The 54,287-nt window shown below is 68.9% G+C and carries 59 protein-coding genes (2 of these 59 running past the window's edge); 24 read left to right on the plus strand and 35 right to left on the minus strand.

All coding sequences use genetic code 11. The annotated features are described in order from the left end of the window. Positions 1-840 carry the 3' portion of an ArsA-related P-loop ATPase gene (locus DAT35_RS32835; RefSeq protein WP_108072503.1) on the plus strand. Its footprint begins 276 nt before the window's first position, so the window shows 840 of its 1,116 coding nt (coding positions 277-1,116); its start codon lies off the left edge, out of view; its stop codon occupies positions 838-840. Between the two features lie 177 nt (positions 841-1,017). Continuing rightward, positions 1,018-2,163, plus strand: a complete 1,146-nt coding sequence (locus DAT35_RS32840) for a CBS domain-containing protein (RefSeq protein WP_108072507.1) — start codon at positions 1,018-1,020, stop codon at positions 2,161-2,163. 12 nt (positions 2,164-2,175) lie between these two features. Here the strand turns inward: DAT35_RS32840 and DAT35_RS32845 are convergent, their stop codons facing one another. Further along, positions 2,176-2,976 (minus strand): hypothetical protein, encoded by an 801-nt coding sequence (locus DAT35_RS32845; RefSeq protein ID WP_108072511.1) that lies wholly within the window; start codon positions 2,974-2,976, stop codon positions 2,176-2,178. A 290-nt stretch (positions 2,977-3,266) separates the two neighbouring features. Here DAT35_RS32845 and DAT35_RS32850 point away from each other — a divergent pair, with 290 nt between their 5' ends. Then, positions 3,267-4,514 (plus strand): polysaccharide deacetylase family protein, encoded by a 1,248-nt coding sequence (locus tag DAT35_RS32850; RefSeq protein ID WP_158501993.1) that lies wholly within the window; start codon positions 3,267-3,269, stop codon positions 4,512-4,514. A gap of 37 nt (positions 4,515-4,551) precedes the next feature. Here the strand turns inward: DAT35_RS32850 and DAT35_RS32855 are convergent, their stop codons facing one another. The 6 genes from DAT35_RS32855 to DAT35_RS32880 form a co-directional block, all read right to left on the minus strand. Continuing rightward, positions 4,552-5,091 carry a DUF1697 domain-containing protein gene (locus DAT35_RS32855; RefSeq protein WP_108072517.1) on the minus strand — a complete coding sequence of 180 codons (540 nt, stop codon included), beginning with the start codon at positions 5,089-5,091 and terminating at the stop codon, positions 4,552-4,554. 71 nt (positions 5,092-5,162) lie between these two features. Further along, entirely contained in the window at positions 5,163-5,957 is a 795-nt protein-coding gene (locus tag DAT35_RS32860) for a ubiquinol-cytochrome c reductase iron-sulfur subunit (RefSeq protein WP_108072520.1), read from the minus strand. Beyond that, complete coding sequence (locus tag DAT35_RS32865; protein ID WP_108072523.1) at positions 5,954-6,541, minus strand: YceI family protein; 588 nt, start codon at positions 6,539-6,541, stop codon at positions 5,954-5,956. Before DAT35_RS32865 ends, DAT35_RS32860 begins: the two co-directional genes overlap by 4 nt. A gap of 41 nt (positions 6,542-6,582) precedes the next feature. Continuing rightward, the gene (locus DAT35_RS32870; protein ID WP_108072526.1) at positions 6,583-7,308 is read right to left on the minus strand and encodes a hypothetical protein; all 726 of its coding nucleotides are present in this window, start codon (positions 7,306-7,308) and stop codon (positions 6,583-6,585) included. A 152-nt stretch (positions 7,309-7,460) separates the two neighbouring features. Beyond that, positions 7,461-7,886 (minus strand): nuclear transport factor 2 family protein, encoded by a 426-nt coding sequence (locus DAT35_RS32875; protein WP_108072529.1) that lies wholly within the window; start codon positions 7,884-7,886, stop codon positions 7,461-7,463. 226 nt (positions 7,887-8,112) lie between these two features. Beyond that, positions 8,113-9,822, minus strand: coding sequence for a LysM peptidoglycan-binding domain-containing protein (locus DAT35_RS32880; RefSeq protein WP_108072531.1), 1,710 nt, complete (start codon positions 9,820-9,822; stop codon positions 8,113-8,115). Between the two features lie 276 nt (positions 9,823-10,098). On the opposite strand from DAT35_RS32880, the gene DAT35_RS32885 reads away from it, so the two are divergent. Continuing rightward, on the plus strand, positions 10,099-10,497 hold the full coding sequence (locus tag DAT35_RS32885; protein WP_108072533.1) for a hypothetical protein: 399 nt from the start codon (positions 10,099-10,101) through the stop codon (positions 10,495-10,497). Between the two features lie 63 nt (positions 10,498-10,560). Here the strand turns inward: DAT35_RS32885 and DAT35_RS61160 are convergent, their stop codons facing one another. Then, positions 10,561-11,445 carry a hypothetical protein gene (locus tag DAT35_RS61160; protein ID WP_233261864.1) on the minus strand — a complete coding sequence of 295 codons (885 nt, stop codon included), beginning with the start codon at positions 11,443-11,445 and terminating at the stop codon, positions 10,561-10,563. A 241-nt stretch (positions 11,446-11,686) separates the two neighbouring features. Between DAT35_RS61160 and DAT35_RS32895 the strand changes: the two genes are divergently transcribed. After that, positions 11,687-12,754 (plus strand): hypothetical protein, encoded by a 1,068-nt coding sequence (locus DAT35_RS32895; protein ID WP_108072535.1) that lies wholly within the window; start codon positions 11,687-11,689, stop codon positions 12,752-12,754. Positions 12,755-12,819: 65 nt separating this feature from the next. Here DAT35_RS32895 and DAT35_RS32900 read toward each other — a convergent pair whose 3' ends face one another. Further along, complete coding sequence (locus DAT35_RS32900; RefSeq protein WP_108072537.1) at positions 12,820-13,641, minus strand: LytTR family DNA-binding domain-containing protein; 822 nt, start codon at positions 13,639-13,641, stop codon at positions 12,820-12,822. Next, positions 13,634-14,731 carry a sensor histidine kinase gene (locus DAT35_RS32905; RefSeq protein ID WP_146209992.1) on the minus strand — a complete coding sequence of 366 codons (1,098 nt, stop codon included), beginning with the start codon at positions 14,729-14,731 and terminating at the stop codon, positions 13,634-13,636. Before DAT35_RS32905 ends, DAT35_RS32900 begins: the two co-directional genes overlap by 8 nt. A gap of 88 nt (positions 14,732-14,819) precedes the next feature. Here DAT35_RS32905 and DAT35_RS59290 point away from each other — a divergent pair, with 88 nt between their 5' ends. Further along, positions 14,820-15,554: a CsgG/HfaB family protein gene (locus DAT35_RS59290; RefSeq protein WP_158501994.1), complete on the plus strand. Its 735-nt coding sequence runs from the start codon at positions 14,820-14,822 to the stop codon at positions 15,552-15,554. Beyond that, the gene (locus tag DAT35_RS59295) at positions 15,551-17,074 is read left to right on the plus strand and encodes a CsgG/HfaB family protein (protein WP_158501995.1); all 1,524 of its coding nucleotides are present in this window, start codon (positions 15,551-15,553) and stop codon (positions 17,072-17,074) included. Before DAT35_RS59290 ends, DAT35_RS59295 begins: the two co-directional genes overlap by 4 nt. Here the strand turns inward: DAT35_RS59295 and DAT35_RS32915 are convergent. The 3 genes from DAT35_RS32915 to DAT35_RS32920 are packed head-to-tail and all read right to left on the minus strand — an operon-like array spanning position 17,034 to position 20,662. After that, positions 17,034-17,648 carry a hypothetical protein gene (locus DAT35_RS32915; RefSeq protein WP_108072541.1) on the minus strand — a complete coding sequence of 205 codons (615 nt, stop codon included), beginning with the start codon at positions 17,646-17,648 and terminating at the stop codon, positions 17,034-17,036. The genes DAT35_RS59295 and DAT35_RS32915 overlap by 41 nt on opposite strands. Further along, positions 17,645-17,797: a hypothetical protein gene (locus tag DAT35_RS59300; protein ID WP_158501996.1), complete on the minus strand. Its 153-nt coding sequence runs from the start codon at positions 17,795-17,797 to the stop codon at positions 17,645-17,647. Before DAT35_RS59300 ends, DAT35_RS32915 begins: the two co-directional genes overlap by 4 nt. Before the next feature lie 9 nt (positions 17,798-17,806). Beyond that, complete coding sequence (locus DAT35_RS32920) at positions 17,807-20,662, minus strand: PAS domain-containing protein (protein WP_233261865.1); 2,856 nt, start codon at positions 20,660-20,662, stop codon at positions 17,807-17,809. A gap of 285 nt (positions 20,663-20,947) precedes the next feature. On the opposite strand from DAT35_RS32920, the gene DAT35_RS32925 reads away from it, so the two are divergent. After that, on the plus strand, positions 20,948-21,598 hold the full coding sequence (locus DAT35_RS32925; protein ID WP_108072545.1) for an SCO family protein: 651 nt from the start codon (positions 20,948-20,950) through the stop codon (positions 21,596-21,598). A gap of 104 nt (positions 21,599-21,702) precedes the next feature. On the opposite strand, the gene DAT35_RS32930 is transcribed toward DAT35_RS32925, so the two are convergent. The 3 genes from DAT35_RS32930 to DAT35_RS32940 all read right to left on the minus strand — a co-directional run bounded on the left by DAT35_RS32930 (position 21,703) and on the right by DAT35_RS32940 (position 23,293). Next, positions 21,703-22,131, minus strand: a complete 429-nt coding sequence (locus tag DAT35_RS32930) for a hypothetical protein (RefSeq protein ID WP_108072547.1) — start codon at positions 22,129-22,131, stop codon at positions 21,703-21,705. 115 nt (positions 22,132-22,246) lie between these two features. Next, the gene (locus DAT35_RS32935) at positions 22,247-22,681 is read right to left on the minus strand and encodes a hypothetical protein (protein ID WP_108072549.1); all 435 of its coding nucleotides are present in this window, start codon (positions 22,679-22,681) and stop codon (positions 22,247-22,249) included. An 81-nt stretch (positions 22,682-22,762) separates the two neighbouring features. Further along, on the minus strand, positions 22,763-23,293 hold the full coding sequence (locus tag DAT35_RS32940; protein ID WP_199243077.1) for an O-acetyl-ADP-ribose deacetylase: 531 nt from the start codon (positions 23,291-23,293) through the stop codon (positions 22,763-22,765). Between the two features lie 167 nt (positions 23,294-23,460). Between DAT35_RS32940 and DAT35_RS32945 the strand changes: the two genes are divergently transcribed. Next, a complete protein-coding gene (locus DAT35_RS32945; protein ID WP_108072551.1) occupies positions 23,461-23,988 on the plus strand; it encodes a hypothetical protein in 528 nt (175 codons plus the stop codon). A 53-nt stretch (positions 23,989-24,041) separates the two neighbouring features. On the opposite strand, the gene DAT35_RS32950 is transcribed toward DAT35_RS32945, so the two are convergent. After that, positions 24,042-24,620, minus strand: a complete 579-nt coding sequence (locus DAT35_RS32950; protein WP_108072553.1) for a Fis family transcriptional regulator — start codon at positions 24,618-24,620, stop codon at positions 24,042-24,044. Positions 24,621-24,941: 321 nt separating this feature from the next. Further along, the gene (locus DAT35_RS32955) at positions 24,942-26,087 is read right to left on the minus strand and encodes a DUF4157 domain-containing protein (protein ID WP_158501997.1); all 1,146 of its coding nucleotides are present in this window, start codon (positions 26,085-26,087) and stop codon (positions 24,942-24,944) included. Between the two features lie 559 nt (positions 26,088-26,646). On the opposite strand from DAT35_RS32955, the gene DAT35_RS32960 reads away from it, so the two are divergent. Next, positions 26,647-27,816 carry a hypothetical protein gene (locus DAT35_RS32960; RefSeq protein ID WP_233261866.1) on the plus strand — a complete coding sequence of 390 codons (1,170 nt, stop codon included), beginning with the start codon at positions 26,647-26,649 and terminating at the stop codon, positions 27,814-27,816. 37 nt (positions 27,817-27,853) lie between these two features. After that, the gene (locus DAT35_RS32965) at positions 27,854-28,285 is read left to right on the plus strand and encodes a hypothetical protein (protein WP_108072557.1); all 432 of its coding nucleotides are present in this window, start codon (positions 27,854-27,856) and stop codon (positions 28,283-28,285) included. Positions 28,286-28,297: 12 nt separating this feature from the next. Here the strand turns inward: DAT35_RS32965 and DAT35_RS32970 are convergent, their stop codons facing one another. From DAT35_RS32970 to DAT35_RS33020, 11 genes are all read right to left on the minus strand, one after another. Further along, entirely contained in the window at positions 28,298-29,659 is a 1,362-nt protein-coding gene (locus DAT35_RS32970; RefSeq protein WP_108072559.1) for a universal stress protein, read from the minus strand. A gap of 116 nt (positions 29,660-29,775) precedes the next feature. Further along, a complete protein-coding gene (locus tag DAT35_RS32975; RefSeq protein WP_233261867.1) occupies positions 29,776-30,201 on the minus strand; it encodes a type II secretion system protein GspG in 426 nt (141 codons plus the stop codon). Positions 30,202-30,222: 21 nt separating this feature from the next. Next, a complete protein-coding gene (locus tag DAT35_RS32980) occupies positions 30,223-31,731 on the minus strand; it encodes an adenylate/guanylate cyclase domain-containing protein (RefSeq protein ID WP_108072563.1) in 1,509 nt (502 codons plus the stop codon). Positions 31,732-31,902: 171 nt separating this feature from the next. After that, positions 31,903-34,770 carry a GAF domain-containing protein gene (locus tag DAT35_RS32985; protein WP_108072565.1) on the minus strand — a complete coding sequence of 956 codons (2,868 nt, stop codon included), beginning with the start codon at positions 34,768-34,770 and terminating at the stop codon, positions 31,903-31,905. Between the two features lie 144 nt (positions 34,771-34,914). Beyond that, the gene (locus DAT35_RS32990; protein WP_108072567.1) at positions 34,915-36,033 is read right to left on the minus strand and encodes a hypothetical protein; all 1,119 of its coding nucleotides are present in this window, start codon (positions 36,031-36,033) and stop codon (positions 34,915-34,917) included. Positions 36,034-36,054: 21 nt separating this feature from the next. Further along, entirely contained in the window at positions 36,055-36,594 is a 540-nt protein-coding gene (locus tag DAT35_RS32995) for a Uma2 family endonuclease (RefSeq protein WP_158501998.1), read from the minus strand. Between the two features lie 57 nt (positions 36,595-36,651). Next, positions 36,652-37,407 (minus strand): hypothetical protein, encoded by a 756-nt coding sequence (locus tag DAT35_RS33000; protein ID WP_108072571.1) that lies wholly within the window; start codon positions 37,405-37,407, stop codon positions 36,652-36,654. A 61-nt stretch (positions 37,408-37,468) separates the two neighbouring features. Beyond that, positions 37,469-37,651: a hypothetical protein gene (locus tag DAT35_RS33005; RefSeq protein WP_108072573.1), complete on the minus strand. Its 183-nt coding sequence runs from the start codon at positions 37,649-37,651 to the stop codon at positions 37,469-37,471. Positions 37,652-37,716: 65 nt separating this feature from the next. Further along, positions 37,717-38,571, minus strand: a complete 855-nt coding sequence (locus DAT35_RS33010; protein ID WP_108072575.1) for a tryptophan 2,3-dioxygenase — start codon at positions 38,569-38,571, stop codon at positions 37,717-37,719. Positions 38,572-38,673: 102 nt separating this feature from the next. Next, positions 38,674-39,201, minus strand: coding sequence for a cell wall protein (locus DAT35_RS33015; protein ID WP_108072577.1), 528 nt, complete (start codon positions 39,199-39,201; stop codon positions 38,674-38,676). A 192-nt stretch (positions 39,202-39,393) separates the two neighbouring features. Continuing rightward, entirely contained in the window at positions 39,394-39,876 is a 483-nt protein-coding gene (locus DAT35_RS33020; RefSeq protein ID WP_158501999.1) for a hemerythrin domain-containing protein, read from the minus strand. Between the two features lie 497 nt (positions 39,877-40,373). Between DAT35_RS33020 and DAT35_RS33025 the strand changes: the two genes are divergently transcribed. Next, entirely contained in the window at positions 40,374-41,252 is an 879-nt protein-coding gene (locus DAT35_RS33025; protein WP_233261868.1) for an alpha/beta fold hydrolase, read from the plus strand. 12 nt (positions 41,253-41,264) lie between these two features. Here the strand turns inward: DAT35_RS33025 and DAT35_RS33030 are convergent, their stop codons facing one another. From DAT35_RS33030 to gor, 4 genes are all read right to left on the minus strand, one after another. After that, positions 41,265-41,717, minus strand: coding sequence for a hypothetical protein (locus DAT35_RS33030; protein WP_108072586.1), 453 nt, complete (start codon positions 41,715-41,717; stop codon positions 41,265-41,267). Next, positions 41,717-42,028: a PadR family transcriptional regulator gene (locus DAT35_RS33035; protein ID WP_108072589.1), complete on the minus strand. Its 312-nt coding sequence runs from the start codon at positions 42,026-42,028 to the stop codon at positions 41,717-41,719. The genes DAT35_RS33030 and DAT35_RS33035 overlap by 1 nt, the downstream gene beginning before the upstream one ends. Before the next feature lie 70 nt (positions 42,029-42,098). Continuing rightward, positions 42,099-42,293, minus strand: a complete 195-nt coding sequence (locus DAT35_RS33040) for a hypothetical protein (RefSeq protein ID WP_108072592.1) — start codon at positions 42,291-42,293, stop codon at positions 42,099-42,101. Between the two features lie 446 nt (positions 42,294-42,739). Then, positions 42,740-44,146, minus strand: coding sequence for a glutathione-disulfide reductase (gene gor / locus DAT35_RS33045; protein WP_108072595.1), 1,407 nt, complete (start codon positions 44,144-44,146; stop codon positions 42,740-42,742). Between the two features lie 269 nt (positions 44,147-44,415). Between gor and DAT35_RS33050 the strand changes: the two genes are divergently transcribed. Further along, positions 44,416-44,751, plus strand: a complete 336-nt coding sequence (locus DAT35_RS33050; RefSeq protein WP_108072598.1) for an SPW repeat protein — start codon at positions 44,416-44,418, stop codon at positions 44,749-44,751. A 99-nt stretch (positions 44,752-44,850) separates the two neighbouring features. Then, positions 44,851-45,324, plus strand: a complete 474-nt coding sequence (locus tag DAT35_RS33055) for a hypothetical protein (RefSeq protein WP_108072600.1) — start codon at positions 44,851-44,853, stop codon at positions 45,322-45,324. A 329-nt stretch (positions 45,325-45,653) separates the two neighbouring features. Here DAT35_RS33055 and DAT35_RS33060 read toward each other — a convergent pair whose 3' ends face one another. Beyond that, positions 45,654-46,241 carry a Uma2 family endonuclease gene (locus DAT35_RS33060; RefSeq protein ID WP_108072603.1) on the minus strand — a complete coding sequence of 196 codons (588 nt, stop codon included), beginning with the start codon at positions 46,239-46,241 and terminating at the stop codon, positions 45,654-45,656. Between the two features lie 82 nt (positions 46,242-46,323). After that, positions 46,324-47,307, minus strand: a complete 984-nt coding sequence (locus DAT35_RS33065) for an SDR family oxidoreductase (RefSeq protein WP_108072606.1) — start codon at positions 47,305-47,307, stop codon at positions 46,324-46,326. Positions 47,308-47,553: 246 nt separating this feature from the next. Between DAT35_RS33065 and DAT35_RS33070 the strand changes: the two genes are divergently transcribed. The 10 genes from DAT35_RS33070 to DAT35_RS33115 form a co-directional block, all read left to right on the plus strand. Then, positions 47,554-48,987 (plus strand): NAD(P)/FAD-dependent oxidoreductase, encoded by a 1,434-nt coding sequence (locus tag DAT35_RS33070; RefSeq protein WP_108072609.1) that lies wholly within the window; start codon positions 47,554-47,556, stop codon positions 48,985-48,987. A 189-nt stretch (positions 48,988-49,176) separates the two neighbouring features. Then, entirely contained in the window at positions 49,177-50,394 is a 1,218-nt protein-coding gene (locus tag DAT35_RS33075; RefSeq protein ID WP_108072611.1) for a hypothetical protein, read from the plus strand. Between the two features lie 19 nt (positions 50,395-50,413). Then, positions 50,414-51,415 (plus strand): HEAT repeat domain-containing protein, encoded by a 1,002-nt coding sequence (locus DAT35_RS33080; RefSeq protein WP_108072613.1) that lies wholly within the window; start codon positions 50,414-50,416, stop codon positions 51,413-51,415. 47 nt (positions 51,416-51,462) lie between these two features. Next, the gene (locus DAT35_RS33085) at positions 51,463-51,993 is read left to right on the plus strand and encodes a hypothetical protein (protein ID WP_108072615.1); all 531 of its coding nucleotides are present in this window, start codon (positions 51,463-51,465) and stop codon (positions 51,991-51,993) included. Positions 51,994-52,228: 235 nt separating this feature from the next. After that, entirely contained in the window at positions 52,229-52,423 is a 195-nt protein-coding gene (locus DAT35_RS33090; protein WP_108072617.1) for a hypothetical protein, read from the plus strand. A 241-nt stretch (positions 52,424-52,664) separates the two neighbouring features. Continuing rightward, positions 52,665-53,186, plus strand: a complete 522-nt coding sequence (locus DAT35_RS33095; RefSeq protein WP_108072619.1) for a Na+/H+ antiporter subunit E — start codon at positions 52,665-52,667, stop codon at positions 53,184-53,186. Beyond that, the gene (locus tag DAT35_RS33100) at positions 53,183-53,434 is read left to right on the plus strand and encodes a monovalent cation/H+ antiporter complex subunit F (protein WP_108072621.1); all 252 of its coding nucleotides are present in this window, start codon (positions 53,183-53,185) and stop codon (positions 53,432-53,434) included. Before DAT35_RS33095 ends, DAT35_RS33100 begins: the two co-directional genes overlap by 4 nt. Next, entirely contained in the window at positions 53,431-53,811 is a 381-nt protein-coding gene (locus DAT35_RS33105; RefSeq protein WP_158502000.1) for a monovalent cation/H(+) antiporter subunit G, read from the plus strand. Before DAT35_RS33100 ends, DAT35_RS33105 begins: the two co-directional genes overlap by 4 nt. Continuing rightward, positions 53,808-54,107 carry a hydrogenase subunit MbhD domain-containing protein gene (locus DAT35_RS33110; protein ID WP_199243070.1) on the plus strand — a complete coding sequence of 100 codons (300 nt, stop codon included), beginning with the start codon at positions 53,808-53,810 and terminating at the stop codon, positions 54,105-54,107. The genes DAT35_RS33105 and DAT35_RS33110 overlap by 4 nt, the downstream gene beginning before the upstream one ends. Then, positions 54,107-54,287 carry the start of an MnhB domain-containing protein gene (locus DAT35_RS33115; RefSeq protein ID WP_108072625.1) on the plus strand. 596 nt of this gene lie beyond the right edge of the window, so 181 of the gene's 777 nt are visible here — the first part of the coding sequence; its start codon is at positions 54,107-54,109; its stop codon lies off the right edge, out of view. The genes DAT35_RS33110 and DAT35_RS33115 overlap by 1 nt, the downstream gene beginning before the upstream one ends.

A 54,287-nucleotide genomic window follows, 5' to 3' on the forward strand; every position in this document is an offset into this window, starting at 1 on the left:
GTCGTCTTCGAGCGTTTCGTGAAGCGGCTGTCGCCCACGCCCGAGGCGGCGCGCACCATCCTGGAGAACCGGCTCTACCGCTTCCTGTCGGACCTGGTGGCGGGCATGCAGGAGTACGCCGCGGCCGAGGCGCTGGACCACTTCCTGGACGAGGGCCGCTACGAGTTCATCGTGCTGGACACGCCGCCGAGCCGCCACGCGCTGGACTTCCTGGAGGCGCCGGGACGGCTGGCGCGCTTCCTGGACGACAAGATTGTCTCGCTCTTCCTGCCGGAGGAGAAGGGCCGCGGGGGCCGGCTGTGGCGCAAGACGTCGCAGCTGCTGGGCAACGTGCTGGGGACCGTCTTCGGCGAGGGCTTCACGCAGGAGATGCGGACATTCCTGGGGGCCTTCAGCGGGCTGTTCGCGGGCATCCGGCTGCGCGCGGACCGGCTGCGCTCGAGGCTGAGCTCGCCGGACGCGGCCTTCCTGCTGGTGACGTCGCCGGAAGCGGCCTCGCTGGACGAGACGTCTTTCTTCCGGGACATGCTGCGCGAGCGGGGGCTGCCCTTCGCTGGCTACGTGCTCAACCGGAGCTGGGCGCGCGAGGACGGGCTGACATCCCCCGAGGCGCTGTTGCGGCACGTGGAGGACGACCACGAGGCGCGCGGCGGTGTGGAGGCGCTCATCACCCTGGCCGACCAGGAGCGAGCCCGCGCCGAGGCCCACCGGGGACTGCTCAAGCGGCTCGCGGAGAAGCTGCCCGCGGGCGCCGTGGCCGTGGCCGCTCCCGAGGCCGGGGGCGAGCTGGAGGACTTCGGCGGCCTGGTGCGCCTGGGCGAGGCGCTCGCCACCTCGTGAGGTGAGCGCACCGTCGGCCACCGGGCAACACGGGTGTCCGGAGACGGGCACTCGGTGAGGGGGGAGCTGCCCTCGGGCGGACAGCCGGGCGCCCCCTGCCCCAGAAGCCCCTTGGAGCCAGCCGGGTGCGTGCCGAGCCTTCAACGGCACGTCCAGCGACCGCAGGAGGTCTCACCCATGGCCCAGAGACACACCGAAGATGGCCGACCCAACGGCACTCCCAGCTTTGTGGGAGAAGAGCGCGAGCGCGAACGCCGCGCGGCGGAGGCCCCACCCGGCTCTCGCGAGCGCTCCGAGTCCGATGTCACCGGCTGGAGTCCCGAGCGGGACGAGACCTCCGAGGTGCGCGAGGGCCGCTTCCACCGCGCCGCCCTGCTGCGCCTGGCCCAGCCGCGCACCGAGCAGGGGGCGCCGCCTCCCCAGGACGACACGATGCACGACGTGGGCCCCCAGCGGCGTCACCTCCTGGGACGCAGGCGCTCCATGCAGCGGACCGAAGGCGGCACCTATGGCCCCTACGGCCGGGATGATCGCTCGCTCGAGAGCTCCTCGGGCGTGGGAGCGGGGCCGCTGATGGGAGAGCAGGACCGGGAGCACTCGCTGGAGTCGCAGCACCCGGAGCGGGAGTACCGCCCGTGGGACCGCGCCGGCACCGGCTCCGAGCGGGCCTCCGCGGCGGAGCGGGGCAGCCGGGCCGAGAAGCGTGTCCCTCGCGAGACGCGCGGCGGCTACGAGCAACGGCACTACGCGGAGCGGGAGTGGGAGGATCGCCGAGGGCCAGAGGGCACGGGCGAGGTGTACTCGGGACTGGTGGGCATGGGCCAACCGGTGCCCCCGCGCGAGGAGCCACGACGGCAGGGCCGCTGGCAGCGCGAGCCCCTGACGGCGCGGGAGCTCATGACGCGCCACGTGAAGAGCGTGCACCTGAACAGCAGCCTGCGCGATGTGGCGCGCGTCATGAAGGAAGAGGACTGCGGCATCGTCCCGGTGGTGGACGAGCGCGGGCGGCTGCGGGGCGTGCTCACGGATCGCGACCTGGTCATCCGCACCCTGGCCGAGGGGCGGCCACCGGACAACATGCACGCCCGGGACGTGATGACGGATGACGTGGAGGCGACGACGCCGGACGAGGACATCCTCAGCATCATCGAGCTGATGGGCCTCCGCCAGGTGCGCCGCGTGCCCGTGGTGGAGCGCGACGACAGGCTGGCGGGCATCATCTCGATGGCGGACATCGCCACCCGCGCCGACTACGACGAGGAGTTGCAGAAGGCGCTGGACCGCATCTCGGCGAGGCGCTCGTTCTGGAGCCGCCTCTACTAATCCCCGAGTGACTCAGAGCCCTTCCCACCACCAGGCATCGACGGGATCGTCCTTGAGCACTTCGGGCGGAGGGCGGTAGTCGTAGGCGAGCTCGACGGCGAGCGCGTTCGTGCGGCGGGCAATCTCGCGGACGCGCGCGGCCTGGGGCACGGCCTGGAGCTCCTCCGGGGTGAAGGCGCGAGCCGCGACGAAGTCTTCCTCGGCGATGATGTCCTTGCCCGTGAACGGGTTCCTGGCCACGAGGTCACCCTTGCGAAGCTGACGCGTGAAGAGTTCCCTGAACAGGGCGCGCGGCCCCAGATTGAACCACATGGCGATGAGCTCGCGGTCGCCCTCGGCCTCCGCGCCCAGCATCACCTCGTGCACGACGTCGATGAGCAGGAGCGGCACGGGTGGCTCGGCGTCGGGGCCCTTCAGCTTCCCGGCCTCCACCATGCGGCGCCACAGCGAGCTGCCCGCGTCACAGTAGAGGTGGGGCGGTTCGATATATCCGGCCATGGGGCTGAGCTCGTCTTCGCCCTCCCCCGTGTCGTCCTTGGGGTTGTCATGGAGGAAGGTGAACTCCTTCACGCCCTTGAAGAACTTCTTGCGGGCCGCATGGTCGGGGTGCTCGGTGACGGCGAACCGGTACGAGAAGTGCCGGGCCAGCAGCAGGTCCATCACCCGGAAGTGGGTGAAGCTGCAGTCGTACCCCTCCTGGAACTGGAAGAGCCGCGCGAACTGACTGCGCGGGGCCAGGTCATCGGCCGCCGCCCGCTTGTCGAGCACGCGCACCGCCCCCTCGACCATGTCCTCGATTTCATGCATCGACATGGCGCGGACCTTAGCTCACTCCCGCACCGGCATTTCGACCCGAAGTGCCCCCAAGCCGCGAACATGAGAGGCCTCGGTCGACCGGGTCAGCGCCCTCGGTGAGAACCTGGCGGAGATCGCCGACCGCTCACACGTCCGCCCCTTGCACTGGCGGGCGTCTGGCTCATGCGGAGATGGCGCTCCTCCGGGTGCTCGCCATGCCTAGTTTTCTACTGCGGGTCCCGTACCGGTGCGCCCGCACGCTCCCGGTCCGCCCGTTCTCGCTGGACAGCAACAGGAGGAGCGTCACCATGGCAACCCCATCCCAGACCCTTACCCTTTCTCCGGGCCAGGTCATTGTATCGCTGAACTTCGATGACGGACTGGCCACCCAGTTGTCGGCGGCGGCGATGCTCGTCGCGCGGGGCATGCGCGGCACCTTCTTCATCAACAGCGCACCGCTGGGCACTTCCGGACACCTCACGCTCGCTCAAGTGCGCGGCCTCCAGGATGCCGGCCACGAAATTGGCGGCCATACGCTGACGCACCCGCACCTGACCAGCCTCTCCGCGTCCGAGCAGCGGAGGGAGATCTGCGACGACCGGGCGGCCCTGCTGAACGCGGGCCTACGCGTCACCTCGTTCGCCTACCCGTTCGGGGACAAGGACTCCACGACCCGGCAGATCGTCATCGACTGCAACTACAACTCGGCCCGGGAGAGCGGCGGCCTGCGCACCCCCACCAGTTGCAGCGGATGCCCATTCGCCGAGCCCGTGCCTCCCTCGGACCCCTACGCGGTGCGCACACACGGCTCCGTCCAGTCCACGACCACGCTCGCGGACCTCCAGGGATACGTGACCCGGGCGGAACAGGCTGGCGGCTGGGTGCCGATCGTCTTCCACCACATCTGCGGCCCATGCGACCCGCCTCAGACGTACTCCATCGCGCCGGCCACGCTGACGGCGTTCCTCGACTGGCTGGTCCCCCGCGCCTCCCGCGGGACGACCGTCGCCACCATGGACGCGGTCATCGGCGGAGCCTTGAAGCCACCCGCCGGAGGTCCCTCTCCTGGCGGGCAGATCTTGAAGAACCCGTCACTCGAGTCGGACAGCAATGGAGACGGGACACCGGACTGCTGGCAGCGCGGCGGCTTCGGCACCAACACCTTCACGTGGACGCGGACGTCGGACGCCCACAGCGGAAGCTGGGCCCAGCAGGTGCGCATCACCAACATCACCAGTGGCGACCGCAAGCTCATCACCCTGCAGGACTCCGGCACGTGCGCGCCCGCCACGACGGCGGGGCACCGCTACCACATCTCCGCCTGGTACAAGGCCACCACGCCGGTGCGCTTCAAGGCGTACGTCCGGAACAGCTCGGGCGCGTGGGACTTCTGGGCCCAGGGGCCCCTGCTCCCGGCGGTGAGCAGCTACACCCAGGCCGAGTGGACGACGCCTCCCGCTCCGACGGACGCCCGGGCGCTCAGCGTGGGGCTGTCCATCGACACGGTCGGCACGCTCACCATGGATGATTTCGCACTCGCCGACGCCGGGGTGTGATGCCTCGGAGGGCCAGCACCGCGATGAGGCGAGCCCCTCAGCTGTCCGCGAGCTCCAGGAGCTTCAGGACGGTGCTCCAGTTGCGCCCGGTCGGGGTGACGCCCAGGCGTGTCCCCCCGAGCACGGTGGCCAGCTTCGAGTCCCGGATGGTGTTGGGGAACCGGGCATAGATTTCGCGTCCGACCACGCGGAACTCATCCGGCAGGTACGCCGCCGGGTCGATCTCCTGGAGCCGCTTCGCATCCGGCGCATCGGACAGGAACATCACGAGGAACTGGGAGGGGGCGTCCTCGGCACCAGGGAGGGGGTTGGCCTGGATGGCCGCGGCTAGCTCGTCCCGGGTCCGGAGGATGATGGCGACCTCGAAACCGAACTCCTTGGCGATGGCGGTCTCGAGCTGCCGGATGACCTTCGCCGGGCTCTTCTCCTTGCTGGAGAAGACGGCGTTGCCGCTCTGGAGGAGCGTGGCGACATCGGTGTAGCCGAGTCCCTCCATCAGCTCACGGAGCTGAGCCATCGGGACCTTCTTCTTGCCACCGACGTTGATACCGCGCAGCAGGGCGATGTACCGGGTCATGGGCGCGCCTTCTAGCACGCTCGCACGGCCCGGAAGGACCCCTCTCCCCCGAGGGGAGAGGGGAAAGAGGCTCACACGAAGGACACGGTGACGCCCGACTCATCGCTCGTCACCGAGAACTTCTTGAGCGGACCCGTCGCGAGCGCGGGGCCCTGCGTCACCGTGCCATCCTTGGTGAAGCGCGAGTCATGGCACGGGCACAACAAGTCCTGCGCCGCCGAATCGTAGCCCACCGCACACCCCGCGTGGGTGCAGATGGAGTCCACGGCCGAGTACGCCCCGCCGGCGAGCGCGAAGACGAAGATGAGCTTGCCGTAGCCACCGGGAGTGCCCTGCACCACGCCGCCCTCGGTCTTCAGCTGGGGGAACTGAGAGAAGGGCAGGACGAGCTTCCCGTCGGTGACGGAGGGGAAGCCCGCCTCACCGGCGGCGAAGTCGATGGTGAGGATGCCCGCATTGAAGCTCGCGGTATAGGACTTCAGCGGCGCGAGGGCGGGCGGATGCGTCACCTTCCCGTCCAGCGCGAAGCGCGAGAGGTGGCACGGGCAGATGGCCTCGCCATCCTGGAAGCCCAGCGGGCACCCCGCGTGCGTGCAGGTGCTCGCCACCACCGAGTACGTGTCGCCACTCGGGTGCATCACAAGCACCGGCTGCTCGCCCGTCACGCGCAGGGTGATGGCACCGCCGTCACGAGACAGGTCCGGGTAGCGGGCCACCTCCAGTTCCACCTTGCCGCCCTCCTTCTCCGCATTGGCCACCGGCGCGGGGGAGATGTCCGGCGCGCAGCCCGCGAGCCCCGTGCCCGCCGCGGCGCCCGCCCCCACTCCCACCATGCCCCTGAGAAACCCCCGACGGCTCGTGCTCACTTCCCCTCCTCCTTCAGCTTGAACTTCGTCTCCATGTCGAGCGCGTCATCCACCTGCACCATCAGCAGCGAGGGACGCTCCACCTTGAAGGACTCGAGGCTCACCTGGAACTTGCTCTCGGCGGTCACTTCCTTGGCCGACGTGAAGACCACCTTCATGGGCACCTCCACCGGCTGCTTCACGCCGTGGAAGGTCAGCTGTCCCTTGACCACCACCGACTGCTCCGAGGGGAACGAGGCCGGCACCTTCACGCCGCTGGCCACGCCCTTGAACTCGATGGTGGGGAACTTCGCGGCCTCGGTGGCCTCCTTCATGTGGGCGTCGCGGTTGGCGTTGCCCGAGTCGAAGTCGGCCACGTTGGCGCGCACGGCCACCTGCAGCGTGCCGTCGGGGAGGATGCGCGCCTTGCCCTCGGCGGGGTGCGCGGTGCCATCCACCACGTGCAGCTTGTGCTTGAGGTGGTAGGTGATGGAGCTGTCGCCGTTGTTCACCGAGTACAGGCGAGGAGCATTGGCCGCCTCCTGGGCGAGCGAGGGAGCGGACAGCAGCAGCGGGGCCAGCACGGCCAGCAAAGAGCGTTTCATGGGAGCCTCCGGGGGTCTCAACGCGTATCGCGCAACTGTATTCAGAAGACGATCATCAAGGCGCCTGCACTCACGGCCCCCAATGTCGCGTAGCCGATGACCTGATGGGCCGTGGCCAGGTCCACCTGTGACAATTTGCCTTCCTGGCTCGCCGTCACCAGGCCGAGCACGATCTGCGTGAGCATGCCCGCGGTGGCCAGCGACATGAACACCTTATGAAGGGTGATGGTGTCCAGGCGCAGCTCCTTCTTGAAGGGCGTGGGCGCCAAGAGGCCGAGCATCGCCGTGCCCGCGAAGAGCGTGGTGGAGGCAATCGCCAACCCCGTGTGCCAGCCCTTGTAGCGGCCGGTGTCTCCGCCACCGCGGTAGACGTCATTGAAGTTGAGCTGCCCCACGATGACGGTGGCGGCCAGCGTGGCCGCCATGGTGAGGCCCGTCACCTGGTGGATGGTGAGCATGGTGCGGCGGCGAGCGATGGCCGCCTCCATCTCCGGGTCGATCAACCGCGGCGACTCGGCGGACGTCGAGGGCTCGAGCAGGTCGAAGTCCATCGACGGCTCCTCGGTCTGCTTCACAGGCGCGTCGGAGGGAGGAGCCTCGGCGGGCTTCGCTTGGGCGGGTGGCGTCTCGGAGGACTTCGACTCGGAGGACGTGGAGGACTTCTGGGACGTCTGCGTCGACCCGGCGGCCTTCTTCCCAGCGGCGAAGGCGCGCGGGGCGGGTACGGCGAGGAGCAGAACCAGCAGAACAGCGGCAGTGCGGGACATCGCTTCCCCTTCTTCAACAAGGAACGTGTCCAGTATGCGCCAATCGAAGCACGCGGGCATGCCGATAATAATTCTGAGAATAATTCTCAGTATTCGACACACACTCGTGTCAATCCACTCCAGGTGAAGAAGCCCTCAGGGTGAGTGCACTCTCAGGCCGGAGCCGTGGCCGGAGCCTCCGAGCGTGGCGCATTGCCCAGAGACAACTCCTGGCCCAGCACGCGCGGATCGAAATACGCCTGGAAGCGCGAGATGAGCTCACCGTCCCACTCGACGATGGAGACGCCCTCGTAGTCCACCGCCGCGCCGTTGTGCGCGGTGCCACTGGACTCCCACTCGAGCGCCACCCGGTCTCCGGCTTCGATCATGTTGCGGAAGGTGGACTTCACCTGGCGCAGCATGCCCTTGTACTCGCGCCAGAAATGACGCGCTCCCTCCTTGCCATGGAAGGTGCGGCGCGAGGACACGTTGCTCACCTGCGCCTCATCGCCGAAGAGCGCCACGAGGGGCTCCAGGTCACCGCTCTCCTCCAGCCTGGCCAGTGCGTCCACGAAACGCTGCGCTCGCTCCATCGCCATGGGGGCCTCACTCCGTCCGCTCGAGGGTCCTTACGAGTCGGAGGGTGCGCATGGGCCACGCCGGGTGCCGTCCGCGCCGGTTGGCCGCTCGGCGGGTGGACGGAGGTGGCGGGGGCTGCTCGCGGAGGACCCCTGAAATAAAAAAGGGACCGCGTCCGGGAGGCGGACGTGGTCCCCGGGCCCCCCCACCTGGGGAAGAGAGGGGGCACCGTACCGAGAAGGTGGATCAGCCGAGCACGCTCAGCGCGCGCTTGTAGTAGGCCTCGCGGCTGGCCAGACCGTTGTAGCCGCCGTTGATGCGGCGGGTGATTTCACGGAAGTTGCCCGAGTCCGCGTAGCTGTTGAGGTTGCGCGAGTTCCAGAACCAGGCGGCGGTGCGGAAGCCCACGTCGGGATCGGCGGCGCGCTTGGGGTTGTTCTCCAGGTCGATGCCGAGCGCCTTGCCCGCGGCGCGGTAGTTGGCGCGGCCGGTGAGCTGGATGGGACCGCGGCCCTTGTAGCGCACGCCGTCGCCGGGGTGCGTGTTGCCCAGGTCCTTGCGGCCCTCGTAGGCGGCACCGGAGGCGAGCTCCTCCATGTAGCGGAACTCACCGCTCTCGTGGGCGAGCTGCGCGAGGAAGGCGGCCTGGCGCTTGGGGGTGTTGATGCCGGCCTCGGCCATGGCCTTGTTGAGGTGGGGCAGGTACTGCTCCGCCTTGGCCTGCGACAGGTTGGGCATGATCTTCTTGAGCTGCGCGAGCGACACGCCGCCCTTGGTGCCGGGCTCGGAGGGGCCGGTGACGGGACCGGGGCCGGTGGAGCCGCCCACCTTGGCGCCGAGCTTCTCGAAGGCGGCGCGCGTCTTGGGGCCGTAGTAGCCGGTGTTGGGCACGCCGTGGGCGGCCTGGAACTCCTTGAGGGCCGCCTCGGTCTTGGGGCCGAAGGTGCCCGGGCCGGTGTTCATCTCGGCCTGGGTCATGTGACCCAGCTTCACGAGCGCGGCCTGGAGCTGCTTCACGCCATTGCCCGAAGCGCCCTTCTCCAGGTCACCCGAGGGCAGGCTCATGCCCTTCACCGAGCCGCCGCTGGCCGTCGGGGGCTTGCTGACGACGGGGTCCTTGCCGCCGGTGCCACCGGTGGGAGCAGTGCCCGGGTTCGCCTTGCCACCGGAGAAGACCACCAGCTCGCCGGTGCTCTTGTAGTTCTTGGGGCCACCCACGAGCCGGTTGCCCTGGAGCTTGAGGGCGACTTCCTTCCCGGTGGCAGGGTCGTTGGCGTAGTAGGTGTTGCCCTTGCGGTGGGTGATGGCGACCCAGTGGTCGGTGCCGTTGTTGCCGCCGCCGGAGCCGGCCTTGTAGTCCACACCGATGACGACGGGGCGGCCGGCGTCGATCTGCTTGTTGATGGTGTTGAGGCTCCAGCCGGGCTTGCTGGCGCCGAGGCCGGCCATCTTCGCGGCCTGGCCCCAGATGAGACCATCGCCCGAGTAACCGCCGTGCTTGTCGAGGTAGGCGTCGAGCTCGCCGGGGTTGATGACCTTGCCGGAAATCTTGCTCATGGCCATGGCGGTGGAGGTCATGGCGCAGCCGGCGGCGGAGATGGAGTAGTGACGGCCCAGGGTGCGGCCGCCCCACTGGGAGTCGCCCTGGCGGTACATCGGGGTGCCATCGGCGGAAACGGGGAACTTGCGGCCGTCGTCATCGCGCACGGGGCCGTGCGTGGTGCCGCCCGAGGCACTGGTGGAGGGCTTGGAGGTGGAAGGCTTGGAATCGAAGCCGTCCGCGGTGGAGTGACCGGGCTTGGAGGAAGAACCACCGGGGACGGTGAGCTTCTGCCCGACCGCGATCTGATTGGGGTTCTTGATGTGGTTGGTCTTGGCGAGCGACTCGACCGAGGTGTGGAACTTCTTGGCGAGAGCCGACAGGGTGTCGCCACGACGAACGGAATAGGTGCTCACGGTGGGGGGGCTCCGTGCAACAGGGAGAAGAACAGCTCGATGTCCTATTCTCGCAGGAGCCGAGAAATGGTTGCTTGGGGCCCCGAAAAAGACGCGGGGGCTCTCACGGAGAGTGAGTAAGAGCCCGGAAATACAGGCAGAAACGCACTCGGGGAGAGTGGAGCCCGTGTTGGAAGTGAAGGGCACTCCTCCACGCGTGAACCACACCAGCACAGAGGGTGGCTCTGGTGTGCTGCCCTCTGGTGGCCCCGATGTGCCGCTAATCCGGAAACCGAGATGATCTACAACCACAACTTCGACGTCGATTCCGTCTTCGAACTCCTGCGCACCATCAACGAGAAGTATCCGGAAGGATCTCGAGAGGACGAAGCACTCCGGATCGCCGCCGTGGCGCTGTTCTACGTCCGTGAAACCCAGAAGCTGAACGAGTATCGCGAGTTCTTCCGCTCGTTCTACACGCCCGCCATCGACTACATCGTCGTTTCGCAGACGTTCGCGACGAGAGAAGAGGCGGACGTGTGGCTCGGCAGTGGAACAGCCAGGGACGGAGATCTCGTCAGAATCGCGGGCCAGGGCTTCCAGGTCATGCCCGAGCGCAAGGGAACGGGCTTGCGGTTCGTCAGGATGCCTCTGCCGGAAGAACTGATGAAGAACCCTCCTCCGAAACCGGAGTAGGCGGGCGGCGCGCTCACACTCAACGGTCTTCTTCTGGGCCTTCGCCGACCGCCCGTCGATTTCTCACGCCTCATCGTCGAAGACACAGGCCCAGCGAGCACCATCTCGAAGCTGCTCGCACTTCTCGCCCGGCCCGCAGGTGTCTGGCGAGTCCGGCTGACAGGCCCGCACGCAACGCTGGAGTCGGCAGAAGAAGCCCTCCAGACAGCTCATGCCGTTGCTCGAGCACTGGGGCTCGCACCGCATCCAGACCGCTCCCGCTCTTCCTGCCAGGGTGTGCGTCTCACAGACCTGTGCCGCAGGACAGGGTGACTGCTGGCAGTTCGTCCCATGGACCACGGAACAGACCGACCCCCCTTGATTGAAGTGGATGCACGCCTGGTCTGGAGGGCAGCCTCGCGACTCACATGTGGGAAGGCAGGAGGGGCCGTCGGGACCACCCACTCGTGGGCAGAAGAAGCCCTCGGGGCAGCTCTCCGGCACCTCCGGCCGGCATGACCGGCCACACCAACCATTGCAGAGCAACCCCGGTCCGCAAGCGCTCGCGTGCTTTTTCGACAGCGGCTCGCAGCCCTCACCCTCCCGCCGAAGACCCTCCAGTGCGCACCGCTTCAGGACCTCGCCGCCCCAGGTCTCCGTGGTCCTGCAGGCGAAGCCCTCCCTGCATTGCGAGTCCGTCATGCACTCGCTGTCCGTGCAGTAGAGACCCTGGACGTGCTTGTCGAAGAAGCAGGAGAGAGGTGCCTCACAGTCGTTGCTCCGCCGGCACGGCTGTCTCCAGGTCGGGAGCCGGCGGCGCTGCTCCCACGAGAGCATCGGCACCAGGCCCTTCCCCTGCTCCGGCGGGAGCTGCGCGAGCGGCACGAGCCAGTTGCCGGTGATGATGGCCATGAGAGGCACCGGCAGCAGCACTGCCACCAGGGCCGCGGCGAGGACACGCCACTTCACCACTCCGCCTCATCCTTCTGCGCTTCGAGCGCCTCGATGCATTGCCGCTCACAATCTGCGAGCTTCTCTGGGAGCATCCCGTTTCGTCCCTCCCGGCGGCGGATTCATCCCTCGCCACGAAGGCTTCGTCACATCGCTCCGCTGTGTTTTGTCATCTACCGCTACCAATGAAGCCACCCGAGAGCCCACGGGCTCCGGGACAGGTTCCGTGCGTTTCGCACGCGAACTCCATGGAGGCTTCATGAAAACCCTGACGTCCATCCGAAACACCTTCCTGATGAGTGCCCTGATCCTGGCGTCCGTGCCGGGATGCCAGGGTGATGAACCCACCGCCGAGGCGCCCCCAAGCGAGGGGCTCGCCCAGAGCCCCCAGGGGCTCGCCTGCGACACCAACCTCGTGCCCGTCATGACCGGCCCGACCACGCCCAGCGGCATCGTCACCCGCTCCGGCGTCTACAGCTCGTCCTACGAGGCCTACCTCGCGTTCGATGGCAACGCCTCGTCCATGTTCATCTCCCAGGTCGGTCAGACTCCGGCAACGCTCGGCTACGAGTTCCCCTCGCCCAAGACCATCACCCGCTACGCCCTCCAGTACTCCAACGGTTCCATCACCACGCGCGCCCCCAAGAACTGGACGCTCGAGGCCTTCAATGGCAGTGCCTGGGTCGCCGTCGACACGCGCTCCAACGAGATCAACTGGAGTGGCTCCGAGCGGCGCGAGTACGCCGTCGCCTCGCCCGGCTCCTACAGCAAGTACCGCCTCAACGTCTCGGATGACAACGATTCCCGCACCGGCATCGAGGTCATCTCCCTGGGCGGCTTCGAGCTCATCGGCTGCGCCTGCGAGAACACCAACCAGGTGCCCGTCATGACTGGCCCGACCACGCCCAGCGGCATCGTCACCCGCTCCGGCGTCTACAGCTCGTCCTACGAGGCCTACCTCGCGTTCGATGCCAGCGCCTCGTCCATGTTCATCTCCCAGGTCGGCCAAACCCCGGCAACGATTGGCTACGAGTGGACCGATGGGCCCAGGACCATCAACCGCTACGCCCTCCAGTACTCCAACGGCTCCATCACCACGCGCGCCCCCAAGAACTGGACGCTCGAGGCCTTCAACGGCAGTGCCTGGGTCGCCGTCGACACGCGCTCCAATGAGCTCAACTGGAGTGGCTCCGAGCGGCGCGAGTACGCCGTCGCCTCGCCCGGCTCCTACAGCAAGTACCGCCTCAACGTCTCGGATGACAACGATTCCCGCACCGGTATCGAGGTCATCTCCCTGGGCGGCCTCGAGTTCATCGGCTGCCGGTAGTCCTTCCCACGTGTAGCGCGGTCGCGGCTCCCCGCCCCGGTACCTCCGAGGCGGGGAAGTCCGCGTCAGAAGGACTGATTCAACAGGGCCTCGACGTGGGCCTTGCGTCCCGGGCTGAGCCTCAAGCGGGTCCCATCCGCGAGGACGACCACATGGCCTCGCTCGATACCGGGCTCGAGGTGGCGGATTCGCTCGACGTTCACCAGCGTGGAGCGGTGGATGCGCAGGAAGCGGCGGGGATCCAACCACTGCTCGACCTGGGCGAGCGTCTCGCGAATCATCGGGCTGCGCCGCCCCACGTGCAGCACCACGTAGTTGCCCTCCGCCTCGCACCAGTCGATCTGCTCCACCGGCACGAACTCCACGCGCTCGTCCGTCTTCACCACGAGGCGCTCCAGGTAACCCGTGGACGGGAGCGCGGCCGGAGGAGCCGCTGGCACCGCCGCGTGTCCCGCGAGCAGCGCCGACAGCCGCTGGATGAGCTCCCGGGCCCGTCCCCCATCGAGCGCCTGCCGCGCCCGCTCCAGTGCCTGCCGGAAGCGCGCGTCATGAAAGGGTTTGAGCAGGTAGTCGAGTGCGTTCACCTCGAAGGCCCGCACCGCGTACTGGTCATGTGCCGTCACGAAGATGACCGCGGGCATCCGCTCCGGGCCCACCTCGCGAATGACGGCGAACCCATCCACCTCGGGCATCTGCACGTCCAGGAAGACGAGATCCGGCGGCTCGGCGAGGAGGGTGTCGATGGCCTCCCGGCCTCCCGCGCACTCCTGGACATGTGCCACATCCGGAGCCTTGCCCAGCAGGCCGCGCAGGTTGGCACGCGCGAGCGGCTCATCGTCCACCACGAGCACCCGGAGCGGGCGCGGGGGCGCGCTGGCCTCACGCATGGGACACCTCCCTCGCACCACCGGAGTCTGGCTCGTAGGGCAGCACCACCCGCGCGCACACGCCTCCCCCTTCCTCGTCTGTCAGGGTGAGGGAGGACTCCTCACCGTAGAGCTGCCGGAGCCGCGCTCGGGTGTTCGCCAGCCCGATGCCCGTGCCCGGCTCACCGCCCCTGCCCAGCCCCGGGCCGTTGTCGCGGACCTCCAGCAGCAACCGGTCTTTCTCGCGCATGGCCCGGACGCGGATGCATCCCCCCTCGGCGCTGCGGGCCACGCCATGCCGGAGCGCGTTCTCCACCAGCGGCTGCAACACCAGCGCCGGAACGAGCGCGCCCAGCGCCTCCGGCTCGACGTCCATCTCCACCTGGAGCCGCTCGCCGAAGCGGAGCCGCTCGATGCCCAGGTAGCGCCTCACGAACTCCACCTCGTGTTCCAAGGTCACCTCGAGCTCCTCCCGGCCCTCCAGGCTCGTGCGCAGCAACTGCCCCAGCTCCACCAGCGCGTGGACGGCCTCGTCTCCCCTCCCCGTGCGCACCAGGCCCGTGACGGCGTTGAGGCCATTGAAGACGAAGTGCGGGTCGAGCTGCATCCGCAATGTCTGGAGCCGGGACTCGGCGAGCCGCGTGGCCAGTCGCGCCTCGGCCAGCTCCCGCTCCCGCAGCCGGCGGGAGGAGGCCACCAGATGGTGGATGGTCAGCAGGGCCAGGTACTCGATGAAGCTGGCCGCGCCCCGGTCCACCAGGAGCTGACGGAGACCGGTACTCCAGCCCTCGAGCCCATGCCAGCGCAGGAGCCACCCGGTAGGCAGCGCGGTGAGCAGCACATGGCCCAGCGAGAGCGGCACACCAGCTCCGAGCAGCAGCGTCAGGTGGTAGCGCGCGCGAGGGCCCGTCAGGGGCGCACGTCGGAAGAGCGCCAGGACGAGCGGGGCGAGCAGGGCCCACACGCTATAGGGGAACAGGTGCAGGGCCAGCTTGAAGGCGAAGTCCCGAGGCTCCGCCGCGTAGTCCCGGAGCGCCGAGGGCAATGCGGCCAGGACCCCGGCGGCGGTGCCCATCACCCACACCTGCGTCGTCCACCTGGAGTACCTCACTCGGCCACCCGCCTGATGAACTCCCCGCTTCGCGTCGCGGCTACCGCGGGTCAGGGCAGGATGCCATCATCCTCCGCTCTTGAGACCCATGTCGCGGCAAGAAGATACCGGGGCGGAGGCACACCGCTCCCGGGGGGAAGGGGACGAGGCGCTTCCACCAGTTCCCCTGCGAGGAGCCCGCTCCAGCGCGGAGCCCGGGGCTCGGACATCCGGCGCCCTCCTGTCGGTCCGACACGCGCTCCTCGTCGCCATCGGCCTCGCCCTGCCGGGGCTGGTGGCCCTCCTGCTCCGCACCGAGCCCCCCGAGACTCCGGCGCCTGCTGCGGCCGTCGTCCCCTCGAGCGCCGGGCCGAAAGAGGCCGCCACTCGGGCCGTGCCGGAGTCCGCCGCGTCGCCGGTGCGCGTGTGCGTGCTGCCCTTCAAGAACCTGGGCCGGGAGGAGGCGCTGGCCGTGCTGCAGGACGGCCTCGCCGAGTCGGTGGTGACGGATTTCGGACAGCACCCCGGCTTCCGCCTCATCGAGCGCGGGCTGCTCGAGCTGGACTTCCAGGAGCTGGCCTTCTCCCAGAGCAGCCACGTGGACCCGGCCACGCGCGCGCAGCTCGGCCGCATCGCCGGGGCGGAGGTGGTGGTACTCGGCAGCTACCAGCGCGCGGGAGATGTGCTCCGGGCCACCGCGCGCTTCGTCCATGTCGAAACGGGCGAGGTGTTGGAGACGGCGCGAGTGGAAGGACCCGCCGCGGAGCCCCTTGCCCTCCAGGACGCGCTCGCCGCGCGAGTGAAGGCGCTGTTGCCCATGCTCCAGCGCAGGATGCGCACATGAGCGGCGTGGGTCGGGTGGCGGGGCTCATGCTGGTGCTGCTCGCGGCGGAGACGCTGGCGGCGAAGCCTGTCACCGAGGGGCCCGTCGCGGTGCTGCCCTTCAAGAACCTCAACCAGGACGCGGCGCTGGAGTGGATGCGGCTGGGCATCGCCGAGACGGTGCTCTCGGACCTGCGCGCCAACGGCCAGGTTCAGGTGGTGGAGCGGGAGCAGCTCAACCATGCGCTCACGGAGCTCGCCCTCCAGCAGACGCGGGGCACCGAGGAGTCCACGGCGGTGCGGGTGGGACGGATGGTGGGCGCCCGCACGATGCTGCTGGGCAGCTTCCAGCGCGCGGGGAATCAGCTCCGCCTCAACGCGCGCCTCGTCGCCGTGGAGACGGGCGTGGTGCTGGACGCGGCGAAGGTGACGGGACCGCTCGAGCATATCTTCGCGCTACAGGATGACCTCGTCGCGCGGCTGCTCGGCACCGGGGGCACGAAGGCGCCGCGGCGGAAGCGCCGCACCGGCCCCCCGGTGGTGAAGGCCTACGAGCTCTATGGCCGTGCACTCGCGAGCGTCACGGAGACCGAGCGCATGGCGCTGCTGCGCGAGGCCGTGAAGGCGGAGCCGGACTTCACCTATGCGCGCGAGGACCTCGTCCAGCTGGAGACTCGGCTGCGAGAGTACCGGCGCGCCTCGGTGGCGGCGTACGCGGAGCGGCGGTCCCGGCTCCTGGCGACCCTCAGCGACGCGTCGCTGACTCCCGTGGAACGTGGGAATGCGGCGTTCCAGCTCCTCTCCCTGCACAACAACACCCGGAGCTGGTGGGGGCTCCTTCGAGACGCCGAGCACCTCAGCCGGATGACGCTGCCAGAACCGATGTCCGCCTCCGTGCGCGAGCTGGCGCTGGAGAGCCTCGCCACCGCGCATTGGAATCTTCGTCAGCGCAAGGCGGCCCTCCAGGACACCGAGCGCCTCATGCGGGAGTTCCCCGGCAGTCCTCGCTTCCTCACGTGGGAGTTCCAGGCGAAGGGCCTCATCAAAGAGCTACGGGAGAGGCAGACAGACCCCGCCACCGCAGCAAGTGCGCTCGCGGAGCGGGACGCATGGACGACCCAGGCCAGGCAGCCCAGCCCGAGGCAGGCCGACTGGAGCCGGAAGCTGGAGCTCGATCACTGCACGCTGAGATGCGATCACTTCCTGTTCGAGGAGGCCCTTCCTGTCTGCCGCGCCTTCATCGAGTCCTGGAGACACCATGACGACACCGATGCGCGCGTGGATGTCATCATCGCCTTTCTGAGGGAAATCACGGCGCTCGCCGAGCTGGGCCGCTTCACCGAGGCCAACGCCAGCATGGAGGAGCTCGAGTCCTTCGTGGACGCGCACCCGGACATCGCATCCCAGCGCACCACGGTGGAGGGTGCCCGCAACAGCCTGCCCTCCGATGACGAAGAAGCCGCCACCCCGAGCATGCCCGAAGGCCCGGGTGGTGGAGCTGTCAAGGCAGGTTACCGAGGCTCTCCCCAAGAAGTGCATTGAGGAGCGTAGGCCGATTCGACTCCAGGTTGAGGTGCCCGACGCGAAGGTCTGGCAAAGGCACATCGGCCAGCATCAACGGGAAGGGACGGTAGCCGAGCATCTTCTCGATGTACTGCGCCAGCGTGTCCGCGCAGTCCCTGGCCTCACCCGTTGATTCGTAGGTGAGTTGCGGGCGGGCAGGTGTCTCGCCGGCTCGAAGGGTTTCGGTCGTCACGTAGACGAGGTACAGCGGCGCAAGGATGCTCACGGCCCCTACGACCCGGGTGACGACCCGGCAGCCATCTGGCAAGGACGTCTCCAGATAGACGCAGCAACGGACACAGGCGGCCATCCAGGGCTGTGTCACATCCCAGACGTCGTGCCCGGGAAACACGGACTGAAGGCTCGCCAGGAAGTCAGCCCATTCCTTCCAGTCGTCCAGAGCCTTCCGCCAGGCATCACGCCACCGTTGGTGCTCGGGCGTCCGTTGAAAGGCGAGAGGCGACTCGTCGTAGTTGTCCTCTTCGGGTGGAAAGCCCACCGGGTAGTAGTGGTGCGCGATCCGGACAAGAGCCTCCTGCGTGAGCTCGTTCATTCGTCGCAATGGTAGGACACACCGAAGTGGACCGTCTTTACGTCTTCGGTTTCGCAGGCGCTCACCCGTGCGCCCCTGATTTTCTCGTCGAGCATCGGCTCGTAGAGCTTCTTGAAGTTGATGAAGCGGTTGCGCTTCGACAGGCCCACCTCGAAGCCTCACCCCGTCCGCGCGCCCATGTCCCCTCGTCCGGCCAGCCGTGCCACCGCCTCGATGAAGGCCCCCGGCTCCAGTGGCTTCGCCAGGTGCACCTGGAAGCCCGCCCGGTACGCCCTCCGCGCGTCCTCCGCGCTCGCGTAGGCCGTCAGTGCAATCGCTGGCACCCATTGGTCCCTCGCCTCGGCCCACGCCCGCACCTTCCTCAACAGCGCGTGTCCGTCCTCCCCCGGCAGCCCGATGTCGGACACCAGCACGTCCGGCATCCCCGCCTTCAGCCGCTCCATCGCCTCGCCCGAGTTGCTCGCCGTGCTCACCACCGCGCCCCGCTCGCGCAGCATGAGCGCGATCAACTCCCGCGCGTCCGCCGCGTCCTCCACCAGCAGCACCGTCACCCCGTCCAGCTTCACTCCCGGCGCCGACACCTCCGCCCCCGGCAGCGCCTCCGTCTGCTCCTCGGGCAGCACCGCCGGCACCGGCAGCGTCACCGTGAAGGTGGACCCCTTCCCCTCCCCCGCGCTCTCCGCCTTCACGCTCCCCCCGTGCAGCCCCACCAGGTGGTGCACGATGGCCAGTCCCAACCCCAACCCCCCGTGCTCGCGCGTCGCCGAGCCGTCCGCCTGCCAGAAGCGCTCGAAGAGGTGCGGCAGGAAGTCCGCTCGAATCCCCTTCCCCGTGTCCGTCACCCGCACCCGCAGCTCGCGCTCGGCCCGGTCCACCCGGATGAGCACCCGTCCTCCCGCCGGCGTGAACTTCACCGCGTTCACCAGCAGGTTCCACAGCACCTGCTGCAACCGTCCCGGGTCTCCCACCAGCATCGCCGAGCCGTTGCCGCCCACCTCCACCTCGAGCGCCAGCGACACCCCCTTCTGCTCCGCGTGCGGCTTCACCACCTCCACCGCCGCCTGCACCACCCCCACCAGCTCCACGCCCTTGCGGTACAGCGTCAGCTTGCCGGTGATGATGCGCGACACGTCCAGCACGTCTTCAATCAGCTGCGCCAGCGTGCGCGCGTTGCGCTCGATGACGGCCAGCCCCTTCTCCACCGCTCGCGCGTCGTTCTGCCGGTTGCGCAGCATCTGCGTCCAGCCCAGCACCGCCGTCAGCGGCGTGCGCAGCTCGTGGCTCATCACCGCGAGGAACTCATCCTTGGCCCGGTTGGCCGCCTGCGTCTCCGCCATCAGCCGCGTGTTCTCAATCGCCACCGAGGCCATGCGCGCCAGCTGCACGAGAATCGCCTCGTCCTCGGAGCTGAAATCGCCCTCGTGCCGGTCCGACAGCTGGATGAGGCCCAGGTTGCGCCCATCCCGTCCCACCAGCGGCGCTGCCAGCCAGCCGCGCAGCGGCGGATGCTTCCCCTTGTGCCGCCCGAAGCCCCGCCACGCCGGGTGCGCCTCCAGCTCCGCCTGCGTCATCCGCATCGGCAGGTTCAGCCGGCACACCCACGAGTAGATGCCCGTGCCCTCCGGCCGCTCGTTCCACTCGCGCCACGCCCCGTGCTTGTCCGACAACGAGCGGGCATGGATGGCCTGCGCCCAGTTCCCATCCACCGTCAGGCTGGTGAGCGCCTGGTGCGCCCCAATCACCTCGCGCGCCTGCTCGGTGATGGCCTTGAGCACATGCTCGATGGAGTCCGCCTCGCTGATGACGAGCGCGGCGCTCGCCAGGCCCTGCAGCTGCACCGAGTGGCGCTGCTCGCGCGCGAGCAACCGCTCCCGCTCGGCCTCGCCCTGGCGCTGGAGGGTGATGTCCCGGTGGGCGCCCACCCACTCGCGTACCGTGCCGTCCGCCTCCATCACCGGCACCGCGCGCGCCAGCATGTGGCGGTACGTCCCGTCATGGCGCCGCAGCCGGTGCTCCAGTTGGAAGGACGTGCGCGTGGAAAGCGCATCCTCCCAGGCCCGCACGGTGCGCTCGCGGTCCTCCGGGTGCACCGCGTCCAGCCAGCCCCAGCCCAGCAGATCCTCGCGCGTCTGTCCGGTGAAGGCGCTCCAGCCCGGCAGGTCCTCGACGAACTCACCCGAGGGCGGTGTGGCCCAGATGATGTCCGAGGTCGCCGTCACCAGTGAGCGGAAGCGCTCCTCGCTGTGCCCCAAATCCCTCGCCAGCGCCTCGGCGGTGCGGCGCGAGCGCACCAGGTCCGTCACGTCGTAGGCGAAGATGGCCACGCCCTCCACCCTCCCGGCGGCGTCGCGCTGCGGGTGGTAGGCGATGTCGAAGAACATCTCCTCTGGCGCTCCGCCCGGGCGAGGCACCTTCACCGGCCGGGCCCTCCCCACGTACGAGTTGCCCGAGGCATACACCCGGTCCATCACCTCGTAGACGCCCTGGCCCACCAGCTCCGGGAGGGCCTCGCGCACCGGCTGACCCACCATGTCCCGGCTCCCGTAGAAGCGCCGGTGCAGGAGGTTGGAGAAGACGAAGCGGTGCTCGGGGCCACGGGTGATGCTCACGGCGGCGGGCGCGAGCATCAGCATCTCCTGGAAGCGGGCGCGCTCGCCCTCCACGGCGGTGCGCGCCGCCTGCTCCACGGACAGCAGCCGCACCCGCTCGTTCTCCGCTAGGCGCCGCTCCGTCACGTCCCGGGCGAAGACGACGAGCCCCTCGCCCGAGGGGAAGGCCCGCGTCTCCAGCCACGCCCCCGCAGGCGCGAAGAAGTCCTCCAGCGACACCAGGGTGCGCGCCTCCATGGCGCGGCGCCAGGCCGGGGCGAAGCCACTCTCCGCCACCTCGGGCAGCGCCACCCACAGCTCCTGCCCCAGCAGTTGCTCCCGCGCGCGGCCCAGCAGCCGCTCCAGCACCGCGTTGAGCCACACCAGCCGCCACGCCCCATCCACCACGAGGATGCCGTCGGTCACCCCGTCCAGAAGCGGATCAAACCCCGAAGGGCCCCGCGGCTCCGGCCCCCCGGTCGGAGTTCTTGGCGGCTGGTGGATGTCCATGGATGTAAGTCCATCCGACATACCAGAGCACCCGGACGGCCGCTCGCGGCCGAGGGGTAGACTGTTGGCCTCCAGCCGCTCCGAGGTGGGAGTAGCGGACACCCGGGCAGCGTGAAGCCCGGCCGGGGAGCAGGGAGGCGGCCTCGCGGTGTGCGGCCTTGTACCTCCGGGACGCATCCGTTAGCAGTCGGGCCGCACCCCATGACCACCGACGCCCTGAATCCCTCCGGAACCCCGCCGCGCTCCGTGAACCGCTTCCTGTGGGTGGCGCTGGCCTCCGCCGCGTGCCTGCTGGCGCTCGGGGTGGCCCTGCTGCTCCCTCGCGAGGAGCCCCTGCAACGGCTCGGCAAGCTCCCGGCCTTCACCTTCACGCGCCAGGACGGCCAGCCCTTCGGGCTCCAGCAGCTCGAGGGCCGCCCCTGGGTGGCCAACTTCATCTTCACCCGCTGCCCCACCATCTGCCCCGTCTTCACGGCGAAGCTGGCGCGCTTCCAGAAGCAGACGGCGGACATGGGTGGGGAGCTGGCGCTCGTGTCCTTCTCGGTGGACCCGAAGTACGACACCCCCGAGCGCCTCACCGCCTACGCCGCGAAGTACGGCGCGGACCCGGCCCGCTGGAGCTTCCTCACCGGCGACTACGAGCAGCTCAAACAGACGGTGGTGGGCGGCTTCAAGATCGCGATGGGCCGCAACGACGAGAACGAGGACGACATCCCCAGCATCTTCCACGGCTCGCACTTCGTGCTGGTGGACCGGACGGGGGAGATTCGCGGCTACTACAACAGCGAGGACGACGACGCCGTGGAGCGGTTGCGGCGCGACGCCGGGCGGCTGGTGCGCGGCGGCGAGTAGCGCCGACTCGAGCCACCGAGCCGCCGGAAAGCACGAAGGGCCGGCTTCCCGCATAGGGAAGACCGGCCCTGTTCACGCGAGGCGCACTCGGGGATGCGAGGGGCTCAGGCCGCCTGCATCTGGAGCAGCTTCTGGGCCTGGGCGTGGGCGAAGATGTTCTGCAGGTTGACGCCACCCTGGGGCGGGAAGGTGTCGCCGACCTTCTTGGCGATGCCGCCCACCGTCTGGGCCAGGTCGCCGATCTTGCTGATGGTGGGCATCGCCTTGGCCAGGAAGCCCAGGCCACCCAGGGGACCGCCGGCCACGAAGGACAGGGCGTTGTCGAGGAACTTGTCGGCGAAGGGCTTGACGAAGTTGCCGATGCCGAAGGGCAGCTTGTCGAGGGCACCGCCGACCAGCTTCTTGATGGGGGCCATCAGGCTGTCCAGCGGCTTCTGGAGGAAGCTGGTCACCTTACCGATACCGTCCGCGACCTTGCTCACCGTCCGCGCGATACCGCCGATAGCCTTGCCGATGCTCTTGAGGAAACCCATGGTCGTAGCCCTCGATCCCGAATAGGGATGACGAAATCGTTTTTTGGAAGCCGCCCCGCGCTGGGGAGTACACCAGGGTTATCGAACAGGGCTTTTTCGAGTTGCGTCCGAATTTTCAGATCCTGCCCGAGCCGCCCTTGCGCACCTGGTTGAGCAGCTCCTGGCTCGTCTCGGAGTCACCCGAGCGCACCTGCTGCTGACCCTCGGTGCCCTGGAGCGACGGCTTGCCGGCGGAGGCCTTGGCGCCCTCGAAGCCGGACTTGGAGAAGTCAGGCCCGCCGATGCCCAGCTCGCCCCGGGCGCCCGCGAGGAAGAAGTTGCCGACGTCCTCGGCGGAGGGGGGCTCGTAGCCGGCGGCGCGCAGCTCCTCGTCCGAGGCCACCTGGAGCACCGGCTGCTTGTCCGGGTTCTGCACGTAGTCGAGCACCAGCTCCACGTACGCCTCCAGCTCCATGCCCACCGCCTTCGCGATGCGCTTGGTGTCAGAGTCTTCGAGAAGCTCGGCGCGCAGCTTCTCCACGGGCTTCTTCAGGCGCTTCTGCTCGGACATAGGTCAGGGCTCCAATCGCGGAAATTCGGAGTAGCCCGCGACTGTACTCCAGCTGTTCCACTCCAGCCAAAACGCCCCCGCTCAGGCGGACGGCGGTGCTCCGGCCGCCGCGAGCGCCTGGCGATACACCTCGAGGTCCGCGGCGCTGAAGAGCACCACCGTCACGCGCTCGAGCTGGGGCTGGTGGGCGAGCGCGGCCCGGATTTCCCGCAGGGCGATGGGAGCGGCCTCGGAGATGGGGAAACCGTAGACCCCCGTGGAGATGGAGGGGAAGGCCACGGAGCGCAGGGCATGGCGCTCGACGAGCTCGAAGACGGAGCGGTAGCAGCGCGCGAGCTGCCCGCGCTCGCCCTGGTGGCCGCCGCGCCAGACGGGGCCCACGGTGTGGATGACGTGCCGAGCGGGCAACCGGTAGGCACCGGTGATGCGGGCCTCGCCGGTGGGGCAGCCGTGGAGGGTGCGGCACTCGGCGAGCAGCTCGGGCCCGGCGGCGCGGTGGATGGCACCGTCCACGCCCCCGCCTCCGAGCAGCGAGGAGTTGGCCGCGTTCACCAGGGCATCGGCGGCCACCTTCGTGAGGTCCCCCTGCATCAACACCAACCGGTCATCCATCAGGTCTCGAGTCACACGGCGCTCCTGGGAAAGAGAGGCCAGCCGGACGGGCAGGCGGCGGAGAGGCTGACTCCCCCGCGGAGAGTCCGGGCGATGACGCGGTGCTTCCAATCGAGGCCCGCGTGCATACCTTGGCCAGAAAGACCGGGAGAGGGAAGGGACACGACATGGCGACGAATGAGACGCGCCTGCTGGTGGAGAAGCTGAAGGAAGCGGCCCTGAGGGTGAGCACCCAGGGGGTGCGGTACATCGTGGAGGGCACCGCCGCAGCGGTGAAGGTGATGGACCGGCTCCAGGAGCTGATGCCGAAGCAGGAGCGGGTGGTGCGGGTGAAGCGAGAGCCCGCCCCGGGCCGTCCCGCGACTCCCGTCCCGCCCATGGTGAGCCGGCCGGACAGGCAGGTGCTCCAGCAGACGCGAACCACCGCGACGCGCGTGCTGGAGGAAGCGCGGGCCACGCAGAAGCGCATCAAGGAGGCCCGGCCGGCGCGCAGTCCCTTGAAGGGCTCGGCCCCGGAGGCGCAGACGGAGCAGCCCGCCGCTCCAAAGCGGCAGGCCACGGCGCGGCGGACCCAGGGCCGCAAGGCGACGCCCACGGCGTCGGCCACGGCGCCCAAACGCGCCACGGCGTCCAAGCGCGCCCCGGAGCACCCGGAAGGCTTCAAGGCGAAGCGGGGGCAGAAGCACAAACATTGAGCCCCCGGGTGGCCCCGTCTCCGGAGCCCTCCGCCTGTTACGTGCGCGTGACGTTACCTGCGCGTGACCTTGGGCGAGGTGGCGCGCGGGGCCACCTTGCTGCGCATGCGCGGGCTCTTCACCGAGATGCCGGCGGCCTTCATCTGGGCGGCCTTCTCGGCGGCGAGCCGCTCGGCCTCGGCCTTGCGAGCGGCCTCATCGGCGACGAGCTGGGCGCGGCGCTGGACCATCAGCTCGCGCATGCCGTCGACGGTGAGGTCCACCTGGGCCAGGTGAAGCCGGTAGAGGAGGTCCTCGCGAAGGGTGCCCTTGCTGCGCGCGTTCTCCACGGCGCCCGAGAGCCCCACGACGATTTTGGGCCGCTCCTCCTGGGTCTGGAGGCAGCGGACGATGAGCCCCTGGGCGGTGAAGCTCAGGCGGGCCACGTCGGGGATGAACAGCACCCCGCGAGGCTTCCGCAGGGCGTCACTGACCTGCTCGCTCTGGCGGACCTCCACCAGGGGCCCTTCATGGGAAAAGTTCCTCGCCGCCGTCGCCGCCCACGTGCGCCGCTCGTCTTCCGTGCCGCCGCTCAGGAGCACCGAAGCGCGATTCGCTACGAGCTCCTCTTCGCGATACCCTCGCGGTGTCAAAGGCAGACCTCCCCCGTCGTGACTGCTTTGCACAAAGCCTAACGCAAAACAGGTTATCCGTCGAACCCTGCAAGCGTTCCTGATCCGGGATTCCGGCGCAGATTGCGCGAAACCCCCAATCATTCCAGGAGGTTGAGGGGGTAAGGGAAATTCACACGACCCGAGAGGGTGGCCCCGCCCGGAGGACCCGGACGGAGCGCCGGCGAGACGCCACCGGGGCCGGCCCCCCCCCATGTCGCTTGAGGAGCAAACATGACCCGGTGCGTCGGAGGCGGCCGGGCCGTCGAGGTGCCGGCGCACGTGCACGGTAGGCCCGTCGCGTCAGAGGAGCTTCTTGATCTGATCAGCGTTCCGGGCGTTGTCGACCTTGTTCTTGTTTCCCTTGGCGATGATCTTGAGGGCCTCCTCCGAGAAGGGATCATTCACCTCGACGCCCGAGTGCAGCGTGTCCGCCGCGTCCTGCATTTTCTGTTTCTGGATCTTCTTGCGCAGCGGGCCCGCCAGCGAGCCCACGAGAGGAATCGCGTTGGCGCCATGCATCACCTGTTTCCCCTTCGTCACCGTCTCGAGCTTTTCGAGCATCTCGACGGCATCCTCCGAGGGGTCTTCTTGCGCGAGCGAGTGGTTGAGCGGCAGGTCCATGTCATCGCTGCCCTGCGCGAACTTCTTGGCGATCTCGAGCTTATTGAGCGTCTGCTGATCGTTGTAGACGTTGCGCGACGACTTGATGAGCTTCACGCCCGTGCTCACGCCCGTTGGCGCGAACTGCATCGCGCCGCTGGCCATCAGGTTGGCGCCCTTCTTCTTGGCCTTGGACAGCTTGTGGTTGCGCTTCGCGTCGTGCTCTTCCTGTGTCTCCAGGAGGCCCTGCTTGTCCTCGGAGAGATCCTCGTGCTTCGTGAGGGCGTTCACCTGCTTCTTCTCGACCTTGTTGAAGAGCTTGCCGAAGAAATCGGAGAAGAAGCCACCCTGGATGGGAGCCGCCGAGGCGGGCCCTTGCGCCATCGGGCCTGAGGACGACGGCCGCGAGCCGAGGTGCGGCGCGGAGCCGCCCATCGCCACCGTCATGCCCACGGAATCCGCCTCGTGCTCGAGCCCCGGGTCCGAGTTGAGAAGACCGTTCCCCGAGGGCTGTGCCACGCGTCCATGACGCTGCTGCAGCACGTGGGTGAGCTCATGCGCGAGCAACGCTTTTCCCGGAGGCTCGTGGGGACGGTAGGCCTCGGGCGAGACGTGGATGTCATTGCCCTGGGTGAAGGCGTCCTTCTTGTGGAGCGAGGGGCTCGAGTCGACGTGGAGACGCACGTCGGAGAAGTCAGTCCGGAAGGCACGCCGCATCTCCTGGTGGAGGGACGCGGAGAGCGGCTGACCGGTCCCGGAGGCGCCACGCGCCGGGTCGGTGGTGGGGATGTCACCGAAGCGGTGACCGTGACGCGCAGCGGCCTCGGCGTCGAGTCCCTGGGGCATTGAGTCCGCGGCTTCCGTGCGAACCGTGTGCGAATGGTGGGTGTTCGCCTTCGAAGCGCGTGCATGCGATGCCATGAATCCCCCGTGGAGCATGCGGTGGCTCACGCAGCTCACGCGAACATTAACATGGCAGGACTCGAGCACTGAAACGCTGGGCGGAGCGCCACGGCCTCGTCGAGCCTGGCGGCCCCCTCGGGCGACGAGCAGCAGAGCCCCCTCTTGCCTGAGAGCAGAGGGGCGCGTGCCGGCGAGTTCGTGAGTCGTGAAGAAGAGGACAGTTTCAAAGCGGCTGCCTGGAGGGTGGCTTTGTAACCACCTCCTCGAGCCATACGGTGGTTGGTCCGCGCGGGCTCACGCAGAGAGGTGCGGCATGTCGGCTCGTCCTCCCGAAGTATGTCGTCCCCAACGCACGTCCAGACACGATTCGCCCTGGATTTGCGTGCTGACGGCCTTGTTGCTGACAGCACTCACCAGCTGTGGCACCAGCGTGCGGAGCGTCCGCCTGGACACTGGCCTGGGTGAGTCCCTCGTCCATGTCCCACGTCGAGGACAGACCTCGGTGGAGCTGAAGAGGGAGGAGTTCACGCCAGCGCTGGGCGAGCTGGCCCGGGAGGCACGGCCCCCCTCCCGCCCCCAGGAAGCCGCACGGAAGTTGTTCGCAGTAGATGCGCGCAGCGGTTCGTACCAGTACGAGCCACGCAACCGCCGCCTCACTCCACTCGGGCCGGGCGAAGACCTGGAGGGAGAGCCATCGCCGGCGGAGATGGAGTTGACGCGCGCCTATCTGCGCTGGTGCGAGCGCACTGGCAGGCCAGGAGACTGCCTGCGCCTGCTGGAGGAGAACCCTACCGTCAATGGAGATGGCCGTTACGCGCTGGCCATGGCGCTGGCCCAAGGCGCCGTGCTGGACGAGATGCTGGCCGCGTTCAAGGACATGGCCAATCCGCACGCCATGCTCGCGGCGGTGCTCTGGACGTGGACCACATACCTCGTCCTTCTCGCGGTGCCCGAGCCGTTCTCGAAGGGCCTGGCCGCGGTGATGACCGTCACCCTCATCAGCTATGTGGGCGTCGACACATTCTGGAGCCTCATCGTGGGCTTCAAGCGGCTGGTGGAAGAGGCGGATCGGGCCACGACGTTCGCCGGGCTGCGCGAAGCGGGCGAGCGCTACGGCAAGGTGATGAGCCGCAACGCGGCGCGGGCGTTCGCCATGCTGGCCATGGCGGCCATCGGCAACACCGCGGCGGGGCTGGCGGCGAAGGTACCGGCGCTACCGGCTTCGGCGCAGGCGATGGCACAGGCAGAGACGCAAGTGGGCATCCAGCTCGCGGCGGTGGCGGAAGTGGAGGCAATCGCCGTGAGCGCCGAGACCGTCACCATTGCCCTTGCGCCAGGAGCGGTGGCGATGACGGCACGGGGCCCGGGCGCGGTAGGCGTTCCACGTCCGACGGGCGGTGGCATCTCGGTCAAGGACCTGCACGTAGACGTCCCCAAGCACAAACTTGACCGCCTGGCTCCCTCCTGGCCAGAGCAACGACAGCTCCTCGTCGATGTGGTCCGCCAGCTCGATGGAAACGTCAGCGCGGTGGCCACGAACTCTCAAGGAAGCATTTTCGAGAGCACCCTCACGCTCGCTGATAGGTTCGGGGGGCAGGTCAGCCTGACCGTTCGCTGGTTCAAGTACGCGGACGGTAGCATCACCATCAACACTGCCTTCATTCTTCCGTAAGCGCGTCGCTTCGGGGCTCGCGGGTTGGAGAGAGCTTGTGAACCAGCTCGAATATCTAGCGAAGCAAGTGCTGACAACAGGGAGCCCAGAGGCAGGGCAGGCACTCCGCGACGCTCTCCGCCGCGTCTCCAAACCTGATGAACTCCGGCTATTGGCGGAGGGCTTCTACGCCGAGCCCGAAGTATCGGTGCCCACCTATGAACGGCTCCTGGAGTTGTTGCCCGAGGACGTGCTCGCACGGGTCGAACTCGGTTTCGTCTATTTCCTCATGGGAGAAGACGTCGAGGCGAATCGGCAATTGAGCCTGGCTCGAGCCCTGGAACCGGAGCACGCGCAAGTCCTCACCCTGGAGGCCGCACTGGCGCGCGAGCCGACCGAGAAGGTCCGGCTCTACCGCCGAATCCTTCAGACGGAACCACAGAACGAGATTGCACTCGGCAAGCTCCGCGAGTTGGGTGAAATACCGTAATCGAGCCCTGACTCACGCGTGAAGCACCACCACGGGGCGCCGGCAGCGCTCCACCAGGGCCCGCGCCACCGCATCGCTCAGGTAGCCGGCATGTGTCCGCGCTCGGGACGTTCCCAGGCACACCAGGTCCACCCCCTCGCGCTCGGTGGCCTGGCAGATGGCCCGGGCCACGTCCTCGCCCGTGACTCCCTCCATCGTCCACTGCACCTGCTGGGCTCCTTCCTCGTGGGGCACCAGCGCCTTGAGCCGCTCCATCACCAGGCGCTGCTCGCGAGGCGGCTCCGGCACCACGCCGTACTGGTCCAGCACCCAGGCGCGCTCGGAGGAGCGCAGACGGTGCACATGCAGCAGGTGGACCCGGCCTCCGGGGCGCACCAGCGCACGAGCCTCGGAGATGGCGCGGGTGCACGCCTCGGAGAAGTCGATGGGCACCAGCACCGCGCGCGGCGGCACGGTCTTGCGCACCACGGGCTGGGTGGGCGGCACGCACGTCACGGACTGCTCTGCATGGCGCAGCACTCCCGCCGACACCGAGCCATGCCACAGCCGGGACAGGCCCCCCCGCTGGTGGGTGCCCACCACCACGAGGTCCACGCCGCGCGTGTGCGCCGCATGCAGCAGGTGGTCCGAGAGGCGGCCAAAGCCCGGCTCCAGGTGCGGCTCCAGCTTCCCCTCTCCGGGCAGCTCTCCCACCAGCTCGGCCAGCTCGCGCAGCAGCACGCGCTCCACCTGCGGGTCCAACACCTCGATGCGGCGCACCACGGGGTCCAGCAGCTCCAGGTGCACGGGGGTGTGGATGCCCAGCCGCTCGCGCTCCTCCACGGGCGAGCACACCCGGGTGGCCACCACGTCACAGGGACCGATGTGGCGCAGCTCACGCAGCCACGCCACCGCGGCGGCCGAGGTGCGCGAGTCATCCACGCCCACGAGCACCAGCAGCCGGCGCCGGCCCTGCGCCCAGTCGGCGAGGGAATCCGCGTTGCGGCGCACCACCAGCACGGGCACCTGGGAGTGCTGCGCGAGGCGCTCATGAAGCGGAGCCCGGCGCCAGGGCGAGACGGAGCCCCAGCCGTTGGCGGCGACGACGAGCAACCGGGCATGCTGGGCGAGCTCGTCGTTCAGGAGCGCGCCACCCGGGGAGTGCTCCAACAGCCGCGTCTCCACGGGCAGGTCCGCGGTGCGCAGGCGGGCGGCCTCGGCCCGCAGACGCTCGCGGGCCTCCTCGAGCGAGGCCGGGCCCTCGGGGATGGGGTGGTCGCCGTCGAGCACCCCCAGCAGCCAGAGTGGCTCACGAAGCCGGGAGGCGATAGCGGCGGCGGCCCGGGCGGCCCGGGACGAGGACTCGGAGAGATTGGTTGCGCACACCACGGGCATGACCGCCTCCCACAGCGAGCCCCTCCCCAGGGAAGACCCACTCAGGGACGATGGTCATTCCTGGACAGGACTGGAGCCCCCCGGCCATCGGGGCCCCCGCGCGCACGCCTCGTCCCTCACCGTCCGGGAGAGGAGGACCCGGAGGCCTGACTTGGGCCGATCAGCGCGCGCCCGAGATGGCCGTCGTGGTTGGTGTGGTCCTGGTCCGGCCCATTGCCCCCGCGCTGCCCGTCCTGCCCGAGCGACTGGAGGAAGGGCCGCTGCCCATCGCTCGCGTAGACGTAGGGATGGCCCCAGAAGTCCGTCGGCTCGGCCGGGAGGTACTTGGGCACGAGGAAGGACAAGTCGCCCTCCTCGGGGAGCGCGTGGTGCTCGGCGCGGTAGGCCTCGAGGGCCGTGGTGATGCGCTCGAAGTCGGCGTGGGCCTGGGCCTCACCGGGATCGTCCTTGCCGCGCAGTCCGAGCCACACGACGAGGCCGATGGCCGTGAAGGCGAACGGCAGGAAGATGACCATCAGATGGGGGCGGCGGCGCTGCGTCACGGTGACCTCGTGCGCCACGCACTACCACAGGGCGCGGAAGAGCGGCACCGGATGTGGCTTGCCCTTGAGGCGCACGGGTGGCAGCTCCTCGAAGCCCGACTCATGACCGGCCAGCAGGGCGACCGTCCGCTCGCCCACCAGGATTTCTCCCGGCCCGGCGATGGCGCACAAGCGGGCGGCCACGTTCACCGCGTCGCCGATGCAGGTGTACTCGGCGCGCATGGCCCCGCCGATGTTGCCGGCCACCACCACGCCCGTGTTGATGCCGATGCCCAGCTCGAGCGTGAGCGGACGGCCCTGGCGCGTCCGGGCCCACTCGGCCTCGGCGCGCTGACGCAGCTCCACCATGAAGGCCATCATCATCTTCGCGGACTGGAGCGCGCGCAGCGCATCGTCCTGGCGGAACACGGGCGCGCCGAAGACGGCCATGAGCCCGTCGCCGAGGAACTTGTCCAGGGTGCCCCCGCAGGTGAGCACCGCGTCCGACAGCCCGCCGAGCACCTGGTTCAACACGCCAACGGTCTGCTCGGGCGGGAGGCTGTCGGCGAGCCCGGTGAAGTTGCGGATGTCGGCGAAGAGGGTCGTCACCTCGCGGTTCTCGCCCGTGAGCACCACCGAGTCGGGGCTCTTGAGGATCTCCTCCACCACGGCGTCGGAGGTGTAGCGGGCGAAGAGCTTGCGCATCCGCTCCGTCTCGCCGGTGCGGCGCATGACGCTCTCGATGCGCGCGGCGAGCTCGTCCATGGAGGCGGACTTGTTGACGTAGTCGTCGGCGCCGGCGCGCAGGCCCCTCACGCGCTCCGTCTCGTTGTCGTTGGCGGTGAGGATGATGACGGGCATGGCCCGGGTGGGGCCGTCCTTGAGGCGGCGGCACAGCTCCATGCCGTCGATGCCGGGCATGTCCAGGTCGCTCAGGACGATGGCGGGCTGCACCTTGTTGACCTGCTCGAGCGCCTCGTACGGGTCCTGGAAGACGACGACCTCGTAGCCCAGCGACACCAGACCATCCTGGACGAAGGCGCAGGCCAGGGGGCTGTCGTCCACCACCATGACGCGGTGGAGGCCCTCGGGGGGCGTACGGGACGGAGGCTCCTGGCGGCCGGAGACGCGGCCCTGGAGACCGAGTCCCTCGTAGAGCTGCTTGTAGGTGCAGTAGCCGTTCTCGACGAGGATTTCGCCCAGCTTGCGGCCGGTGCGGCGCTGGAGGGCGAGCGCCTCGTCGAGCTGCGCGACGGTGAGGTACTTGAGGCCCACGAGCAGCTCGCCCAGCGGGGGCTGCACGGGGGTGAGGCCCTGGGGCGGCGGGTTGTGCAGGCCGAGCGCCTCGCCGAGCGCGTCTTGGAGCTGCTCGCGGGTGACGTAGCCCAGGGAGATGAGGGCCTCGCCGAGCCGCTGACCGTTGAGGGACTGAAGGGCGAGCGCCTCTTCAATCTGATTGGGCGTGACGATGCCGAGCTTGAGGAGGAGCTCGCCGAAGAGCGGGCTGTCCGCGCGAACCGCGGAGCGGTTGCGGCCATCAGAGCGGGTCAACGGGCTCTCCACCTTCCAGAAGGGTCACTCGGGGTCCGAGAGTACCCCAGCCCCCGGGAGGGAGACAGAGAGCAGACACATCCCCCTGGCCGAGGCCCAGGCAGGCAAGAGGCTTGCGAGGCGGTCCATTCCCGCCGTGAAGGCCTTCTCTCGCTTTGTGAGAGGGCGTCTCTACTCCCGGGGTAGCTCCACGGTGAAGGTGGAGCCCTCACCGGGGGCGCTACACACCTGGATGTGGCCTCCATGGGACTCGACGATTTCCCGCGAAATCCACAGCCCCAGCCCCAACCCGTGGAACTGCTTGCCATTCACCGCGCGCTCGAAGCGCTCGAAGATGCGGCCCTGGTCCTCGGGGGCGATGCCGATGCCATGGTCCTTCACCACGAGCCGCGCCCGGCCGTCATGGCCGGTCTCCACGCGCACCTCCACGGGCTGACCGCGCCCGTACTTGGCCGCGTTGGACAGCAGGTTGCCCACCACCTGCTCCAACCGCACCCGGTCCCAGCGCCCCACCACCGACGTGTCCGCCATCAGCTTCACCTCACTGCCGGCGCGCGCCAGGGCCTCGGACATGCGCCCCACGGCATCGCGCGTGAGGGACGCCAGGTCCATCTCCTCGCGCTCCAGCTTCAGCCGCCCGGCGGTGATGCGGCCCGCGTCCAGCAGCTCGTCGATGAGGGCCCCGAGCCGCTCGCTGGTGCGCTCGGCCTTCTCCACGCGCTGGGCGAGCCCCGGCGTGGTGGCCACGTCCCGCGCCACGCGCGCCAGCATCTGTATCTGTAGCCGCAGCGCGCTCAGCGGCGTCTTCAGCTCGTGCCCCGCCACGGAGAGGAAGTCGTCGCGCAGGCGTACCGCCTCGGTGGCCGCGCCGTACAGCCGCGCGTCCTCGATGGCCAGCGCCGCGCGCTCGGCCAGGCTCTGCAGCAGCAACTGGTCCTCCTCGTTGTAGGGCCGTCCGCCCGCCACGTCCCGCACCACGCCCAGCGTGCCGAACACCCGCCCCTTCACCGCCAGGGGCACCACCAGCAGGCTCTGCGGGCCGTACCGGTCCAGATAGGGCAGGTACTCCGGGAGCCCTCCGGACACGCGCGCCTCCTCCTCGTCGATGTCCGGCAGCAGCACCGCGCGCCCACTGGTGACGGTGCCTCCATGAAGGCCCTCGCCCGGCTTCTGCCGCCGCGCGTGCACCGTGCCCGCGAGCAACCAGCGCGCCTCCGGGTCCGGGTGGTGGATGGTGACGGGCTCCAGGAAGGCGCCGTCCTCGTCCATGAGCTGCAACACACACCCATCTCCGATGACCTCGGACACCTTGCGCGCAATCACATCCAGCACCGCGGGCAAATCCAGGCCGGCCTCGGCCAGCAGCCGGTCCACCTCCACGAGGATGCGCAGACGCGCGGCGTTGTGACGGGACTCGGCCTCGGCGGCGCGGGCCTTGCGCAGCAGACGCGCGTTGTCGATGGCCAGCCCCGCGCGGGCGGCCATGTCCTCCGCCAGCGAGCGATCCGCCTCGGTGAAGGGCGTGCGCTCGGGTCCGCGCACGAAGGACATGGCCCCCAGGGTGCGCTGGCGGGCCACCAGCGGCACGATGATGAACGAGCCGCCCTCCGGCGACTGCCCAGCCTCCCCCTCCACCTTGCGAGTGAACGGAGGCATCAGCCCGACGACGAGCTGCGCGCGCCCGGTGCGCACCACGTCCGTGATGGCCGAGGGCCGCGAGCGCTCGGGGGCGTAGGCCTCGATTTTGTCGTGCATCAGCGCCCGCTCGGGCTGGGCGTGACGCACGGTGAGCCGCCGCAGGGCGCCGTGCTCGTCGAGGAAGTCCACGGCGCACCAGTCGGAGAAGGTGCCCACCGAGAGCTGCGCCACGCCGGCCACCGTCGTCTCCCACTCCAGCGAGCCGGACAGCAGCACGCCCGCGTCCGCCAGCAATTGCAACCGCTGCCCGGCGGCCTCGGCCTGGAGCCTCGCCGAGCGCTCCGTCTCATAGAGGCGGGCGCGCTCCATGGCCTGAGCGCACTGGCGGGCCAGTCCCAGCATGAGGGTGCGCTGCAACTCGGTGAAGTGCCGCGCCTGGGCGAAACCGAAAGCCAACAGTCCCAGGCCGCGCTGCTCCACCCGCAGGGGCAGAAAGGCGAAGGCCTGACAGGACTTGTGGGCCATATAGACAGCGAAGGCGGGGTAACGGGCCCGCGCGTCCTCCAGGGACTCCAACCACACCGGCGTGCCACGCGCCGCCGCGTCATAGCCGGGCATCTCGGGCATCTCCCGGGGCAGGGACTTCAACGGGGCGAGCGCCTCCAGGCTGGAGCCCACCGCCGCCACCAGCTCCACCGAACGCCCGTTCGACGACAGCTGATGCACCGTGCCGCCCACCGCGCCCACGGCGGGCACGCCCAACTCCAGCACCGCCCGTCCCACGTCCTCGCGGGTGAGGGCGCGCCCGAAGGCCTCCGTCACCGCCTGGACGCTGGTGAGCCGCAACAACTCGGCCTGCTCCGCCTCGGCCCGGGCCTGCAGCGCGGCGGTGCGCGCGGACTCCACCAACCGGCCCCGCTCGATGGCGAGCCCCGCCAGCTGCGCGTACAGGGTGAAGCGCCGCATCTCCTCGGGGGAGAAGCCGCGCGGCTCGGGCGAGGGCCCCAGCAGCACACCCACACACCCGCCACCCGAGGAGAGCACCGGCAGGGCCAGCAACGTCGCCGCCCCCAACCGGTCCATCACCTCCGCCATCTCCGGCTCCAGCCCCGCCCCCCCCTGGTCGAACAGCCACTGGGACGCCACCAGCTCCGGATCCTCCAGCAGCCGACTCCCACACGCGGCCACCGCCTCGGACGCCAACCCGGGCGTGCCCTGGGTCGCCAGCAACCCATCCGTATCGAGCCACGCGACGGCCGAGCGCTCCAGCCCCAGCGAGGCCGCGGCACCGTGTACCACCTCTTGCAGTACGGCCGTGGCTGATGGAGCGGACGCGAGCTGCTCCAGGGCGCGCGACATGCGCTCCACCGCGGCGACGAAGTTGCTTCCGGGCATCTGCATGCCCCACCCCCCAGCCCGGCCCGCACCAGCGCCGGACATGAGAAGGAGTTTTCCATGCCTCCTCGCCGCTTCCCACCGGCTCCGCCGTGGAGCGTCAGATTCAGGATGAACGGAACAACCTGATTAGTCCGGATGTCCAACGCTTCACGGCTCGAAGGCGCGGACCACGGCGAAGACGATCTCCAGGACGATGAGCATCACGACGGTGAGCTCCAGGGTGTGGCTGCGATCCGTGTCGACCTCGCCCTTGAGCAGGCCATACGTCTGGGCCAGCAGCTGCTGCTTGCGCGTCACCGAGCCCTGCCACGAGGGGATGCGCATGCGTTTGACGGCGGCCTCGTACACCTTGGCCAGGTAGAAATCGCCGATGATTTTGAGGCTGTTCTCCACGCGCTCGATGAACTCGTTGAGGTTCACCAGGGTGGCGAGCGTCTCGCGGGCCAGGGCGCGGTAGGGGCTGCGGAACAGGGCGACGAAGTTGTGGCGCCGGGCCTGCACCTCGTCGTGGATGCGGGCGATGTGGGCATCCAGCAGCTCGTCGTAGTAGCGGAACTCCAGCAGCTGGGCGTTGGCCACCTCGAGCAGGTCCGGAATGTCGCTGGAGCCGGAGGGCTCGTAGACGAAGGCGCTGTTCCAGTCGATGACGACCAGGTCGTCCACGGTGTAGCTGAAGCGGGCCTGGGTGACGGCCTCGCGCTCGCGGGGGGACAGCGGCTTGGAGTCCACCTCGCCGAGCAGCACGCGGGCGAGGTCCGCGCGGGCCATCAGCTCGTCGGCGGTGGGGTTGCCCTCAATGCGCTCGACGAAGAGGACGGTGTAGCTCTCGTTCTGATTCCACAGGTGGGGCCCCTGCACGGCGGGGGCGATCATCTTGCGCACCGACTCGATGAGCTCCAGGGCGAGCTCCTCCAAGGCCGCGCTGTCATACAGTTCGTCGGCGAGCGAGGTGAGCGCCTCGAGCGTGGTGCCCGGGGGCACGGGGACGCGGAGGATGATGGAGGCGGCGCCGTGGTCGAAGAGGCGCGCCGTCACGTCCACGGTGACGGGCCCGTGGCGCAGGGCGAGCGCGCGCCGGCCCAGCTCGAAGGCCAGGGGCGGGTTGGGCAGCTGGAGGTACTGGCTGTTCTCCCGGCCGAGCTTGAGGCGGCGGGTGTCCGAGGAGACGACGCGGCGGGCGTGCTCGAGGTCTATCTCCTCGGCGATATCGAAGGTGCGGTAGCAGAGGACCTGGGCCCTCTCGATGATGAGCGACGCATCGGCCATGAGGGGCCGCAGACTAGCCGCTCAGTCCGCCCAGAGCAGGCGCAACGGGAGCTCGAGCGCGCGAAAAGGTTCGGCACGGACGGTGTTGGAGCCGGAATGGAGCGCCACGAGCGAGTAGCGGCGGCCGTCGAGCTCGAGCACCTCGAGGGTGCGCACCTCCGGGTCCACGAGCCACACGTGGCGGATGCCCTCGCGGGCGTAGAGGGGGAGCAGGTGGGCGCGCTCGTCGGGGTGGGAGAGCACCTCGCACACCCAGTCCGGGGGGAGGGCGATGCCGGAGGAGCCGCGGGGCAGGCGCGGGATGCGCTCGCGCCGCCAGCCGAGCAGGTCCGGCGCAATCACACTCTGGCCGAGGTGGAGCTCCAGCCCGGTGAGCAGGAGCCAGGAGCCGGGGACGCCGCGGCCGGCACCGTAGGTTCCAATGAGCTCGGCACCGAGCTGGGAGGCGGCGTAGGCATGGAGCGCGGCCGAGCGGGGGCTGACGGGACGCGCGGCCATCGGGGGCCCCGCCCGGCGGACGGGAAGGGGCTCGAGGTGGGAGATGGAGGCGGGACTCATCATGGCGTTCATAGTGACGCCATACTGGGAAAGGGGTCTGACATTCCCCAGGTCAGATGACTACCCCCCACTTTCTTGGTTGCTGAGAGCGTCGGAAAAATCCATCTGCGCGGAGAGGCTGTCGGCGAAGCGCTGGGCACAATCCGGGGAGGGACTGGGGACGAGGGCGCACTGGCGGCGGGAGAGGGCCTCGGGGCCGGAGGCGGCGCGATCCAGGCGCTCGAGGTAGGGCTTCCAGTCGTCCTTGGGAATGGGGCGCACGGGGAGGTCGGACTCCTCGACATGGGCGGGAGCGCGGGCGGCGGCCTCCTGGGACTTGGAGCGGTAGGACTGGAGGGACTCGCGCGCCTTGCGGGCCGGCTCGGCGTAGGCCTGGAGGGCCTGCTGAATGGCGTTCCAGTCCTTGCGAGCCCAGGCATCGGCGTAGAAGCCGCGCCAGGCGAACTGACGCTGGCGGCACTGGCTCTCGGTGAAACCATAGCCGGTGCCCATGGAGCGCTCCCCGGTGGAGAGGTCCACCCAGTTGGCCTCCTCGACGGCGGCGCAGGCGTCCGCGAGCCAGCGGTTGTAGTCGGCCTGCAAGGCCATCCAATCCTTGAAGGCGGCGGGCTTCTGCTTCTTGAGGGGGACGAGGACCTTGTCGAGCGACTTGTTCATGGCCTTGCGCAGGCACTCGGCGCGCTGCTGCTCCACGAACTTCATTTCGACATTGGAGTCAGGCGTCTGCTTTGGGGGAGGGCAGGCCTTCTTGGACCAGGCCTCGACGGGACTGGGATTGGCGGCTGCGAGCACTGCGGCGAGGGTGAGCGCGAGCATGCCCTTGCTCTAGCACGGGGGCCGAGTGAGCCCAATCCACCCTCCACCCGGGCGAGCCTCCTCAGTCCTCCGGTTCACGCGGAGGGAAGACGACGGGTTTGCCGGGGCCCGGCGCATCATCGGGAAGATTGCCGATATGGCCGGGCGTGGGCGCGGGCCGCTCTCCGGCCTGACGATGCTGATGGTGGCCCTCGCCGTCCTCGGGAAGCGGGGGCTCGTGCTTGGGCCTGTCATGCTCGGCCATGGTGTCTCCTCCTTTCCTGCTCAAGCTAGGAATGAGACACCCGGCGGGCAGCGGCGTTGGGAGCCCTACCTGCCGGCCGGGGGAGCGAGCTCGGTGCGCACGTCCCAGAGCTCGGGGAAGAAGCGCAGGTCCAACGCCTTGCGCAGGAAGCCCACGCCCGAGGAGCCGCCCGTGCCCGGCTTGAAGCCGATGACTCGCATCACCGTCATCATGTGCCGGTAGCGCCACAGCTGGAAACGCTCCTCCACGTCCACCAGCTTCTCGCACATCTCATAGGCATCCCAGTGCTTCTCGATGTTCTCGTAGATGCCGCGGAACACCTCCATCACGCCGGCGCTCTTCTCGTACGGCTGACGCCAGTCGCGCTCGACGCGGTCCGCCGGCACCGCGTGGCCCTTGCGCGCCAGGTGCCGCAGGAACTCGTCGTACACACTGGGCGACTCCAGGAAGCGCTCCAGTTCCGCGTGCACCCCGGGCATGTGCCTGAAAGGCCCGAGCGCCTGCGCGTCCTTGTGCCCGAGCAGGAATTCCAGCGCGCGATACTGATAGCTCTGGAAGCCCGAGGCCTGCCCCAGCGCGCCCCGGAATTCGAGGTATTCGTTGGGGGTGAGCGTCTCCAGCACGCTCCACTGCTCGAAGAGCATCCGCTGGATGTGGCCCACGCGGGAAAAAATCTTGAACGAAGGTTCCAGGTTGTCCGCCTGGATGTATCGGATGACGGCCGTCAGCTCATGCACGAGCAGCTTCATCCACAGCTCGCTCGTCTGATGCTGGATGATGAAGAGCAGCTCGTCATGGTGCGGCGGCTGCGAGCGGGGCACCTGCGCGGACAACAACCGGTCCAACTGCAGATACTCTCCGTACGTGGTCCGTCCGGCCAGGTCGGTAAAGATTCCAGGCTCCAGCTCGCGCTTGTTCATGCGACAAGAATGGCGGGCTCAGTCGCGGCCCGCAAGAACCGGATCCTCACACAGGGAATGGGAGGATCCGGCCCTCATGCTCCGGCTCGGCCGGAGAGCGGCTCAGCCCGCGTTCTTCTGGGCCTCGGCGAGCGCCTTGGCGGCGGCGCGGCCACGCGGGAGCTTGATGTCCTCCACGCTGTTCGGCTCGGCGTAGTCCACCCAGGCCGACGGGCGGCGGTTGGTCTTCTCGAGCATGCGCAGCTTCTGGTAGTGAGCGGCGCAGTAGCCCTTGGTGCGGCTGGGCTTGCCGCAGCCGATGATGGCGCAGTCACGCGCCCCGCCCTCGGCGGCCGGCTTGCGGCCGCGCTTCTTGCCACCCGTCGAAACCGGCGCGGGGGCCGCGCTCCGGGCCGGACGGCCCGGGCCGCGACGAGCCGGCGCCGGGGCAGCGGCACGGCCGCCACCGCCGGACACGCCAAACAGGGGACCTACCGCGCCAGCCAGGGGCGCCAGCTGCTCCGCCACGTTGCGGAGCCTGTCGAGGTCCGACGTGCCCGCCTCCAGTCGCGACACCAGCTCACGCAGCGGCTTGAGCTGCGCCTCGATCTCGTTGCGGACCATCTCTCGGAATGCCTTGTCGACCGACATGCTCGTGTATCCTCTCTGAATAGGCCGTCTCCTGGGTGAGGTGGCCCATCGGGGGGTTTTTGGTGTTGGGAGCTGTTCTACTCAACAGCTGCCCAGACATAACTCCACAGATACACGCTTTGTCGATTAAATAAATATAAAAATTGCGATTTTCGTGATGCAGGCGCCATCTCCTGCTCATTTGTTCAGGACTCAATTGAGGAATGAGCAGGAATCGGCGTGATCCTGAGCTCCGAACCCATGATGCGCACGCCGCATTTCCAACCACAAAGCCTCGCGCGTGGCCGCCAGTCCCCGGACGAGGTCCAGCTCCTCCCGGGCCTCGAGCGCCGCGGCCAGCCGGGGAAATAGCTGCAGTTCCAGGGAACGGATGTGCGCGAGCACCGCGTCACCCAGGGCCAGCCACCGCGCCTGCCACTCCAGGCTGTCCCGGGGAAACCACCGCAGCTCGGCCATCAACTCATGCATCACCAGGAGGACCTCGGCCTCCTGGAGGGCCCGCGCATGCCCCTCCACCCTCACCACCAGGGGTTGCAGTTGGCGCTCCGTCAACCGCACATGCAGCCAGAGCTCCTCGAGCAGCTCCTCCACCCGCCCTGGTGGCAATACCCCATCCTCGCCCGGCACCAGCGCCTGGAAGCGCGCCAGCAACTCCTGATGCTTCCCTGATAACATTTCGAAAGGCCCCATGGCCCCTCAACCATCGCCACCCCCCCACCCGTGGACAACCACCAGGCTTGGAAGCCGCCTGGTCCCCTGCGCTCTCCCGCCTTCCTGACAGGCGTTGAAACCCGCAGGATGCGTACAACTTCCCGGCCCCCGAGAGGAGTTGGCGGGCGGGAGTGGCTCTCTTGCAAGCGCTACCACCCCGCCCGCCTGCCAGGTGCCGGGTCCCTGCCTGCCCGGAGTGCGGTGTTTCTCGTGGGCAACCCGGGCCCGTGGGGCAATGAGACGCCTGCCTTCTTCCGCCTGCTTCATCACGCTACAGGCCGCTACGCCCCGCGCTGGCCAAGCGGGAGCTCTTCACAATCCCCCGGTGAGGACTGTCTTGCCCTGGTTGGACCACGCCGTCAGCAACCCGGGCGGCGCATGGGAGACATTCAAGAAACCCCGGCCCCCTCAACACACTGCGTTGCGGGGTGGACGGCACCTTCCTGTGTTTTGGAGGACGAATGGTGGTACCTACCGCTCGCGCCCGGCCCATCCCACTGCCAGTGAAAATGACCTTCATTCCCACCGAGGACATCCCACAAGGCCATGAATTGCCCTGCGAGCAGCGGCTGGTGCGCGGCGCCCCGGTGCGACTCTTCACCTTTCCCGAGGGCCCTCTGGATGAGTCACGCACCGTGCTGTGCCTGCCTGGCCTTGGAGCGTCCGGCCGCTCGTTCGCGCCCATGCGGCCCCTGGCACCCGCGCGGAGGCTCCTCTTGTGGACTCCCACGCTGCAAACGCCTCTGACGCATACACCCTTGCAGTGGAACCTCGCCTCGCTGGAGCACCCGGACGCACGGCTCCCCGAGCGATTCACCCTGGTGGGCTCCTCCTTTGGCAGCCTCCTCTCCATTGCCTTCGCGCTGGCGCATCCCGAGCGGGTGAAGGCCCTGGTGCTCATCTCTCCCGTGGCCAGCGTTCAACGCGTGCGGCGGTGGGCGCTCGCCCTGTCCTCGCGGGTGCGCATGCCCAAACCCTTCGCATACATCTTCGCCCCCACCATGGCGCGGGTGCTGGGTGGGCGCCACCTGCCTGCCGAGGGCTACGCTGAAATCGTGCGCGAGCTCCGCAGGCTTTCACCCCTGGAGTTGATGCGGCGGCTGCAGGACATCCTCGCCGCGGACTACCTGGAGGGCCTCGAGCGCCTGCGCGTCCCCACCCTCGTCGTCCACGGCGGGAGGGATTTGCTGGTGCCCCTCTCCTACGCGCGGGACGTGGCCTCGCGCATCCCCGGCTCGCAACTGGAGGTCATCCGCGAGGCCAGCCACCTGCCGTATATGAGCCACACAGATGCCTTCAATGCATTCGTCGGCGACTTCCTCGAGCGGCACGGCACCTGAAGAATCCCACGGCTAGCGCGCCAGCCGGCGCCAGGCCTCCTGCACCGAGTGGGTGACGGCCCAGAAGGTGGACACACCCGCCATGGCATAGAGCACCCAGGCCGGCGCCCGGGCTTCGGCCATCTCGTGGATGCGCTCCAGGGCATCGCCCAGCTCTTCGTTGGCGACGCGCGGCTCCAGCCACCCGCTCACGAAGTCCAGGAAACGCTCCACGCGCAGCACCACCGGGTACCGCGGTGACTCGGGGGAGACCTGGATGCGCTCCGGCTCCTCGGGCCGCTGGGGCTCCGGCTCCGGGACGCGGACCCGCGGCTCCGGCTCGGGACGCACCACGCGCCCACGGCCGCCCGCGGCGAACACCTGCCGGTGCGAGTCCGTGAGCCCGTCCTCGACGTCTCCCTCCAGCCCGAACGCGCTCAACAGCGGGAACTCCGGACCAGGCTCATGCGGGTGACGGACATCCATCAGACAGCCTCCGCCGGTTGCAGCAGGTTGAGCAATGCCGTGCGCTGTTCCCTCGCCACCTTGCGCCCTTCCCCCGTCAACTCGTAGTAACGCCGGGGCCTTCCTCCTCGCTCGGGCATGGGCTCTCCATCGAAGCTGCGCAGCAACCCCTCCCGCTCGAGCGCCTTGAGCGCCGGATAGACAGACCCCTCGTTCAGGCTGATCTTCCCGTTCGTCCGCTCCCGGACCCTCTCGATGATTTCCAGCCCGAATCCCCTGCCCCCCATCAGCGACATCAGGATGGCGGTCCGTGCGGAAATCGGAGTGTCCATGAACCTCAGGCTAACCCGAATTCCATGGTTTGCAACCTAGGACCTTGAGGTTGCAGACAGAGCGAAAGATTCAGACGGGCAGCTTCCCGAAGGGCTCGAGCTCCCGCTGGCGGCGAGGCCCCCGCCGGCGCGCCACGGGAGTCCGGGTCGCCGGCAGCAACTTCTCCGTGAGCACGGAGCGGCGCGACAGCGAGAACCCGTCCTCACTGCCCTCGTCCAGCCGGGCCACCTCCACCAGGAGGCTCTTCGACGCCAGGTCGATCATCGCGACACCTCCCTGGACCGCGGGGTCGATGGTTGAAAGAGTATCCTCAATCTTTGAGGATTGCAATGTTCCGTCCTTGCTGTCCTTCATGGAAAGCCCCCCCTCGTGTCATCCACGAACCCGGAACACGCCCGGGGCCGCTGCATTCAGCATCCGTCCCCACTCTGACGTGCCGGGACGACGCCCACTGGCCCCCAGCGCCGCCGCCAGGGACGGTTGACCACACGACACCCTGACCTGGGGGTTCGTTCCTTCCGAGAAGGGCATGCGCACGCCGCGGAGGGCCGACTGCGTCCGAGCCCCACCGGGTGCCTGGCTTGTCCTCGTGGCCGCATGGTGACCCCCCCGCTACGCGCGTGACGCATTCCAGCCCGCATGGGGCCGGATTTCAACTTCCGACTTGTTCTTTTTTTCCCGGCTTCCGTCCCACCCGGGAGAGAGGGGCCTCAGTTCTGCATGGCATCGTGGCCGAGCTCCCGGGCCGCGGCCTCCACGGGGTCCGAGCGCTTGTCGCGCATCGTCACGAACTCCTCGGCCGCCGTGGGGTGGATGCCCACCGTCGTGTCGAGCTGCTTCTTGGTGACGCCACACTTCAGCGCCACCGCCAGGCCCTGGATGATCTCCGGCGCGTCCTCGCCCACCATGTGGAAGCCCAGCACCCGGTCGCTGTCGCGCTGGACAATCACCTTCATCATCGTGCGCTCGTCCCGCCCGGTCAGCGTGTGCTTCATGGGCCGGAAGTTGGACACGTAGACGTCCACCTTGCCGTGGCGCTCGCGAGCCTCGAGCTCGGTGCACCCCACCGTCCCCACCGGCGGCATGCTGAACACCGCCGAGGCCACGCCCGTGTGGTCCACCTTCGTGGGGTTGTCGTGGAAGAGCGTCTCCGCCACCGCCCGCCCCTCGGCGATCGCCACCGGCGTGAGGTTGATGCGGTCCGTCACGTCCCCCACCGCGTAGATGCTCTCCACGTCGGTGCGGGACCCTTCGTCCACCACCACCGCTCCGCGCTCGTCCAGCCGCACCCCCACCTCCGCCAGGCCGAGCCCCTTCGTGTTGGGCACCCGCCCCGTCGCATACAGCACCACGTCCACCTCGAGCGTGTCCCCCATGCGCGTGAGCAGGCTCAGCGTGCCGTCCGCCCGCTTCTCGATGTCGCGGATGAAGGTCTCCGGCCTCAGGTCGATGCCCTTCTTGCGCATCTCCTGCGTGAGCATGGAACGGATGTCGTCATCGAAGCCGCGCAGCACCGTGTCGCCGCGGATGACCATCACCACCTTCGAGCCCAGGGCATTGAAGAGGCCCGCGAGCTCCACCCCGATGTAGCCCCCACCCACGATGGCGATGCGGCGCGGCAGCTCCTTCAGGTTGAGCGCCTCGTCCGAGGTGATGGCGTGCTGGATGCCCGGCACCTCGGGGCGGAAGGGATGCGAGCCCGTGGCCACCAGGATGCGCCCGGCCGTGTAGCGCTTGCCCTCCACCTCCACCGTGTGCGCGTCCACCAGGCGGCCCCGGCCCTCGACGAGTTGCACCCCCGCGTCCCGGAGCAGCCGCCGGTACACCCCATCCAGCCGCTCCAATTCCTTGTCCTTCGCGGCCTGGAGCTTCTTCCAGTCGAAGCCGGGCTCCGACAGCGACCAGCCATAACCCGCCGCGTCCTCGAGGTCGTAGCGGAAGTGCGCCCCATAGACGAGCAGCTTCTTGGGCACGCAACCCCGATGCACGCACGTGCCCCCGATCCGGTTGTCCTCGCAGATGGCGACCCGCGCGCCATAGGAGCCCGCCCGGCGGCTCGCCGACACTCCGCCCGAGCCCGCGCCCAGGGTGAACAGGTCGAAGTCATATTGGGACATCGTGTCTCCTCGTGAGGACCCCTGCCTTCTTCGCACATCCCGCCTTCCCGGGGGACACCAACGTTCTGGCCTGCGGAGGGGAACGACAAGCAACGCGAGCGGGCCACGGGCAGACCCTCACTCCGCCCCTCAGGGAGTGAGGGAGCAACCTTCATCCGCTGACGAGGAACCAGACAGTGGCTCTTCGAGCGGCTCGGCTCGCGGTTGCACCCGGTACGCCTCTCCCCAACTTCAAGAGTGAACGCTGCAAACCTCCGGAGGGGCGGCGCATGTGGGCTCGATGGTTGACCGTCATCCTGGGCTTCTGGTTGGTGTCGGCGCCTTTCGCGCTCGACTACCGGCTCCAGGAGCCCCAGCTCAATGACCTGTGCGTGGGCCTGGGTGTCATCCTGCTTGCCCTCGTGGCCATCGCCATTCCCAAGATGCGCTACGCCAACGTCGTGCTCGGTGTGTGGCTCATCCTCTCGCCCTTCGTCCTGAACTTCGCTGGCTACCGCACCGCCACCTTCAACGACGTCATCGTGGGAATCATCATCACCGCACTGTCGCTCGTCTGGGACCACCGGGAGTGGAGCCCCCACCGCAGGCCCGTCACCGAGTCGTAGCGCTTCGTCCGTTGCCGGACGGCCGCATTCCAGACACCCGCTCCCGAGCGCCGCGCGGGTGTACTGCATGGGCTCCACCTCCTGGAGGAAGACCCACCCATGTGGAAACAACTGAAGCCCTGGCTCGCCGCGAGCGTTGCCGTGCTGACCGCGTGCACCATCACAGGCAAGAACACGTCCGCACGCCAGACCTGTGCTCCCGAGACCGTCGCACTCATGAAGAAGCTGGAAGTGGAGCCGGGCCAGAAGGGCTCCATGCTCCTCGAGGCCGAGCAGCCCGGAGGCCCCAACGACTATGGCATCTACCGAGAGGGCCAGGTGACGAGCCGCCTGGAGACAGCGGTGGGCACCCTGCCCGCGAGCACGCTCGTCGACGGCGTGCTCTGGATGGACACGGGCAAGGTCCAGGCCCACTACACCCAGGCGCACCTGCCCGATGGACAGAACTACCCGGTGTGCCTCGTGCTCGGCTCCTCGGCGCCGGGAGGAGTCTACGCCGAGGCCGGCACTACGCCCGGCGCCCTCACCCTGCCCAAGAGCGTCCCCTTCACCGTGGTCGACAAGTTCGAGTGAGTGGACGCAGGCTGCGGTTCCTTGCCAAGCGCGTGGGCGTTGCCCTCGAGCAGTGTCTGCGTGTTGACCTGGAGCACTGCATGGTACGTTTCAATCCGCTGAGACACCTCGGGCATAAGCAGAGCCGCCCTACACCGGAGGGGTATAAGAATAGCTGGCAATTGCAAATCAACCCTATTCGGAACGCTCGTGCCCTTGGTGCAGAAGACGAGCGCACTCGATGCCACGCGCAACTATGAGACCCGTCAGAACCTCGCTCCTTTGTCACTCGGGATGAGGCCCTGACCTGGGTTTGGAGGAATCGAAGGAGTGAGCAACACTCGGAGGCATCAGGGTCCGGGCGCTGGAATGGAACGGGGTGCCCAGAGGCGTCCCAGGTCAAGCGGCTCGGCATCGAATGGCTCGGCGCGAACGACTTCCTCGCCTCCGTGCCGGGCGACGGGTTGCCAGCCCTGTGTTCCTCGACGGTAGATCTCCAGCGTGTGGGCCCTTGGATCCACCAACCACGCGTGGCTCACGCCCTCCTGGTGGTAGAGCGATAGCTTGCGCCCTCGGTCCAACGCGGCCGTGGAGGGCGATAGCACCTCGCATATCCAATCGGGCGCCAGATCGAAGAAGGGCTCGTCCCGATCGAACAACCCAGGTGCCCGTTCGTAGCGCCAGCCCGCCAGGTCCGGCACCACCACCTGTCGGCCGAAGTGCAGTTCCGGCTCGTACACTATCCACCAGCCTCCCGGCCCTCCCTTCCCGAAGCTGAAGGTATTCCCCAGCATCCCCCCAAGCACCGAGGCCACCCATGCGTGCCACTTCGCCGGCCGTGGGAATGCCCACAGCTCGTCGTCGATGATCTCCCCCACCCACCCCGGTGGTAATGCCTCGATGTCTTCATAGGTGGCTGGTCTCTTTCCCCGGCCCATCTCCGCTCCTCTCCCATGTCTTCCTTCCTGACCGCTCGCATTCTACAGGAAGGTCTGACGGGAGAGGTAGTGTGCCTCCCGCTCAACGTGCCGCGCGCGTCAGTCCGGCCACTCCCACCAGCAGGCCTCCCATCAGCGCCGCGAGGCCCGCTGCCGCCGAGATGCGCTTCCACCTCGGCGTCGGTGGCACCGGGCCGTACGGGCCCACTCCCTCCGGCATCGCATGGAAGAGATTGCCGTCGCGCCGCTCGACCGGCTCCTCGCGCATCTGCATCCTCGCGCCCCAGTGCCCCATGATGAACCTTCCCACCCACGGAAAGAGCTCGTTCAGCCACAGCACCAGCTTGCCCTGCAGGAACACCGGCACCACCGTCCTCCCCGGCCTCCTCGCGCACCTCACCACCGCTCGCGCCACCATGTCCGGGTCATACGTCGGCGGCACCGGTTGCGGCGCCAATCCAAACATCGTCGGTGCGTGTGCGAACATGTTGCTCGCCACCGAGGGCACCAGGATGTTCGACACCTGGATTCCCGTCCCCATCAACTCCAGCTCCAGGCTCTTCGCCCACCCCAAGGTCGCGTGCTTGCTCGCGCTGTACGCCGACAGCAGCGGCGCCGAGCCCTTCGACAGCATCGACTGGATGTTGAGGATGTGGCCGCTTCCCCTCGCCCTGAAGTGCGGCATCACCGCCCTCGCGAAGCGCATGAAGCCAAAGCAGTTGATGTCGAAGATGCGCGTGATGTGTTCCCACGGCAGTTCGTCGAAGAGTCCGTAGCTCTGCACTCCCGCGTCGTTCACCAGCAGGTCCACCCGGCCGTAGTGCGTCAGGCACTCGCGCACCACCTGGTCCACGTCTCCCTGCACCGTCACGTCCCCAGGCACCGCGATGCACTCCACGCCCCGTGCCTGCAACTCGTGGCGCAATTGCTCCAGCGCCTCCGCCCGGCGCGCGGTGATGCACAGCTTCACCCCCGCCTCGCCCAGCCTCACCGCCGCCTGCCACCCCACTCCACTCGACGCCCCCGTCACGATGGCGACCTTGCCCCTCAGGTCCTGGCGAGCCATGTCCTCTCCCCTCGTGTCTCGGACTCCAGGGGCGCTTCCGTCTCCCGCTCCCCCGAGTGCCCCACGCCCACGCGCACTCCAGTCCGGAGGATGGGAATTCCCGCCCCCTCCGCGCATCCCGCCCCCTCGTCCTCCCGCCTGCCCGCCCGGGTGCCTTGGTACCGGCCGACTCCAGACGTCCACTGGTGAACGCAATGCAATGGCGATTTTCTCGCGTACCCATCAGGTCGGGTGAAGTTGCATCGCATGAGCTCGGTGCTCGATGCGGTCGTGGTGGGCGCGGGCCCCAACGGGCTCGCCGCCGCCGTCTCCCTGGCTCGCGCGGGCCGCTCGGTGCGGGTGCTCGAGGCTGCACCCACTCCCGGCGGTGGTGCGCGCTCGGCCGAGCTCACCCTCCCCGGTTTCGTCCACGACGTCTGCTCCGCCGTCCACCCGCTCGCCGCCGCCTCGCCCTTCTTCCGTCAGCTCCCGCTCGATGCCCACGGCCTCGAATGGGTCCACCCCGACGCCCCCCTCGCCCACCCCCTGGAGAATGGCACCGCCGCCGTGCTCGAGCGCGGGCTCGAGGCCACCGCCCAGGGGCTCGGCCCCGACGCCGACAAGTATGTGAAGTGGATGCGCCCCATGGTGCGCGCCTTCGACGACGTCATCGCGCAGATGGCCGACCCGCTGCGCATCCCCCGCCGCCCCCTCCGGCTCGCCCGCTTCGGCCTGCGCGCCATGCGTCCCGCGCGCTCGCTCGCCGAGCACGCCTTCCACGGGCCCCTGGCGCGCGCCCTCTTCGCCGGCTCCGCCGCCCACTCCTTCTCCGCGCTCGAGCGCCCCTTCACCTCCGCCTTCGGCATCCTCCTGCTCGCCTCGGGCCACGCCGTCGGCTGGCCCTTCCCTCGCGGCGGCACGCAGAAGCTCGTGGACGCGCTCGTCAGCTACCTGCGCGCGCTCGGCGGCGAGGTCGTCACCGGCCAGCGCGTGCACAACGTGGATGAGCTCCCGCGCTCGCGCGCCGTGCTGCTCGACGTGACGCCCGCCCAGCTCGTGAAGCTCGCCGGACACCGGCTGCCTCCCTCCTATGTGGAGAAGCTCCGGCGCTTCCGCTACGGGCCCGGTGTCTTCAAGGTGGACTGGGCCCTCTCCGGCCCCATTCCCTGGCGCGCCCAGGCGTGTGCCCGCGCCGGCACCGTGCACCTCGGCGGCACGTTGGAGGAGATTGCGGCGAGCGAGGCCGCCGTGTCGCGCGGGGAGATTCCCGAGCACCCCTATGTGCTCGTGGCCCAGCACACGCTCTTCGACCACAGCCGCGCGCCAGAGGGCCAGCACACCGGCTGGGCGTACTGCCACGTGCCCAACGGCTCCACCGAGGACATGACCGCGCGCATCGAGGCCCAGATGGAGCGCTACGCCCCCGGCTTCCGCGAGCGCATCCTCGCCCGGCACACGCGCTCGCCCGCGCAGTACGAGGCCTACAACCCCAACTTCATCGGCGGGGACATCTCCGGCGGCGCCATCGACGGCATGCAGTTGTTCGCACGGCCCATGGCCCGGCTCGTCCCGTACGCCACGCCCGACCCTCGCCTCTTCCTGTGCTCGTCCTCCACCCCGCCCGGGCCCGGCGTTCACGGGCTGTGTGGCTTCCTCGCCGCCCGCGCACTGCTCGCCAGCGAGGTCTGGCGCAAGGGCTGAGGAGATTCGCCAGAGGGTCATTTTCTCGGAAATTTCCATTTTCCGGAAAACTCCCTTCTGTCCCTGCTTCCTCCAACCCATTGAAATGATGGGGATTCTCCCCTCCGGGATGGCGGGAGGAACGGCTTTTCTCACTTTTTTTGGGATGGCAGCGAAGTCCGGCCCTCTTCCTGGCTGGAAGCCCGTCCCATGACTCCAGAATCCCTTCATCGCTCCGCGCCTCCCCCGGGTCCACCGGCCCGCCGCGTGCCGAAGATCGCCATCCCGCTCGGCGCCGTGGCCCTGCTCGCGGCCGTGGCCCTGCTCGCCCGCGGCTCCGGTGCGGACAGCGCCACGCCCGATGCTCGCCAGGCCTCCGCCTCCGGCCAGCGGCCCACGGGTCCCTCGGGCGCGGACTCCTCCGGGCACACCGGTCAGGGCGGGCCCGCGCGCTCCACCGAGAAGGCACCCCGCTTCAACAAGACCACCTGCTGGCAGGACCTGGAGCGCTTCAACGACACGGTGACGCTCAAGACGTTCCGCGAGTGGGCCGCACCCCTGCTCGCCTCCAGGGACCCGCTCGTCATCGAGTACCTCAAGGGCCGTCTCGCCGAGCTCATCGGCAATGACGAGGGCCGTGCCACCGAGGTGCTCGGCTGGGCTCGCGAGGCCGCTCCCGCCGAGTTCAAGCTGCTCATGGCAGGCCTGCGTGGCTCCCAGGCCCTGACCCTCCCCAAGGTCGCCGCGCAGCTCACGTCCCTCGGGCTCGACGAGAGCATCGACATCGGACGGCGCGCGGGCTTCCTGGACGAGCTGCAGCGGATGCCCAAGCTCGAGCCGGAGGTGCTCGACAAGCTCACCCACTTCGCCAAGGACGCCAGCTCGGGCGAGGCCGGCTGGGTCACCACTCGCGCCATCGGCCGGGTGATGCAGGAGGACCTCACCCGCACCGGCAACGCCAAGCCCTATCTCGACAAGCTCCTCACCCTCGGCACCGAGTCGCTGGATGAGAAGGTCCGCTACCTCGCGCTCGAGATGGAGATGCATGCCGGGGCACCGCTCGACACCCAGGCCACCGAGCGGCTCGCGAAGGTGCTCACCACCGAGGGCAGCGAGGAGGTCCGCCAGGTCGCCGCGCACGACCTCTCCATGGCCCAGGACAAGCAGCAGGCGCTGGACATCTACGCCAAGGCCTTCGCGGCCGAGAAGGACCTCTGTGTGCGCTGGGCCCTGTTCCGTTTCGCCGCTCGCACCGCGGGCAAGGACGCGCTCCCCGTCATGGCGGAGATGGCCGTGACGGACCCGCGCTTCCAGGGCGACTACCACGACTTCGACAGGCTCTACGCGAGCGGCATCGTCGACTTCGATCGCATCTGGTTCAGCCTGCCCACGGATGACCCTCACGGCTGTCTCGACCGCCACGAGTGACCGAGGCCTGGAGCCCCCCATGACTCGCCGCTTCCTTCGGATGAACGCGCTCCCCTCCCTGGCGCTCGCCCTCGGCCTGCTCGCTCCGGCCCTGGCGCCCGCGCAGCAGCCCGCCGCCTCGACCGAGGCCCCCCAATTCCAGGCCGAGACCTGCTCGGTCGAGGGCCTGATGGACTCCATCCGCCGCGGGCTCGGCTCGAAGTCCGAGGCCTACAAGCTCTACCTGCGCACGCTGCTGCGCGAGTCCGCCGTCAACCTGCCCCTCGCCGAGCTCCAGTCCGCCTTCGAGCGGGAGTACGACCCCGTCATGGTCGAGCACCTCGCGGCCGCCCTGGTGGCGCGCACCGAGCGCGGTCTGGAGCCCGAGGCCATGCAAGCCGTGGCCAGGCGCGCCCTGGAGGACAAGGACCCGGGCCTGCGTGCCGCCACGATCCGCGCGCTGCGGCGCACCGGTGCACTCGATCGCACGGGAGACATGTATGAGCGCCTCGTCCGCGACTCCTCGCCCGAGGTGCGCATGGAAGCCGCGACCAACCTCATCGAGGACAACCTGCACGTCTACGGAGGCCGTGATGGCCGGGCGGCGGACACCGCCATCGCCGCGGCGGCCGCGTCCTCGGACCCGCAGGTGACGACGAAGATTCTCGGGCGGCTGATGACCGGGGAGATCAGCTCCGGGTCCGCACGCAAGCTCGAGCAACTCCTGCGCAGTGACTCGTCCGAGGTCCGCGTGGCGGCGTCCACCGCGCTCGGGGGCGTGCCCGCCGCGGAGATGCCCAGTGCGCGGCAGGCACTGCTCGGCATGTACCGCGACGAGAAGGACCCCGGGGTGCGCAAGGCCATCCTCCAGAGCGTCGCCCAGCTCGGCTACTCCGGCGCGGTGCCCGAGCTCAAGCGGCTGCGCGGCATCGACTCGAGCATGGCACCGGAGATCGACGCCTGGGTTCGGGTGCTCGACATGAACCTTCAGGATTGGAGCCTCATCCTGAGAGAGAAGCAGCGGCAGCAGCAGGCTCGGTGAGAAGCACTCCACACGGGGGCCGGTGAGCCGGCCCGAGAGGAACAACGATGCGTAACACGATGAAGACGACGCTGGCGGCACTGGCTTCCCTGGCGCTCATCCCCGCGGGCGCGACCGCGTCGTACCGGGTGGGCTCGCCCTTCCCGGGTGACGTGACGGCCACCACCTACTATTCGAGCGGCTCGTTCCACGGCGCGGTGGACATCTCCAGCCGCAACGCCTGTGGATACTGGGGCGTGGAGACGGGCGTGGTGGGCTCGCTGGCGTGGAACGTGACCATCCGCACCACCGCCGTCGTCTGCTACGGCAACGGCAGCGGCAACCAGAACGAGGTGAAGCACACCTTCGCCAACGGCTACACGTTCCGCCAGTGGCACTTCCTCAAGGAGACCACCTCGGTCGACAAGACGTGTGACCGCTGCCAGATCGGCGACGAGGGCGGGACGGGCAACGTCACCGGCCCCCACTCCCACCTCCAGTACGACAAGAACGGCACCAACAACACCTCCTGGTACTCGGGCTACACCACCAAGGGTGAGTTCCTGGATCGCGGCGAGACCGTCGGCTACGTGGGCTGAGCCAGACGTCAGCAGTTGAGCTCCGTCACCGCTGCATGGGCGGCGGACGGGGCTCCCGCTTCGCCCGGCCCGTGTCTCGCAGGCGTGGCCCCCCCACACGCCTCCGCGGAGACACGGGTCGGGACAGCGGTTTGTGGCATGAACCGGGCAGGCAGCCGAGCTCAGGCCCGGTCCCTGGATGGGAAGCGTCCTCGCGCGATGTTGCGGAGCGCGTTGTCTGCATTATCTGGAATCAATGACCCAGATTCAGGCAACGCCACGCGACTACATGATTCCCGAGGGCTGCCCCGTCTGTGAGGCCGATCTGCCAGTGCGGGTCACCGCGGCCGGGCCGAACGGCGTCTGCAAGCACTGCGGATGGTTCGGCCGTCCGCTCGTCACGGTGACCCACAGCGGGCTGCGCATCACGTACGAGGGAGCTCGGGCCTGAAGCCCTGACCGGGTGGGTCTTCACCCGTGCGGCGCGTCCACGCCCGCGATGCGCTTCAGAGCCACCGTTACCTCGGCCTTCGTCCTCTGCAACGGACGGTCGGTTTTCCGACGCTTCCCCTCCTCGGGCCGGTCGGTTCGCTCATCCACCGACAAAGACGCTCCGCCGCGAGCCCTCGCCGCTTCCACGGACCCGGCCGCATGCCTACCCGTGTGCCCGCCCCCGAGGTCCCGGCTGTTCCATGTCCAGATCCCACCCAAAGGAGCGGCAGCCGCGTTGGAAGACGGCGCTCGAATGGGCGTGGCAGTGGCTCATCTTCTATGGGGCCGTGCTGCTCTTCGTGGGCAAGGTGGAGAAGGAGGAGCTCCTCCTCGGGATACCGGTGGCGGCGCTCGGGGCCACCGCCTCGCAGATCGTCTGGGAGAGCCGCCTGGCGCGGTTCGTCCCGCGCCTGCGCTGGGTGCTCCAGGGCTGGTGGCTGCCCCTCTACATGTTCACCGGCACGTGGGAGATCCTCGTCGTCCTGGCGCGCCACCTCTTCACCCGGAAGAAGGCCGAGTCACTGCTCTTCGCGGTGCCCTACGAAGCCCCGGGCCACGAGGAGGACGCCGAGATGCTCCGGGCGCTGGCCATCGGCTACACGACGATGACACCCAACTTCATAGTGGTGGGCATCGACCACGAGCGCAAGCTGCTGCTCTACCACCAGATCAAGCAGAGTGACGTCCTCGAGATGACGAAGAAGCTGGGGGCACGGCCATGAACCCGTGGCTGGTGGCCGCGGCGGTGCTGATGGTGGCGCTGGTGCCCTGCATCGTGACGTGCCTGCGCGGCAAGCCCACCGACCGCCTGGTGGGCCTGGAGATGGGCGCCATCATCCTGACGCTGGAGCTCATCCTGCTCGCCCAGGGTTTCCAGCGCGTTTCCTTCTACGACCTGGCCGTGGCGCTGGCGCTCCTGTCGTTCGGCGGTGGATTGGTGTTCGCCCGCTTCCTGGAGCGATGGCTATGAGCGTGCACGACGTTCTCGTGGCGGTGCTGCTGGGGCTCGCCGTGGTGCTGGTGCTGGTGTCTGCGCTCGGGGTGATGGTGATGAGGGAGCCGCTCCAGCGGCTGCACTACGTGTCGCCGCCCGCGACCCTGTGCGCGGTGCTCATCACCGTGGCGGTGGTGCTCGACCAGTCCCAGAAGCAGGCGTGGTTCAAGACCATGCTGGTCACCGTGGTGTTGTGCCTGATGAACGCGGTGGTGACACACGCCACGGCGCGGGCCGTGCGCATCCGCGAGTTGGGCCACTGGCAAGCGAGCCCGGACGAGCGCGTCCCCATCGTGGGCCAGGAGCGCTACGTGGGGCAGGACGAGCAGAAGCCGCCCGGAGGCCGGGAATGATGAAGGATCCGCTCGTCGTCCAGCTCATGCAGGTGGGCATCCTGCTCCTGGTGGCCACGATGGCCGCGGGCGTGGTGCTCACGCGCGAGCCGACCTCGCAGTCCATCACGGTGAGCCTGTACGGGCTCCTGCTCGCGCTGATGTTCTTCCTCTTCCAGGCACCGGACGTGGCGCTCTCACAGCTCACCGTGGGCGCGGTGGCACTGCCCCTGATGATCCTCCTGGCGCTGGCGCGGATCCGCCGGGACCGGGAGGCGCGCGAGCAACGGGAGCGGCGCGAGCACGAGGAGGCGTGATGAGCGACACCACGCGGCGCGTCGTCCTCCTGGTGGCGGTGCTCGGGTTCGCGGGGCTCTACGTCTGGGGGATCCAGGGCCTGCCTCCGGCCGGAGAGTACCGGGGGGTCTACGGCAAGGTCTTGAACCATGTGGCCGGCACCGAGCGTCACGTCACGGACGTGGTGACCGCCATCAACT

The organism is Vitiosangium sp. GDMCC 1.1324, assembly GCF_003044305.1.
Taxonomy (GTDB): domain Bacteria; phylum Myxococcota; class Myxococcia; order Myxococcales; family Myxococcaceae; genus Archangium.

What these genes read in the sequence shown, in the direction of transcription:
- DAT35_RS32840 (WP_108072507.1), top strand. Translation starts at nt 1,018, where the DNA reads ATGGCCCAGAGACACACCGAAGATGGCCGACCCAACGGCACTCCCAGC.
- DAT35_RS32845 (WP_108072511.1), bottom strand. Translation starts at nt 2,976, where the DNA reads ATGTCGATGCATGAAATCGAGGACATGGTCGAGGGGGCGGTGCGCGTG.
- DAT35_RS32850 (WP_158501993.1), top strand. Translation starts at nt 3,267, where the DNA reads ATGGCAACCCCATCCCAGACCCTTACCCTTTCTCCGGGCCAGGTCATT.
- DAT35_RS32855 (WP_108072517.1), bottom strand. Translation starts at nt 5,091, where the DNA reads ATGACCCGGTACATCGCCCTGCTGCGCGGTATCAACGTCGGTGGCAAG.
- DAT35_RS32865 (WP_108072523.1), bottom strand. Translation starts at nt 6,541, where the DNA reads ATGAAACGCTCTTTGCTGGCCGTGCTGGCCCCGCTGCTGCTGTCCGCT.
- DAT35_RS32870 (WP_108072526.1), bottom strand. Translation starts at nt 7,308, where the DNA reads ATGTCCCGCACTGCCGCTGTTCTGCTGGTTCTGCTCCTCGCCGTACCC.
- DAT35_RS32875 (WP_108072529.1), bottom strand. Translation starts at nt 7,886, where the DNA reads ATGGCGATGGAGCGAGCGCAGCGTTTCGTGGACGCACTGGCCAGGCTG.
- DAT35_RS32885 (WP_108072533.1), top strand. Translation starts at nt 10,099, where the DNA reads ATGATCTACAACCACAACTTCGACGTCGATTCCGTCTTCGAACTCCTG.
- DAT35_RS32895 (WP_108072535.1), top strand. Translation starts at nt 11,687, where the DNA reads ATGAAAACCCTGACGTCCATCCGAAACACCTTCCTGATGAGTGCCCTG.
- DAT35_RS32900 (WP_108072537.1), bottom strand. Translation starts at nt 13,641, where the DNA reads ATGCGTGAGGCCAGCGCGCCCCCGCGCCCGCTCCGGGTGCTCGTGGTG.
- DAT35_RS59290 (WP_158501994.1), top strand. Translation starts at nt 14,820, where the DNA reads ATGTCGCGGCAAGAAGATACCGGGGCGGAGGCACACCGCTCCCGGGGG.
- DAT35_RS59295 (WP_158501995.1), top strand. Translation starts at nt 15,551, where the DNA reads ATGAGCGGCGTGGGTCGGGTGGCGGGGCTCATGCTGGTGCTGCTCGCG.
- DAT35_RS32915 (WP_108072541.1), bottom strand. Translation starts at nt 17,648, where the DNA reads ATGAACGAGCTCACGCAGGAGGCTCTTGTCCGGATCGCGCACCACTAC.
- DAT35_RS32925 (WP_108072545.1), top strand. Translation starts at nt 20,948, where the DNA reads ATGACCACCGACGCCCTGAATCCCTCCGGAACCCCGCCGCGCTCCGTG.
- DAT35_RS32930 (WP_108072547.1), bottom strand. Translation starts at nt 22,131, where the DNA reads ATGGGTTTCCTCAAGAGCATCGGCAAGGCTATCGGCGGTATCGCGCGG.
- DAT35_RS32935 (WP_108072549.1), bottom strand. Translation starts at nt 22,681, where the DNA reads ATGTCCGAGCAGAAGCGCCTGAAGAAGCCCGTGGAGAAGCTGCGCGCC.
- DAT35_RS32940 (WP_199243077.1), bottom strand. Translation starts at nt 23,293, where the DNA reads ATGGATGACCGGTTGGTGTTGATGCAGGGGGACCTCACGAAGGTGGCC.
- DAT35_RS32945 (WP_108072551.1), top strand. Translation starts at nt 23,461, where the DNA reads ATGGCGACGAATGAGACGCGCCTGCTGGTGGAGAAGCTGAAGGAAGCG.
- DAT35_RS32955 (WP_158501997.1), bottom strand. Translation starts at nt 26,087, where the DNA reads ATGCCCCAGGGACTCGACGCCGAGGCCGCTGCGCGTCACGGTCACCGC.
- DAT35_RS32970 (WP_108072559.1), bottom strand. Translation starts at nt 29,659, where the DNA reads ATGCCCGTGGTGTGCGCAACCAATCTCTCCGAGTCCTCGTCCCGGGCC.
- DAT35_RS32985 (WP_108072565.1), bottom strand. Translation starts at nt 34,770, where the DNA reads ATGCAGATGCCCGGAAGCAACTTCGTCGCCGCGGTGGAGCGCATGTCG.
- DAT35_RS32990 (WP_108072567.1), bottom strand. Translation starts at nt 36,033, where the DNA reads ATGGCCGATGCGTCGCTCATCATCGAGAGGGCCCAGGTCCTCTGCTAC.
- DAT35_RS32995 (WP_158501998.1), bottom strand. Translation starts at nt 36,594, where the DNA reads ATGATGAGTCCCGCCTCCATCTCCCACCTCGAGCCCCTTCCCGTCCGC.
- DAT35_RS33000 (WP_108072571.1), bottom strand. Translation starts at nt 37,407, where the DNA reads ATGCTCGCGCTCACCCTCGCCGCAGTGCTCGCAGCCGCCAATCCCAGT.
- DAT35_RS33005 (WP_108072573.1), bottom strand. Translation starts at nt 37,651, where the DNA reads ATGGCCGAGCATGACAGGCCCAAGCACGAGCCCCCGCTTCCCGAGGAC.
- DAT35_RS33010 (WP_108072575.1), bottom strand. Translation starts at nt 38,571, where the DNA reads ATGAACAAGCGCGAGCTGGAGCCTGGAATCTTTACCGACCTGGCCGGA.
- DAT35_RS33015 (WP_108072577.1), bottom strand. Translation starts at nt 39,201, where the DNA reads ATGTCGGTCGACAAGGCATTCCGAGAGATGGTCCGCAACGAGATCGAG.
- DAT35_RS33020 (WP_158501999.1), bottom strand. Translation starts at nt 39,876, where the DNA reads ATGTTATCAGGGAAGCATCAGGAGTTGCTGGCGCGCTTCCAGGCGCTG.
- DAT35_RS33025 (WP_233261868.1), top strand. Translation starts at nt 40,374, where the DNA reads ATGGTGGTACCTACCGCTCGCGCCCGGCCCATCCCACTGCCAGTGAAA.
- DAT35_RS33030 (WP_108072586.1), bottom strand. Translation starts at nt 41,717, where the DNA reads ATGGATGTCCGTCACCCGCATGAGCCTGGTCCGGAGTTCCCGCTGTTG.
- DAT35_RS33035 (WP_108072589.1), bottom strand. Translation starts at nt 42,028, where the DNA reads ATGGACACTCCGATTTCCGCACGGACCGCCATCCTGATGTCGCTGATG.
- DAT35_RS33040 (WP_108072592.1), bottom strand. Translation starts at nt 42,293, where the DNA reads ATGATCGACCTGGCGTCGAAGAGCCTCCTGGTGGAGGTGGCCCGGCTG.
- gor (WP_108072595.1), bottom strand. Translation starts at nt 44,146, where the DNA reads ATGTCCCAATATGACTTCGACCTGTTCACCCTGGGCGCGGGCTCGGGC.
- DAT35_RS33050 (WP_108072598.1), top strand. Translation starts at nt 44,416, where the DNA reads ATGTGGGCTCGATGGTTGACCGTCATCCTGGGCTTCTGGTTGGTGTCG.
- DAT35_RS33055 (WP_108072600.1), top strand. Translation starts at nt 44,851, where the DNA reads ATGTGGAAACAACTGAAGCCCTGGCTCGCCGCGAGCGTTGCCGTGCTG.
- DAT35_RS33060 (WP_108072603.1), bottom strand. Translation starts at nt 46,241, where the DNA reads ATGGGCCGGGGAAAGAGACCAGCCACCTATGAAGACATCGAGGCATTA.
- DAT35_RS33065 (WP_108072606.1), bottom strand. Translation starts at nt 47,307, where the DNA reads ATGGCTCGCCAGGACCTGAGGGGCAAGGTCGCCATCGTGACGGGGGCG.
- DAT35_RS33070 (WP_108072609.1), top strand. Translation starts at nt 47,554, where the DNA reads ATGAGCTCGGTGCTCGATGCGGTCGTGGTGGGCGCGGGCCCCAACGGG.
- DAT35_RS33075 (WP_108072611.1), top strand. Translation starts at nt 49,177, where the DNA reads ATGACTCCAGAATCCCTTCATCGCTCCGCGCCTCCCCCGGGTCCACCG.
- DAT35_RS33080 (WP_108072613.1), top strand. Translation starts at nt 50,414, where the DNA reads ATGACTCGCCGCTTCCTTCGGATGAACGCGCTCCCCTCCCTGGCGCTC.
- DAT35_RS33085 (WP_108072615.1), top strand. Translation starts at nt 51,463, where the DNA reads ATGCGTAACACGATGAAGACGACGCTGGCGGCACTGGCTTCCCTGGCG.
- DAT35_RS33090 (WP_108072617.1), top strand. Translation starts at nt 52,229, where the DNA reads ATGACCCAGATTCAGGCAACGCCACGCGACTACATGATTCCCGAGGGC.
- DAT35_RS33095 (WP_108072619.1), top strand. Translation starts at nt 52,665, where the DNA reads ATGTCCAGATCCCACCCAAAGGAGCGGCAGCCGCGTTGGAAGACGGCG.
- DAT35_RS33100 (WP_108072621.1), top strand. Translation starts at nt 53,183, where the DNA reads ATGAACCCGTGGCTGGTGGCCGCGGCGGTGCTGATGGTGGCGCTGGTG.
- DAT35_RS33105 (WP_158502000.1), top strand. Translation starts at nt 53,431, where the DNA reads ATGAGCGTGCACGACGTTCTCGTGGCGGTGCTGCTGGGGCTCGCCGTG.
- DAT35_RS33110 (WP_199243070.1), top strand. Translation starts at nt 53,808, where the DNA reads ATGATGAAGGATCCGCTCGTCGTCCAGCTCATGCAGGTGGGCATCCTG.